The sequence below is a fragment of the Corynebacterium felinum genome, assembly GCF_030408755.1.
In the GTDB taxonomy this organism is placed as follows: domain Bacteria; phylum Actinomycetota; class Actinomycetes; order Mycobacteriales; family Mycobacteriaceae; genus Corynebacterium; species Corynebacterium felinum.
The window spans coordinates 3,113,717-3,171,387 of the sequence record NZ_CP047209.1 but is presented as its reverse complement, the minus strand read 5'-3'; the positions used below and the strand labels follow the sequence as shown (position 1 = coordinate 3,171,387).

Here is a 57,671-nt window from a genome sequence, read left to right as displayed (position 1 = left end):
CATGCAGCGCAACTGGATCGGCCGCTCCACCGGCGCGGAAGTCGACTTCGACTGCCTCGGACACACCCTGCGCGTGTTCACCACCCGCCCCGACACCCTGTTCGGCGCAACCTACATGGTGCTCGCACCCGAGCACGAGCTTGTTGATACGCTTGTCGACGCCGGAACGGGTACCTATGACGGCGTCGATACGCGCTGGACATACGGTGAAAACAGCCCTGCCGCAGCCGTTGCCGCATACCGCCAAGCAATCGCCGCGAAGTCTGATCTGGAGCGCCAGGAGAATAAGGACAAGACCGGCGTATTCTTGGGTGCCTATGCCACCAACCCAGTGAATGGTGCGAAAATCCCCGTGTTCATCGCCGATTACGTGCTCACCGGCTACGGCACAGGCGCGATCATGTCGGTGCCTGCACACGATACCCGCGACTATGAATTCGCCCAAGAATTCGGCCTGCCCATCATCCCTGTTCTCGACGGGGATATCAGCGAGGAAGCCTTTGTTGGGGATGCGCCACACATCAACTCCGCCAACGATGCAGGCCTTAACCTCAACGGCATGGGCAAGCAGGAAGCAATCGACGCCGCAATCGCATGGCTGGTTGACAACAACCTGGGCAATAAGAAGATTCAGTACAAGCTGCGCGACTGGCTGTTCGCCCGCCAGCGCTACTGGGGCGAACCCTTCCCCGTTGTCTACGACGAGGACGGTATCCCCCACGCACTGCCAGAATCGATGCTGCCCGTTGAGCTGCCGGAAGTCCCCGACTACAAGCCTGCTGCCTTCGATCCTGAGGACGCCGACTCCGAACCCCAACCACCGCTGGCGAAAGCCACCGACTGGGTTAATGTGGAGCTCGACTTAGGCGACGGCGTGAAGAAGTACCGCCGCGACACCAACGTTATGCCCCAGTGGGCTGGCTCCTCTTGGTACCAGCTGCGCTACATCGACCCCACCAACACGGACACCTTCTGCGACCTGGACAACGAAAAGTACTGGACCGGGCCACAGTTTGAAGGCGACTGCGGCGGCGTCGACTTGTACGTCGGTGGTGTTGAACACGCAGTTTTGCACCTGCTCTACTCCCGCTTCTGGCACAAGGTGCTCTTCGACCTTGGCTTCGTCTCCTCCTGCGAACCATACCGCCGCCTGTTCAACCAGGGCTACATCCAGGCTTTCGCCTACACCGATGCCCGCGGCGTCTACGTGCCCGCCGCTGAGGTGGAAGAAAAGGACGGAAAGTTCTACTACCAGGGCGAAGAAGTAAACCAAGAGTACGGCAAGATGGGTAAGTCGCTGAAGAACTCCGTCTCCCCGGACGAAATCTGCGACAACTTCGGTGCCGACACCCTGCGCGTGTACGAAATGGCGATGGGCCCACTGGATACCTCCCGCCCGTGGGCAACCAAGGATGTGGTCGGTGCGCAGCGCTTCCTCCAGCGCCTGTGGCGCCTCGTGGTCGACGAAAGCACAGGTGCTGTCGTGGTCACCGATGATGCGCTTGACGACGCCACCAACAAGGCCCTGCACCGCACCATCGCGGGCGTGAAAGACGACTACGAAAACCTGCGCCTGAATACCGTTGTGGCCAAGGCAATCGAGTACGTGAACTTCTTAACCAAGCAGTTCCCCGCTGGTGCGCCACGCGCGGCAGTGCGCCCACTGGTGCAGCTGATCGCCCCAGTGGCCCCACACATCGCCGAAGAGCTGTGGACACGCCTTGGTGGCACAGAAACCATCACCTTCCAACCATTCCCAGCATTTGAGGAAAAGTGGTTGAAGGATGACGAAATTGAGCTGCCAGTGCAGGTCAACGGCAAGGTTCGTGGCCGCATCATGGTTGCTGCCGACGCCGACCAGGACACCATCGTGGCAGCTGCGCTCGCCGATGAAGGCGTGCAGGTACACACCGATGGCAAGACTGTGATCAAGCAGATCGTCGTGCCAGGACGCATGGTCAACCTCGTGGTGAAATAACCTCCACTGCTCATTGCGTACCCCTGTGCCCCATCCTGTGGTGGGCACAGGGGTACACAGCTTTGTGTGCACCCCATCCTTTGCCACCGTTTTAGCGCCTGCGCACAGCGATAGTCACACAAAAAATTTAAGAAAAACTGTGGGTTCATCAAAAAGGAGAATATTAAACTATGCACGCATAGCACCTTAAATTCCCTCACGATAGGAGAACGCCTTAGTGAACAACAACGACGGCTTTCACAATCCCGCCATCCCCAGCTCGCACCCTCAATGGAATAGCGCCAACCCCTATTCTGCGATGAGCACACCACAAAATTTTTCCGACCCCCGCGCACATACGCTCGGTTATCCTGCTGAACCCTATCAGTCCGCTGCTGTGTTTCCTGAGTATCTGGCAAATAATCCCCAGCCCTCTATGTATGGGCAAGCATCAGTAGCAAAACCCAAAGATTACATGCTTTTATCGGTTCTCAGTGCTATTTTTGGTTTTCCGTTTCTGGGCTTGGTCAGTGTGTACTTTTCTGTGAAAGTGGACAAACTGTGGCAAATGGGTAGGCAGTATGACTCTGTGCGAGCCTCGCGCCAGTCTTTAACATGGGCAATAATTTCGCTGGTTTTTGCACTCATCGGTTGGCTGATATTCGGCCTGTTCATCATGGCTTTCATCGAATCACTGAGCAAATACTAGACGCTGCTGTGATTCCGGAAAGGGGTGGCGGCGCAAAGCATAGGCAGGCAATGTGAGCGGTTGTGGCGGGCGCACTGTTCTTTATGAGTTTTAAACAACTCCAAACAATTATGATGACCTGCGCAAACGCTTGATTTTTTCAGGAGCGTAGGCAGAAAGTTTTAAACAACTCCAACAACTACCCTGAGCTGCACTAATGCATCATCTGGGGCGTGAAAAGGGAGGAAACATGCGCTGAGTTCTTTTTGAGTTCTTTCAACAACTCAAAAAGAACTCAATGTGGCTACACTAGATAAGCATGAATGCAGGACATTTCAATCAGCACGTGTACGAAGCCTTGAATCGAATTTGGGCAGGCGAACGTGCTGCAGATTGTGAAGATGCTACGTTGGACTTCAAAGAGGAACCAACACGCCACAACTACGGCACCGACCAACGTGTGAAAGACAAACTCAAAGATCTCATCACTGATGCGTGCATATGCTTTGCCAATGGCGAAGAAGAATATGCCTACCTAATCTTGGGAGTCAGTGATAAAGCACGAGGCCCTGAGGCTTTTCGTGGCACAAGCGCCGATGTGCATAGTTTAAGGCAGGCAGTTTATGACAGGACTCAACCGAAATTTCAGGTGCACGCTGAAGAGCTTATTTTCCATGACAAGCGACTGATAGTGTTTACAGTTCCGCGGGGACTGAGCGTTATTCAGCGGACAAACGGCTCGGCAACATATCGAGTGAAAGATGCGTGCATACCATTAGAGCCCGAAGAATTGCGCAGACTGCAGCACCGTCGTTCGAACCCTGATTACACTTTTTATCAGTCAACACTTGACCTCAATGATCTGAGCCCAGAAGCGTTAGCTTACGGAAAATCTCTTTATCAACGACGCGTTACTGCAGAACAGAAACCATTGAATGTTCCCTTAACCGATGAAGATTTCTTGACCGTTCTTGGACTCATATTGCCCAACGGGAAACTCACATTAGCGGCAGAAATTCTCTTCTCCCCCGCCCGAAACGGTTTAAGGGCGCAGTACCTACTCAAGAAGTTCAGCCTATTTGACGACCCAGAGATCTACGACTTTTTAGGGCCACTGGTTGAACTGATTCCGCAACTGTTGGCAAAAATCAACGAAGCTGCTTCGGGGCAAGTGGCCACTGTAGTGTTCCCCAATGGCCAAGAGATAAGAATTCCTCGTTTTCCTGCACGAGCTATAGATGAAGTTATCTACAACGCTTTCGCGCATCGGAATTGGCAGCTCAAAGCACCAGTTGTGATTGAGCAAAGCCCGCAAGAGCTGCGGATTATTTCACCAGGAGGCTTCCCTCAAGGAGTAAATGAAAACACGGTTCTAGGCACAGCGTCTTATCCAGTCAACGAATGCCTTATGCAGGCGTTGCGGATTCTTGGTTTAGTTGAGCGCGCGAGCCAAGGATTCTCCCGCATGTGGAGCGCAATGTTGGAAACTGGCCGTGAAGCCCCTGTAGTCACAGAAGAAAACTATCACGTATCGGTGACTTTGGACTCTGGAAAACCCCGCGTGGATTTCATCCAAGCCCTAACTGCTTTGCGCGAGCATTTTCCGGAGCACATACTGAATAATGTTGGTTCGTTGATTATTATTCGCCAGCTGTGTGATTTTAACGTTATTACTGTGACGAAAGCACAGCAGTTAACGCAGTGCGATGCGCGCGTGGTGCGCCAGTACTTCGATCTATTGGAAGAACACGGATTGGTTCAACCCGTGGGATATAACAAAGATCAATGGGCGCTCAGTGAACGTGCGTACACAGTCGTTAGTAGGTTTATCCAGATCCCCCTGACAATCGGCAATCTTCCCGATTGGGTGGAAAAGCAACTAGCTTCGGGTGTTTTGTTAAGCAACAAAGACATTGTGCAGCGCACAGGCCTTGATCCCCAAGAAGTCACCGCTGTCCTGCGGTATCTCCACGGTGCTGGAAAAATCATGAAAGATCCCGCAGGGCCCTCGCGTGGGCCAACAGTGCGGTGGATCAAAGCGTAGATGGGTGAGTGCGTTTTGTTGAAAAATACGTAAATTAATTTTTGTTATTCAGTACACTAATTCGCGAAAAATGGCGAAAAATGTGAATAAATTGCATTTAGCCTAGTTTTAGCATAAATATTGTCTGAAAATTGCTAATTGTCTAGCGGGGTCGGTAAAAGCGCACTATAATAAAAGTATTGGCCAAGAAACTTCTGCTTTTCTCCATAAAATCTCGGAAGGATTAGTGCATTGAAAATCAAGTACGCATTCGGTTGTGCCGCAGCTTTATCGCTAGTGTTAACCGGCTGTAGCCAAGCCCCCACCACCAGCACTAGCGAAACCACCGCAGCTGATGCCGGTACTATGACCACCGAAGATGTTGCCGCTGAGAAAGATTCCTGCAAGGCAACAACAGAAGCGGAAATCGCCGCACTTTTTGAACGCTGGAATGAAGACCTTGAAAGCGGCGATGCGAAAAAGGTCATGGAAAACTACGCCAGCGAATCTGTACTTTTGCCCACTGTTTCAAACCAGCCGCGCACAACAGCAGCGGAAAAAGAAGACTATTTCGCTCACTGGCTGGAGAAAAAACCCTCCGGTGTGGTCAACGAACGCTGGATTGAAATCGACTGCGACTACGCTATCGACGCCGGAACCTACACCTTCACCTACGCCGACGGTACTAAAGTGCCCGCACGCTACACCTTCGTCTATGGCCTCGAAGGTGATGAATGGAAGATCACCACTCACCACTCCTCCGCCATGCCTGAAGAAGGCGCGGACGTGAACATGCCCGTGGCTACAGGAAGCACCGGCTCACCTGCCCCAGATCTTTCAGGAGGCACGTGCGCGGTTGCAGAAGATACCGAAATCACCGGACTCTTTGATACCTGGAATGCCGCACTGCAAACAGGCAACGCAGCCGAAGTAGCAAAACTTTATGGCGAGCAGTCGCTTCTGCTGCCCACGGTATCGAACAAGCTGCGTTTCACCGCAGCGGAAAAAGAAGACTACTTCGCGCACTGGCTGGAGAAAAAGCCCGTAGGAACCATCGACCAACGCTGGACCACCAAGGGCTGCAACACCGCCACCGATGCCGGCTTGTACACCTTCAAGTATGAAGATGGCACAACCGTATCCGCCCGCTTCACCTACACCTACAAGTGGGACGGCAATCAGTGGAAGATCTCAAGCCACCACTCCTCGGCAATGCCCGAGGGCTAAACACCACCGCAGCCTTTAACCCCGCGCCAACCGTGCGCGGGAAACGAGTCTAGCGTGACGACGTCGACACGCATAAGCAGCACAAAAAAGGGTTGGAGCACACACTGCCCCAACCCTTTTAAACATGCACGCACGCAGCCACTTATGGCAGGCGGAAAGTCTTCTTGATCAGATTGACCAAACCAGCAATCGCACCACCAATAATGCCCACGGTCGACCCAATGCCCACCAAAGCAGTAAGCACAGTCACCGCAATAGCAGCACCAGGATTGCGCGCAGCAGACAAAGCCGTCTTACCAGCAGAACCCCACTCCTTGGCAAACGCATCAGCGCGCTGATCATTGATCAAGTTTTGAACATCCTTGTTGCTCAACACAGAAGACAACACATCAACAGGAGACTTGCTCTCAGCACCAGACTGCGCAGGAGCAGTCTGTGGGGTCTGATCAGCAGGAGCAGCATCCTGCGCAACAGCCATCGGGGAAACAGCTACCGAAAACGCAGCAGCAAGCGCAATAGCACCGAGACGAACCTTCGACATAAAGCCTCCAAAAAATACCGGGAAAAGCGTGAAAATGAAACACAAAACTGTTTCAATAACACCCTGATTCTGCCACGTAAAACCCACAAAAGAAAGCACACCTACTATAACCACACACCCTGCTACACCTACATAGGGGGAGTGCTAGAACCCGACCCTCAAACAAAACCACCAACCCAAAACTCAGTAAGCTAGGACACGCACACCTAAACCCCAACGCACCACAAGGAGCGACCATGAGCACCCGCAGCCTCGAACACCGCCCCACCGGGCCACTGCTCGTCGCCGGAACCGCCATCTGCGGATGCATCATCATCGCCATTGCAAATCCCACCGAACCCGACAGCATCCTGCCCCGCTGCCCCACCAAAACACTCCTCGGAATCGACTGCCCAGTCTGCGGCACCACCCGCATGCTTTACTCCCTCACCCACGGCAACATCACCGCCGCACTCCACTACAACGCAATCGCCCTCCTCGCAACCCTCATGCTCACCTGGGCGTGGATCAACTGGATGCTCACAACACTCGGCTACACACTCCCCCGCTGGACACACTGGACACGATGGCGCTACACCCCACACACCGTCATCACAATACTCACCGCATGGTTTCTCATCCGCCTCATCTACCCACCCCTCCAAACCCCATGAGCGACACAGAAAGCAACACACCACAACAACCCCACAAAAACCACACCACCCACACACCCGCACCCACCCGTGCCCAAAAAATAGCCTTCACCGGCATCGTCTGCGTCATCATCACCCTCACCACCCTCAAATCCTTCTTCAGCATCGGCGGACTCTGGGTACCCCAACGGCAACGCGTACGCAACCTCGAACTCCAGCCCTTCGACCTCTTCTTCCACTCCCGCAACTGGTTCGCACCCCTCTTCGACACCATAGGAAACATCGGATTCTTCATCCCCTTCGGCATGATGACCGCAGTACTCCTCGCCAGGCACAACCACCGCATCATTAAAGCAACTGGCTACTCATTCCTATTCAGCCTACTCATTGAATCCAGCCAATACATCTTCGCCCTCGGCCGCACCGACATCGATGACCTCTGGTGCAACACCCTCGGCGGCTTCCTCGGCGCAAGCATCGTCACAGCATTCGGCCGCAGCGCCCACCGGCTGTGGACCACCATCGCAGTAGCCACCAGCGGCATATTCATCGCCCTCCTACTATTCGACAGCGCCCAGCCCTAGCCGGAACGGCACTGACCGATTTCACCACACTGACACGAAAAGCCGCACACACCGAGTTGGGCACTCGACATGTACGGCTTCAACGAAAGTGCAAGAAAACTACGCTTTGAACACCGCAGTTTCTTGGAAGCGCTCTTCGTGAGTTTCCACATGGGCAGTTTCCTTTGAGCGCCAAATCGCAAACGAAGAAATAGCAAACAGCACCGTGGCATAGATAGCAACTGGGGTCAGGCCAGAAGACTCCGAAACAATACGGTTGGCAATCAATGGTGCAGTACCGGCACCCAGAATCGACGCCACTTGGAAAGAAATGCCGGCACCGGTGTAGCGGTGCGCCGCATCAAACTTCTCAGACAAGAACGCGCCAATAGGTCCGTACTGGGCAGGCTGAACCACACTCACCATCAAAATCAGGCCAGCCCAGACAAGCCCAGGGTTACCCGTCTCGATCATGTTGATGACGATCCACAAGCCAGTAACCGACACCGCGCCACCAGCAAGCATCACCCGACGACGACCGAACTTATCTGACAGGAATGCCAGGAACGGCATCATGAAAATAGCGATAAACGAACCGATGGTGACCATCATCAAACCGTCGGCGCGAGAAATAGGAGAATCAGAATCCGCAGTGGCCTTCACGATAAACGGAACCATGAACGAGGCCTGCAAACCTTGAATGAACAAACCAGCCATACCCGCAAGCGAACCCAAAACCAGCTCGCCAGGAGAATCCTTGAGCATCTTCATCAAAGGAACACCTGTATGAACCTCACCGCGCAGGCGGGCAGCCTCAAACTCAGGAGATTCCGTCACGCGTGAACGCAAGTACAGGCCAAAAATCACGATGCCTGCGGAAAACAGGAACGGCACACGCCACCCCCAGTCGGTGACAAAGTACTGCTCAGGGTTTGCGAAGTTATCGCCAGAAATCATCGAGAAGATCGAGAGCACCAGAGTGGACAACACTGCGCCGGCAGGGCCACCGGCGATAGCCAAGGATGCACCAAAGCCCTTATTTTCTTCCTTTGAGTGCTCCATAGCCATCAGTGTGGCACCAGCCCACTCGCCACCGACAGCCAAACCTTGGACGGTACGCAGCACAACCAACATGATAGGCGCAGCGACACCAATGGATTGTGCAGAAGGCATCAGGCCGATTGCCACAGAAACAATACCCATGGTGAGCAGGGTGATTACAAGAACATTCTTGCGTCCGTATTTATCGCCGAAGTGGCCGAAAGCCATGGAACCAATGGGGCGGGAAATGTAGCCAATGAGAAGAATGGCAAACGAAAGGGTGGTTCCTAGGGCAGGGGGAAGATCGCCGAAGAACAGCTGTGGGAAAACCAAGCCTGCGGCTGCGGCGTACAAAAGGAAGTCATAGTATTCAACGGTAGAACCCAAGAAACTGGAAAGGACGGCACGGCGGCGTTCCTTCGGATCGTCGTTACCAACGATCACGGTGGAGCCCGCTGCGGGGCCATGCGGGTTCAACGTAAAGTCCGGTGACTGAGTAGACATAACACATCCTAAAAGTGTGAGATGAGTGACAGTATGAGTCAGAGAGTAGTTCCGGCCACACACTCATTTTCAATTGTGTTCCATACAGTGGTACAAGCAGTGAAAAAAGGCCGCCTGAACAGTGGAAATCCACAAAGGAAAATGGCCTGAAAAAGCGCCTCGGCGTAATCTCAGGCCACTGTAAGCAGCCCCAACGGGAAGGGGAAAGGCTACGGGTTTGGCCAAACGATTGTGTGCGATAGGTTGGCGGCAGTGGCAGGTTCTACTCGCCCATACCGGAATGCAAAGACTTGTTGGCGATAAAACTCGCGCGATACTGCACCCCTGTGGGGAGTAGCAGGTACGCGCCCAGAATCGCCACGATACTCAACTGAACGCACCCTACCAAACCAATGGGCATCATAAATCTGCTGATCAGACCACAATTCTAAAAGCATCCAATGGTGTTTCAGTTCAACATTTTCGAACCAAGTGTACTGCTCGCATCCTGGTTCGCGACGTGTATCGCGTACTTCCTGCGCGGTTAACGCCACCATGTCGGGATTCGGCTGGTAGCAACCCTGTATGAGGATGCGAATTTTACCTCGACTAGGCCATGCAAGTGCGGAGTTAGGGTGGGAGTCTGGTGTCCACACATTGGAGATGAGCTGAAAATTCTGCTGCTGATAACACTCCATATCAGCGCTAGTGAATACAGCTTTTGTGGCAGGGAACTCAGAGAGGTTGGTGATAAAAGCCCCCGCCTGCTCCTCGCTGTCGAGGCCAAGAATCAATGCATGGCTGTTCTCGCCCGGCATGATGGAACGATACAACTCCGCTGAAATACCCTGCTCACGAAGCTGCGGTAATTCTTCAGCAAGCCCAGGCGGGGCGGCGTCGAGAAGCAAGAGTATGCGGATCATGTCAACTCCTCAAAGTCCACAACCCAGTCGGGTGCCTGAAACTCGGGCAGTGCTTGACGACGCCGAATCACCGCCTCAATCAAGTAACCACCAAGCGCATCAAAGGTATCGAAGTATCCGAATTCTGCTGCCTGCCCGCCCAGCGTTGAACCCATGCACAACGGGTAACCAGCACCGGCCATGCGAGCGCAATTTTCCTCCCACTGAAGATCATTGTGCGCAAGCGTAGTAAAAACATGGTGGATTCCGGGGCCACGAATATCAAAAAATTCCCGATTGTAATGGCTTGGTCCGTGGTTACATTGGATGATCTCGAAACCGAAATTTCCCGCGAAACCTTGAGCGGTGAAGTAGCCATGATCAACCTTCGTACCGCGATACTGCGGATCATCCAGTCGTCCGAATCCCTTTTCCCAGGTTTTACAGTCGAAGCTCCTAATCCCAAAAATATCCCGATAATGCGGCAATGCCTGCATAACATCGTGAACAAGAACTCCGAAATGATACATCTTTTGCGCAGGCAACAGCCCAAAAGCGCTAGAAGGGGACAACTCTACAAGGTGGCCACTGGCCGAATCCGCGCGAAGAAGAGGGGAAGCAGTGGTAACCATCTCGATAAGGAAACCGCCAAGCTGGGCGCGGGTATCGTAGAAACAACGAGTATGTCCATCTACTCTCGCCTGGTATACGCAAGGAATATCAAGGGCGGCGAAGTGTTGCGCAACAGTGCCCTCGCCTTCTGCTTGAACCTGAATGAAGCAGATCCCTTCGCGTTTGGTGCGCAGATATTCATGGAAGGGGGACTCGCCAGACAATGGCTGGATCAGCTCGAAGCATAAGGCTTCATCCCCGTCGTGGTGGGGTGTGGTGTAGCCGATGGCGCTACGCCACACCCCAGGGGTGCGTTGTGTTTTCCTGCCGTAGCTTAGGGCATCAATGGTGGTGGTTTCGGATAAAGTCCACGAGGTGATCCCGTAGATTTCCGCGTAGGAAACCAACGCTTTGTCGAGATTGGAAACCACAACCCCGATCCGTGTGAGTGCGGTGGTATTAAGCATGATGTGACGGTGTCCTCACTAGTAGAAGAGGCTTAAGTTTTTTACCAAAATGGTGGACATATCGAATCGGATTTCGCGGTGCAAAATGAGCCAACCAAATGGCGCATCGGGTGCGTGAACGATGATGTCGCGGCGTTCACCTGCGATTGCATCTTGGCTGCGTTCGCCACGGGTGCGGTAGATGTAGAAATTGGAGCGCACATCGAAATTGCCGTCTTCGCGTCCATCGACGCGAATGTTGCTGATCATGTGGCGGGATCGGCTGGGCGGTTCTTCCGCCCACGCCATGTTGGTTTGTAGTCGGTACACCCGCTGGCGGAGGAATTCTTTGGATTCTTCGAAATAGACGGAAGTTCCCTGCTTGTAGTATTCGTCTTTGCGTTCGCGGGCGACGCGGTTTTCGCGCACCGGCGCCCAGTAGTAGACGTCGTCGTGCATGCAGGTGAGCCAGTCGTCCCATTCCATGTTGTCGATGAGTTCAGCTTCGTCGTAGAGGAATCGGGTGATGGCACGTTCGGTGTGCGCATCTATGGCGATCCTGTTTTTCAGCTGAAGTTTGCTCAAAGCAACGGGGAAAGGTTTTTCTTCCGGGCTGTGCGGGATGTGCTCAGGCAGACTGTGGTCGTGTGACATCAGGTGGGTCCTCCTTATTGCGGTGGGCTGTGTGTGCGGTGTGGACTAGAGGGAAAGGCAAGGTAAAAGTGTGTGTTTAGCTGCGCTGTGCGAGCGCTGCTGCCGTATCGACGTCGACAGCTGCTGGCACATTACGGAACTCGGTGGCGTCATCGGGCATGACAGCCTGGAAATCGGCGTCTTCGACTTCTGCTACTCCCCCGCGCATCTTCTTTAACTCTTCCCATGAATGCCCTTCCATCAAATCGCGATAGAAGCCATACATGTTCAGCGCCGCATTATCTGAATAGACGTGTGCAGTGGAACTACCGGGGTAACCATCCTCGTCAGTAGCGGGAGCAACGCCACGCATATTGTAGGTAAAGCCGGTGGTGCGTGCTTTCGCCCCTTGGAGGATACGCTGCATCTCTTCCCAGTTTTCAGCATCGTCTTGCTCAAACATGCCGGCCGGTGAGAAGGTGCGCATCACATCAACACGGATAGATTCTTTGACCTCATCAGGAGCATCTTTAGGCACAAAAGCCCAAGACCAAATTTCCATCTCATTGGGTCCGCGTGGGTGGGTGACGCGGAATGTATAGTTACCCAATAGCATGAAATTCGGGAACACATTCATGTGCCCACGCACTTCGCGGTACTCACCCAATCTGCTTTCAATCGACTCGCGGATAGTGTTTTCCCATTCAATCAACGCTGGTGCGGTGTTCGGGATTTCCTTGCCGCGTTTGCCAAAGAACGCGCCACCATGACCATAGGGGCTGAAAAACTGGCGGCCTGTTGGGATCTTAGTGCGCCCAGTTTTCCGGTTAAAGGTATCGGAACCGGAGGCGAGAGCTTCCACAGCAGACACGTGGGAGATTTCGGAATGCTGCATGTCGGAGGTGGGCTGTTCAACATTAAACTTCCAGTTCGCGGGCAGAACCCACTTGTGAACAGCGATCGCTTCCATGCCGCCGTCGTAGCGGTCGATGTAGCCATCGAGATAGTACTTCGCGTTGCCGAGATACTCCTCCAGCGGTGGGATGGTTTCATCCCACGAACCGAAGATGAAACCGTTGTAGTTTTCTAAACGCGGCACCTGAATGGCCGACAGCTTAGATTTATCGATTCCCGCTGGATATGCGGTATCTTCGTGCGGAATATTAACCAATTCGCCACCGAGGTCATAAGCCCAGCCATGGAAAGAACACATGAATCCCTTGGCTACCCCACGGTCGGCGCGGCAGATGCGCATTCCGCGGTGACGACACTGGTTGAGGAAAGCTTTGATACTTCCATCTTTTTGCCGAACAACAATCACTGGGTCTTGGCCGATATAGGTTTGAATGTAGCTTCCGCGCTTGTCAAGCATCGAATCGTGGGCGAGGAAAACCCACGTGCGCTGCCAAATCTGTTCCAACTCTTGGGCATAGATATCTTCATCGACGAAGATTTTTCCGGAAACATATCCCCCGACAGGATCGATGAGATCGCGAATATCAGACATCAGTGGGCTACTCCTTGAAAATAGTGCAGTGACCTGCACGCACTTTGGGTACTGGTGGGAAATAACGAGTGGCTTAGGTGCTCCACAGGGTATTGATGGAAATGTATTCCAGATCACGTAACAAGGGCGTTTTTGTTCCGAGGTTCGGAACGCAAACACTATGAGCTGGGCAAAAACGGGCCGGAAACAATCAGAGTTGACGCCCGATAGTGTCACCTGATGCGTAGGAAAAGATCTATTGCCACTGGACGCATAAAGAACCCCCTTCCGCCCGAAAGTGCGCAAGTGCTAACTTTCAGCGAAAGGGGGGATGGGATACAAACGTGGCAGGCTCAGGCGGCAGGCTACTTCTTAGGCTGTGGAACTGTGTAGGTGGTGACTACCTTTGCCAAGATTGAATCATCCTCAGACGAACGAATCGTGGTATCAGTGACGATCACAGTGCGACCTGCACGCACAATCTCAGCGGTGGCAATAGCATCGCCAGACTTCTTATTAGATACCACATTGACCGAAGAACCGACCGCGAGAGGGAACACCCCTGGTTCGACGTTCTGCATGGCAAGCCATGTGCCAGTAATGTCGGCCAAACCGAACAGTGCTGGTGCCGAGAACATACCTGCTGGCTGGGTAATCGCCTTATGCATAGGCATACCCACACGCACCTGGTCTTTATCCCCAGAAATGGGATACAGCTTCAACGTGATAGCAACATCATCGACGCGGGAATAGAAATCTTCCCATTGCTGGAGAAAATTCATGACAAGCTCAACCCTTCAATTTCTTCATTTACTTCGGTCACCCAGCCCTGTTCGGCCACCATGAGGGAAAGATCCTTCCCGTCACGCAGCTGAACATCGAGAACATAACGCAAACCAGCACGCTCACATTCGCGGATGGCATCAAGATCACCCTCATTGACAGCAACCACGATGCGCTTGCACTCAGGGTGGGTGGAGAAAATCTGCTCCACATCCGCACGCATCTCAGCGGCGGAACCAAAGGTCAATTCCAGATCATTCTTGCCATACGGGTAGGTGTGTCGCAGGGGAGATAATTCAATGGGCAGAAAATTCATCAGGCCACCTCTTCGTCCATGAGCTCTCGCACCATTTGGCGGATCGCCACTTTGTCAATCTTTCCAGCGGAATTGCGGGTAATTTCGTCGACAAGCACAAGCTTCTTCGGAAGCTTATAGCGCGCCAAATGCCGCTCACAGTGCTCGCGGAGCTGATCGATCGTAATCTCAGCATCAGGGTCAGGCTGAATCACCGACACCACAATCTCACCCCACTTCGCATCCGGCAAGCCCACAACCGCATTGCCCCGAACTCCCACGAGTTCAGCAACAACACGCTCCACCTCAGCAGGATACACATTCTCACCACCGGTGATGATGAGATCCTTCAGACGATCCACAATGTAGAAATAACCGTCTTCATCGCGGTGCCCTAAATCGCCGGAGTGGAACCAACCAGCAGTGTACGACTTTTGCGTAACCTCAGGGTTATTCCAATAACCCGTGGCCACGTTTGGGCCACGCACCCACAATTCACCTGTCACACCAGGTTCGCGCACATCCTCCCCAGTGTCAGGATCGACAAGACGCACCTCGGTATAGGGCATCGGAATACCACAGGAACCAGCCTTCTTCTCCGTCATATGCGGCGGCAAATAGGTGGCAAAAGGCGCAGTTTCGGTCAAGCCCCACGCCTGCTGCACGTTAATGCCCTTCTCCATATAGCGGCGAATCAACACCGGTGGAACAGGAGCACCCGCACAAATCGTCGCACGCATGGAATCCAAAGTAGCGGAAGCAAAATTTGGATGCGCATACAACGCTTCAAGCTGCGCTGGGACCATGAACGTCGAGCCCACAGCATATTTTTCAATATCTTCCAGCACGCGAGCCGGATCGAAATGGCGGTGAATCAGCAATGTATTGGCTCGCACCAAAGCGCGAATCGCAAAGGAATTCAACGCCCCCACATGGAACAACGGCGCAGTAGCCAAAGTGACATCACCAGGGCGGCTATCGACCATAGTGTCCACGTTGATCGAATTCCACCACAAATTACCAAATGTCAGCTGCACACCCTTAGGCAAACCAGTGGTGCCAGAGGTAAACAGCAGCAAAGCCAGATCGGTCATCGACATCGGGCGTGGCTTCGACACCGCATCGGTGGATGTAGAAAGCGCTGAGCTTGCCTGCCAGTACAACGGAACTCGGCCATCGACAGGGGCGTGAGGATCATCATCGATCACAATGACATGGTGGCGCTCCACTCCATAAATGTGCTTCGCCTGCGGAAGATAAGGGCCTTCGACCACCACGGTGTGAGGGGTGCCCTGCATCAGCAGCTGGGAAATTTCCGGTGCGGACAAACGGAAATTTAAGGGCATGAATGTCGCCCCCAACCACCATGAGGCAAGCATGGTGAACACGAACGACCGCGAATTCATACCAAGATATGCCACACGATCACCTTGGCGAACGCCAGCCTCATCGAGGTGAGCAGCCCACCGCACGATGGTGTCTTTGAGTTCTTGGTAAGTAATCTCCTCGCCCTCGTAGTTCAGCGCAACCAAATGTGGTTGGTAGTGCGCATGGCGAGCAATCTGGGAACAAGGGTTAATATCAACTTTGTCTGCAGTGTGCGAAACACCTTGCACAATCATAATTCGTCACCTCCAGCAGCAGTTCGGAATCCACGTGCAGAGATTCCACCATCTGCATGAATAATCGTTCCGGTAATGTTTCCGGCTTCCTTCGGGCTCGCAAGCATCACATACGGACCAGTAAAGGTTGCTGGGTCCGTGGAAATGTCATGGAGCGGAATAAAGGGGTTGGATGAACCCCAGCGGTCAAGAGAATCTGCGAAACTACGGGAATCGAGCCCAATAGTTTTCGGCCCACGCAAATCAGTGCGCATGCCGCCGACCGCGACCCCGTTGACGCGTACCTTGGGTGCCAGCTCGTAGGCGAACTGCATGACTAGTCCGCGGTCGGCAAATTTACTTGCGGTGTACACAGGGCCCCCGCCGGCGGAGTAGAAGGAAGCATTGGACAAGGTCATAATGATCGACCCTCGGCTGTGAATGAGCCTGCGCCAAGTGGCTTCTACGGTGAGTAGATACCCTTTGACGTTGATGGAGAAAATCTCATCGAAAATCTCGGAGAGCTCTTCGCCACTGTGCCGAGTGATGGAACGGTTGTAATCCCAAATACCAGCGTTGGGAATAACCGTGTCAATCTGGCCAAACTTCGCCATGGTCGCATCCACCGCCGCATAAAGATCCTGCGAGCTACGCACATCAACACCTAGGGCGAGGACCTTGTCCGAATCGAGCTCATCGGCAACAGCGTGGGCTCGTTGTTGATCGAGATCAACGAGAGCTACGTTGGCGCCTTCGGAAACAAACCTGCGGGCAAGTGCCGCCCCTAGTCCCGATCCTGCCCCTGTAATAAAAGCAGTCTGTCCTTTAATCATTGCTGTACCTTCATTCACCTCAAAAATTCATTGCTTAGAAGAAGGTTGAGATGTTCTTCGAAGGCAAAACATTGATATCGAGCAGGATCCTACGGTCGAAAATCTTGTAACCATCCGCAGTTTCACGCAGTAAATCAGTTCGAGTCCCCGCGTAGATATCGCGCTCATGCTCCAGGCGAGTACGCCACACTAGGAAATTCGTGCGCACTTCCAGTACCTCGTTGCCGTCGCCGTCGACTGCGTGGCGGGCAGAAAGGTTGGTGATCAAATGGCGGGTACGTGAAGGAGGATCTTCAGCCCACGCCATACCGGAATCGAATCGGCGAATACGCCATGCCAGCGAGTCTTTAGTCTCGTCGTAGAAGGCGGCTTCGTCGGGGCCGGCGATTGCGAGTGCTTGCTGGCGGCGCAAACGGTTGGTGCGGGTCGGCGACCAGTAGTAGAGGTCGTCGTCGAAAAGCTCCAACCAGTCAACGTAGCGGCCCTCGTCTAAAAGATCAGCCTCGTCGTAGTAAAGGTTTTGAATTTCGTAGTATTTTTCCAGGCTGACGCGCTGGCCAACCTGAATGTCTTCACGACGTAAATAGTCAGTCATGATCTTTCACTCCTTTCATCGGGCTAGTTTCTTGAGATTGACCCCTGGGTCAGCAAGCTGTTGGGGATCGACGATGATTCCGCGATCAATAATCCGGCGAGCCACACGCACAGCCATGCCCGCATCAACTGCGGCGCACCCAACCATGCGTCCGTCCTCAGCCAAGCGGAAGGCCACTTCAGGCTCACCCTCAGCATTGGGGCGAATAACCGTAGTACCCGGCGCGCTCATATCGCCTGCGCCTTCGACGTGAACGTTGTAGCGGTCAGTCCAGAACCAGGAGCAACCGTGCTGGGGGAGATCGCTTCCGGTGATGGAGGCGGCGGCGGTTTGCGCGTCGAAGATGGCGGATTCCCAGTGTTCGTGGCGGCGTTCGAGGCTGCCGTTAGGGTTGCGGTGTCGGGCGCAGTCGCCGATTGCCCAGATGTTGGGTTGGGTGGTGCGCTGGCTGTGGTCGACGAGGATGCCGTTGTCGAAGTCCAGTCCGGCGCTGTGGGCGAGTTCGGATTCGGCGACGATTCCTACCGCGAGGAGGACATAGTCGGCTTTGACTGGGTCGTGGCCATCGATGGTGATGGTGTAGTGGTCACCGTTGCGGGTGATCGCGGTGGTCATTCCGCAGATGAAAGTCACGTCGTTGGCACCGTGGAGGTTGTGCAGCCGGTGGGCGAGGTCTTCGCCGACGGCAGGGATCAGTGAGACGGCTTGGGGGTCGATGAGTGTGACCTGTGCGCCGAGCTCTTTGGCGGAGGAGGCGACTTCCGCACCGATCAGGCCTGCACCGATGATGGTAAGCCGTGTCCCAGGGGTGAGGGCGTTTTTCAGGGTGTGGGCATCATTGAGGGTGCGCAAAACGATGAGGTTGGGGTCGTCGAATCCTGGTGTGGGTAGTTGCCGAGGGATTCCGCCGGTGGCGATGACGAGGTTGTCGTAGCTGAGTGTTTCGCCGTTGTCGAGTGCAACGGTGTTGCTGTCGACGTCGATACGGCGTGCGCGCTGCTCGATGATGTCGATGGAGTTGTTGCGGTAGAACTCTTCTGTGGCCAGCAGGAGCTGCTCGGGGGTTTTCGCACCGTTGAGGATTTCTTTGCTCAAGGGTGGTCGATCGTAGGGCAGACCTTCGGGGTCGATAATTCCGATGTTTCCGCTGTGGCCGAGTGCGCGGAGTTCTTTAGCGAGGGTAAAGCCGGCGATGCCGCCACCAATGATGAGTGTATTAGTCATCGTCAACCTCCGCGGGGGTTCCTGGGTAGAGCCAAATTTCGTCGTCGCGGACTTCTACCTTGTGAGTGATGGTGTCGTCGACTGCGGGCATGCAGAGTACTTTTCCTGACTTCAGGCAGAATTTGCCGGAATGCATGGGGCATTCAACTTCGGTGCCTTCGACCCATCCGTCAGCCAGCGAGGCGTCGCCGTGCGTGCACGTATCGTTCAGGGCGTAGATTTCGTCTTCATCGGTGCGGAAGATAGCAATGGGGTCGTCGTATCCAGTGACGTCGGATTCGACGACGATGCCTTCTTCCTGTTCGATGTCGTCGATGGTGCCCACTTTTACAGGCTCACCCATGGCAGTGTCCTTTCTCGCTTGCGGTGTGGCAGGAATCGATGGTGTCGGCTGACTCGCGCAGCTCGTGCCACGCAGGGGTTCCCATGAGTTCACGCCAGCGCCGATAGACAGCTCGACCGGCGGCGTCGGAGTAGAGGCCGGAGGTCATACCTGGGAAGCCGGGTTCTTCGCGGTAGTCCCCGAGTCCCATCTGGTAGTTCAGTGCGGTGTTGCCAACCATGAATGCGTGCGCGTTTGCTTGGCATTCCGACCAGTTTTCGCCGTCATCCTGCTCGAAGATGCCGGAAGGTCCGAAGGTGCGCAGGTTGTAGAGACGCTGGGCGTGGCGTACGTCTTCGGGCATGGACTTATCCAAAACTGTCCAGCTCCATACCTCCATCTTGTTGGGGCCCTTGGGGTGCCACACGCGGATGGAACCGTTGACTGGCAGGTAGGAGAAGTTCGGGAAAACGGTGGCATGCCCGTTGGTCAGTGGGCCCATCACCTGTTCGGGCGAGAGGCGCTCGCGCAGGAAGTCGTAGTCGTAGTATTCGTGTACTGGCTGGGCGTCGAAGCGGTTGCGTGGGTGCACAGGGAAGCCGGCGCCGTTGCCGTATTCGTCGGAATACTGGCGACCGGTGCGCATGGCGATTTCTTTCTTTGGTCCCTTGCCGGTGGGTGACATCACCATTAGTGCGGAGGCGTGGGACATGTTGACGTGGTACCAGTCGGTGGCGAACTGTTCTGCGGCGAGTTTCCAGTTACCATCGAGCACCCACTTGGTCACACCTCCGACCACGCAGGTGCCTTCGGGGTCGCGGTCCATGAATGCGTCGATGTACCAGCGCATGTCGCCGAGAGTTTCTTCGAGTGGTTCGGCGTGCTCATCCCAGTTCGCGAAGATAAGGCCCTTGTAGCTTTCGACGCGGGGTGCTGCAACCAAGCCCCAATCCTTGGGGTTGAAGCTATCGCCGTAGGCCTCTTGGGCAGGCACGTTGGCTAGGTTGCCGTCGAGGTCGAAAGACCATCCGTGGTAGGTGCAGGTGAAGTTCTTGGTTGAACCCATATCCGCGCGGCAGACACGGGCACCGCGGTGGCGACAGTTGTTGAGCAGCACGCGGATTTCGCGCTTCTTGTTCAGAACTGCGATGACTGGGTCTTCACCCATATAGGTTTGGAAGAAATCGCCAGGCTTTTTGAACTGGTCTTCGTGGGCGATGAAAAGCCAGCTGCGGGCGAAAATGCGGCGCATTTCTTGGCGGTACACTGCAGTGTCGGAGAAAATGCGACGATCGATCAGACCCCCGTCGGGGTCAACCATGCCACTGACATCTAAGTTAGCGTCGAGGCTGGGGGGCCGTTTCAGCCCACCCCTAGGCATGGGATTGTTTGGCGTAAACACGAAAACTCTCCTTGGGTGTGTGGGGGATACGACAAAAATGGATGCCACAAGAAGTGCAGGGTCTAAACGGAGGAAACACCCCTTGTGTATGCTGACTCACATTTTGTTGTTTTCTACTGTGCCGTCACTCCTTCAGATGGAACTAATAACGTTCCGCACAATGGAACGAAAGAGAAAATATGGGGGTGGGTTGGGGTTAATTTAATGCCAAAGACCCCTATCCAACTCCCCCACCCCCTCCCCTGGAAAGGTGTGGGAACGAAGAAAAATTTCGTCTCCCGCTCCACTCCTCAGCAGAATCTCACAGATAAGCACAACACAATTTTTGCTTCAGATCTGAGAATGGAGGTTAACAAACACCAACAGTGGTGACTTGAGGAGGCGGCACTACGTACTTTCTTGCGTCCCTCCGCGCACACCACATCCCCCCTTAGTGCATCGTTTAGCCCAGTGCACCCAACCCCCCCTCACTCCCCCTACCTTTCACCGCGCACGCTCCCGACGGATTCACTGCCTGAGTGAACACCCACAAGCAGCCTAGAGGTGAAACACAACGAGAAACGAAAGGAACTTAAGCCTGATGGTCATCGAGAAAGCCCCCGACCTTGCACCTGCCAAGACAACCGATAGCCGCAGCGCGGTGGATAAAGCCTTTAGCCTTCTGCGCTGTTTCGGTGAGCACGACGCCAACGGGATTGGGGTGAGTGAACTGGCACGGCGTGCAGGAATGTCCAAAACAACCTGCCATCGATTACTAGCAACCCTCGTTGCCAACGGGGCTGTCGAGCGCGCCGGGGATGTGTATCGCTTAGGGCCGTTGTGTTTTGAGCTGACCAACACTATCGGATCTTTGAAAAAGGAAGTGGTGGGTGAAGTACTCACCCCTTACTTAGCCGCGCTTTTCGAGCAGACTCGCCAAACGGTACATCTTGCTTTCCTTCAAGGAAATCAGGTGGTGTATGTGAATAAGTTGTTTTCTATCAAGCGCATTCCTGCCCCTTCGCGTATCGGGGGTAGCGCCCCCGCGTATTGCACAGGCGTAGGAAAGGCTATTCTTGCCTGGGACTATGAGCGTACCGAATCGGTGATTAAAGCGGGTTTAAGCCCGTGGACTGAGCACACAATTACTGATCCGGAACAATTTCGGGAGGAATTAGCTCAGGTGCGTATCGACGGCGTTGCCTACGATCGGGAAGAAATCACCGAGGGCTTGTCCTGCGTGGCAGCACCGATTTTCGGCCGCAACAACACTCCTATTGCCGCGATGAGCGTCAGTGGCCCGACACTGAGTTTCAACCCAGAACTGCATATCCCTGCGCTTCGTCGAACCTGCAAGGCCGCGGGCCGGGCGGCAGTGAATTTCCAACGCGCTCAGGAGCAACGTCGTAAAGCGAGCATGAAAACCCCCGCTTAACAGTGCACTTCCCCAGCGACCATACGCACTGTAGTCCCTCTTGCGGGGCCGAGCTTATGGGATACTCGAAGAGAGGCGTGCAAAGCTAGTTAAAGTACGAGCGGATATAGCTCAGAAAGGAAAGTGAAAGCCCCATGTCAGCATTCTTGATTAAGTATCATCGTCTAATGGGGACTGTTCAATGTGAGAAGTATGATTCACTTTCAGAAGCTACTCGGGAACGCCTACGCCTAGACAAATTTAATACAGATCCTGATTTGGAGATTGTAGCGGTCGCAAGTGCAAGTGAAGAGAATCTTCGCCGATCACATTCACGGTACTTCTCTGGCGTATAAGCATCATCAGTCATGCTTGGTGGCTTCCTCGGTGCGACGACAATCTGCGGACAGCCGAAAGAACGTTAGACGGATGAGTTGCTCAAATCCTATTTGATGATGGCATCCCCCTGTTCTAGTCATCTAAGGGCAAGGGAGCCCGCTAGCGGCATAGCTTGCTAGCGGGCTTTTAGTTCGCCTGACATGGGGCGCGTTCTTAGGAGGTGAGTTCCTGATAACGAAGGTGGTTTGGCTGTGTAGCTGATGCCCACAACGCACCTACCGGCAACTACTGCCCTATTCCTTCTTAGTGGCGTCGCAGCATACGTTGCAGTTGTGCGCAGACCTACATGATCACTTCCGAGAACATCGTGGTAGCAAACCATACGAAGGGCGGGTTTCATTAGCCCTCCTCCCTCATCCTTTTTCAGTGTCACCCTCAAAAAGGGAGGAAGGCAAACAAAACCCGCCCCTACCCGGTACGGTGTTAGCTGGCTAGAGCAACAGCAACATCAATAATCATGTCCTCTTGACCACCGACGTAACCGCGACGACCAATCTCCTGCAAAATATCTGCAACAGGAACACCATAGCGTGTGGCGGCACGCTCAGCATGCAGCAAAAATGAGTTGTACACACCCATTTGTCCTTGCACAATCGACCCTCGATCCATCATGGGCAGACGATCCACCATTGGCTTGAGCACATCCTCAGCAGCAGCAAGAATCTTCTCCACATTCACCCCGTGCTTAATGCCCAAACGCTCAAACGCGACCGCCAACACCTCGGTGGGGGAATTGCCTGCGCCTGCACCCAAACCAGCAAGCGAACCATCAATCTGGCGGGCGCCGGCACGAACCGCAAGCACAGAATTTGTCACACCAAAAGACAAGTTCTGGTGACCATGGAAGCCCACCTGGGCCTCCTCGCCGATCTCATCGACCAGTGCCGCCACGCGATCCGAAGCTTGCTCCATAATTAACGCACCAGCCGAATCCACCACGAACACACATTGGCAACCAGCATCAACCATGATTCGGGCTTGAGCCGCAAGCTCTTGTGGGCTGATCCGGTGCGACAACATGAGGAAACCACCTGTTTCCATCCCGAGTTCGCGGGCTGCCTGGAAATGCTTAATCGAAATATCAGCCTCGGTGCAGTGTGTGGCAATACGAACCATGCGTGCACCGCGTCGATGTGCTTCCTTCAAATCATCAATGGTGCCCAAACCAGGCAGCAATAGGCAGGCGATTTGTGCATTCTTCGCCTCATCAACTGCAACCTCAATCAGGTCGAGGTCATTGGTGTGGGAAAAGCCGTAGTTGAAAGACGAGCCCCCTAACCCATCCCCGTGAGTGACCTCAATCATTTCCACATTCGCATCGTCAAGTGCGCGCACAACGCGGCGGACTTGATCGGCGGTGTACTGGTGGCGGATTGCGTGTGAGCCATCCCGAAGCGTGGTGTCGTTGATTCGAATCGTAGTCATGATGAAAATCCTTCTAGTGTGCTCGGTCAGGAAGAAACAGGTTGGGTGGCCAGCAGGTCAACATACTTATCGGCGGTCGCTACAGCTGCGGCGGTGATGATGTCGAGATTTCCCGCATACTCCGGCAGGTAGTCCGCAGCGCCCTTGACCTCAATGAGAACAGTGACGCGACCCCAGCCGTTCCACTCGGGGCGTGCGCTATCGAACTGTGGGGCGGCGGTGAGGTGATAGCCGGGCACATACGACTGCACTGTTTCCACCATGTGCTCGATAGATTGGGTGATCTGGTCCTGCAGTGGGCCAGGTTCTGCTGCTTCGGCAGGCAGTGAGCAATACACGGTGTTGCGCATCAGCATTGGTGGTTCTACAGGGTTGAGAATCAAGATTGCTTTCGCGCGTTTCGCGCCACCTACCTGCTCTAGGGCGCGGGCGGTGGTGTGCATGAACTCATCAATATTGGCGCGGGTACCAGGGCCTGCGGAGCGCGACGCAATGGACGCAACGATTTCTGCGTAGTCCACATCAACAATTCGTGACACCGCTGCCACGATTGGGGTGGTCGCTTGCCCACCGCAGGTAATCATGTTCACATTGTCCACGGTTGACAATGCATCAAGGTTGACGGAAGGGCACAGGTAGGGGCCGACTGCTGCAGGGGTGAGGTCGATGGCTCGAATGCCTGCTGCGTGGTAGCGGGGCGCGTTTGCTTGGTGTGCATAAGCCGAGGTTGCTTCGAAGACGAAGTCGGGCAGTTCGTCTTGTTCCAAAAGCCAGTCAATGCCACCAGCTGAGGCGGTTACTCCCATTTTTTCGGCGCGGCGCAAACCGTCGGATTCAGGGTCGACACCAATCATGTAGACAGGTTCGATGTTGCGTGAGTTCTTCAGTAGCTTCATCAACAAGTCGGTGCCAATATTGCCCGGGCCGACAACAGCCGCGGTGAATTTAGAAGTCATGGTGTGTCCTTGAAATAGTGTGTTGCGTGCTTGTCACACTGCAGGCTTCTCCCGCCGCAGTGCGATAGCCACTGATGAAAGGTGGGTAGTTGGTGGGGTCTTAGACAAAGCTGACACTCAAAGAGCCAAGCTCGCCGTAGTCGACGCTCAGGCTTTGGCCTGCAATGACTGGTGCTGCGGCGCAGAAGCTGCCGGAGAGAATGATGTCGCCCTTCTGTAAACTCACGCCTTGCTCGCCGAGAATGGTTGCCAGCCACGCAATGGGGGCTAGTGGGTGACCCATCACTGCAGCTCCTGTGCCTTTGCCTACTTCTTGGTTGTTGAGGCTCATGGAGGCAGTAACTGAAGGAAGGTCGTTGGGGTTGATAGCCACGGGGTCGGTAGAGAGGATGATTGCGCCACAGGAGGCGTTGTCGGCGATGGTGTCGACCAAGGTGATGTCCCAGTCCCGTACGCGTGAGTCGATGATTTCGACGGCGAGGAAGGTGTGTTTTACCGCTGCGGCAACATCGTCGATGCTGGCACCTGGGTGCAGGTCGGCACCTAGTTGGAATCCGAGTTCGGGTTCCACTTTGGGGCTGATGAAGGTGTCAACAGGGATGCTGGCCCCGGCTGGGTACATCATGGTGTCGAGAAAGAACCCGAAGTCGGGGCTATCGACACCGAGCTGCTGCTGCATGGCCAGTGAGGTCAGTCCGATCTTGCGTCCTGTGACTTTATGCCCCTCGGCAATGAAGGCTTCTTCTTGGACGCGCTGGATTCGGTAAGCACCTGCCACATCCAACCCTGGGATGGTTTTTCGGGGTGGCTCAATGGGTGTGCGGGTGCCGTAGGCGGATTTGAGTTCGCCCGCTACGGTGGTGAAGGCGTCGGTAGTGCTCATGGTGTGGTGGGTACTTTCTGTTGGCGAGCAAGCATGAAGCTCGAAGAAGAACACGACTTGGTGGTGCAAGAACAAGGGCACAAAAACGTGTGGTTTATGTGTGCCCTTGTTCTTGTGGGGGTGAACGAAAAGGCGGTGTGCAAATAGTTGCGCGTGCCTTCGCTCGGTTTATTTCGGCCGTGCGGTCATGATGCCGAAGCCTGCAATGAATTCGCGGATGGGCTTGTAGTACTCGTAGTCGATGGTGTACTCCCCTACTGCCGCGTGTAGTGCAGAGAAGGCGGCTACCCACGAGCGTACTTCGTGGGAGGAGTGTCCTGCTTGTTCGTCCATTTCGTCAGCGGTGTAGCGATCGAAGCGGGTGGGGTCGGCTGCAGCACAGTCGTCCATGAACGTACGGTCCCATTCGGGGTTGAGGTCGAGGATGTCTGCTTCGCCTTTGGCGAAGGATTTGGCGGTTTCAATGACCCGTGTTTGGCGGGCATTGCGGGCTTCTGCGGTGGGGTGGCGTCCGGCGAGAAGCAGTGCGCGTTGTTCTTCGGTGGCGGTGGCCCACTGGGGTACTGGTGGGTCGTGGGAGAGGCCGCCGGAGGCGATCAGGAGGATTTTTTCATCCCTAGTTGCGAGGTATTTGCCGAGTGCTTGGCCCATTTTGCGCACGCGCTCCATGGGGACGAAGGGGCGGGCTACTCCGTTGACGTAGACGGGGATGGTGGGTTTGGCGGTGAGGGAATCGTAGAGCAGTTCGATGGGTTGAACTGCGCCGTGGTCGATTTCCATGCGCCGTGAGATGGCGATATCGATGCCCTCGTTGATGATGAATTGGGCCATTTCTTCGCTGATCTCGGTGGGGACTGAGAGTGGGCCTTCGGTGGATTCGTAGTCGCCTACGCTGAGTGCTTCGTAGCCCACGCAGTAGGGTGGCATGAGGTCGTAGAAGAAGCCGTTGTAGTGGTCGGGGGCGATGGTGACGATGAGGTCGGGGTCGAAGTCGTTGACGAAGGTGCGTACTTCATCGAATGCTGCGTTGAGGCTGGTGGTGACTTCGTCGCCGGGGTCGTTGATCCCGAGCAGTGGGCTATGTGACATAGCCAGAAGAGCAAACTGTGCCATGATCTTTCCTTAGCGTTTCCGAAATGTGCTGGGGGTGTTGTGTGAGATTCTGCTTGTCGACGTCGTTAACGTCCGAGCAGGAAGTCGAGCTGGATCTTGTTGAAGGTGTCGGTGTCTTCGTATTGTGGCCAGTGGCCGCAGTTTTCCATGACGGCGAGTTGCCCGTTCGGGATGAGTTCGGAGATGCGTCGACCTTCGTCTACTGGTCCGGATGGGTCTTTGGTGGTCCACAGGACGAGTGCGGGTGCTTGGATGGCCTTGAGGTCATCGTCGGAGAGCATGTTGCGCTTGCGGATTTCTAGGTTCTGCAGAGCCATGTTCATTTCGCAGGCTTGTGGCCAATCTGGTTGCTCAAAGATGCGTTGGCGGGTGCGGATGAGGTCTGGTGTGACCATTGCTGGGTCCGCCATTAACCATTCGAGGCGGGCTTGGACACGTTCCCAGGAGGGGTCTTTCGCTGCTTCCATGGAAAGGGTGTAGAGGCGTTCCATCACTTGAGGGTTGGCCATAGTGCCGCCCATGGTGTTGAGGACGATTTTTTCTACGCGCTCTGGGTGTAGTTGTGCCAGTCGTGCGGTGGTCCAGCCACCGAGGGATTCACCGGAGAAGTAGGCTTTTTCGTAGCCGAGGGCATCCATAACCGCCAGCACTTGATCCACGTAGTGTGGGATTTCGAGCGGGTGGTTGGGTTTGGTGGAGTATCCGTGGCCGATGAAGTCGATGGCGTAGACGTTGAAGTGTTCGGCGTGGGCTGCGAGGTTGCGGGCGTAGGCTTCGGCGTGGCCGGTGATGCCGTGCAGCATGAGCAGGAGGGGTTTGTCTTTGTCTCCTGCGTGCAGGTAGCGGGTGCGGTATCCGCCTGCGTCGATATAGCCTTGGCTGAATTCGACTTCCGCGAGGTCATCCCACACACTGGTGTACTTAGGGGTCGACATATTCCTCCTTATAAATTCCTTATTAGTTCGGCTGCGTGTGTATGTTGCGTGATGATCTTTCCCGCTCCCCAGTTCACCCTTGTGCATGTTTATTGCCGAATAAGTGAAAGGGGTGAAAGGTAAAAAAGGGGTAGATCTGTGAATACACCTTGATCGTAGGTTTGTGCTTTCTGAAGCACTAGTAACCGTTCCAACTAGCGGAACAACAGACTTAGGTGGTGATATGGGGGAGTGAATTTTGTGGAATCACGGGGGATACTTCCCTAGGTAGTAGACGTTCATTCATTATTACCCCCGAGCAGTTAGCCAATTGAGAATGTGCGTCTGAGTCATTATCATCGTGTGACCACGAGATACAAGAAAATGTAACTAAGTGTAACTAAATGCACTTTGTCACATTTACTCCCTAAAAAGTTGCGTTCGTCTAAGCGTGCACTAGAATGGGCACCGACATTAACCCTCCTTACCTAATGTCGAAACCCAAAAGAGAGACCCCAAGTCACTGGCAAATAACAAGGGGTCTCAGTGAGACTAGTTAGACAGCCAGTCGATGATCTCGAGAACGCAGTTCACGAGAAACTTGGCTGCTAACGCCTCGAAGGCCCGAGAAGTAATTCGCACAATTGCTTGTCGGGTCTTCCTCTTTTCCCTTGCGGGCTCAGAGTTGGACATCGTCGTCTCACCTCCTCCCTTTAAACTAAGGTTCGTTACTATCTACTGGTCAGGAAGTAGTCCCGCAACCCTGTCGGATGCGAGACTAGGCACCGCCAGGGAGGAAAGCTCATCACGAGCTCATTGAAATATTACAACGTCGCACGTATTTTCTCGTGTTGGCTGGTAGAAGGCAATTGTGAATGCACGTTCATACAAAGCTCTATCTGTTGTTTTCTTCGTAGTGCAACAACATCGCCGTCGCCTCCCGAATCGCCCCGTTGATGAAGGTGGCGGAGGTGGGTGCTGTTCCGGCTGGGGTGCGGGTGGAGATGCTGGTGGCGAGGTTGGTGATGTGGATTCCTAGCTGGAGGGCGTTGAGGATGGGGAGGTTGCGGGCTTTGTGGTGTGCGATCCATGCGCCGAGTACTCCGGCGAGTACGTCGCCGCTGCCTGGTGTGGCGCCCCAGGAGTGTCCGGGGTCGATGGTGATGAAAGGTTGGGTGGGGTCGGGTTGGGCGATGAGTGTTTTGCGGCCTTTGAGGATGATGGTGGCTCCTGATTTTTCGGCGAGTGTGCGGATGGCGGTAAGTCCGGCGTCGTCAAGCGCTGGTGTGCCGTAGGCGTGGCTGAGGGCTGCGAATTCGCCTGTGTGTGGGGTGAAGATGGTGGGGTGGTTGCGTTGTACGATGCTGTCGCGCAGTGTGGGGTTGGTGCTGATTGCGCGGAGTGCTTCGGCGTCGCAGAGTAGGGGTTGGTCGCGTTCGATGAGGGTGGCAAGTTGTGATGTGGTGCAGCCGCCGGGGCCGGCGACCCAGGCGTGGGTGGGTGTTGTGGTGTCGGGGATTTCAGGGTGTGCGACTGCTTCGGGTGTGCGGGCAAGGACGTGGTGGGTGCAGTCGCCGATGTAGCGGACCATGGCGGGGGTGGCGCGGATGGCGGCTTCGACGCTGAGCATGGCCGCGCCGGGGTAGTGGGTGCTGCCGGCGACGATGCCGACGACGCCGCTGCTGTATTTGTGGTCGGTGGGGGTGGGGATGATTCCGGTGATGCCGAGTTGGTGGGGGTTGAAGTCGGTGTCGGTGGTGGTGTAGTGGGTGCCGACTGTGGGGTAGGTGGCCAGTTGGGTGCTTAGGTGTTGGTTGTGGGTGCTGATGTCGGCGATGTGGAGTTGTCCGCTGTGGGTATTGATGAGGTGGGCGGGGCGTGCGGCGCCGAAGGTGATGGTGTGGTGGGCGTGGATGTGGTGGGTGTTGGTGATGCCGGTGTGGGGGTCGATGCCGCTGGGGATGTCGATGCTGAGGATGGTGGCGTGGGTGCGGGCGGTGTGGGTGTAGGTGGCGATGGTGGGGTTGATGTTTCCTGTGCCGCCGATGCCGAGGATGCCGTCGATGATTAGTGTGTAGTGTTCGGTGTGGGGAAGTTCGGTGATGATTTCGCCCCCGGCGTTGGTGAAGGCGGTGAGTGCGGGTGGGTGGGCGTTGGGTTTGGTGGGTGTTGGGGGTGTGCTGAGGTAGGCGTGGATGTGGGTGTAGCCGTGGTTGAGCAGGATGGTGCCGGCGTAGAGTGCGTCGCCGCCGTTGCCGCCTGCCCCGACTAGGAGCAGGATGGGGGTGTGAGTTTGTGGGTTGAGTGTTGTGGCGAGGGTGGCGACGGCCTGGGCGGCTTTGCGCATGAGTCCGTCGGTGTGGTGTTGTTCGGCGAGTGCGATGAGTGGCGCTTCGGCGGCGCGGATGTCGGCTATGGAATACGCGGTGTACATGCCCCCACTTTAAGCTAGTTTGGGCAGCTAGGGCACCAGAAGAGGGTGCGTGATTCGTAGGTGGTCATGCTGATGGGGCTGGTGCAGATGTGGCAGGGTTGGCCGTGGCGTCGGTAGACGTAGACTTCGCCGCCGTGGTCGTCTTTGCGGGGTTTTCGTCCCATGGCTTCGGGGGTGTGTTCGGGGCGGACGGTGTCGATGCGGCCGTGTTCGACGCCGTAGCGCATGAGCTGTTGCAGGTCGGCCCAGATGTGGTCGAAGGTGTCGGGGCTAAGGGCGTTGCCGGGTGTTGTGGGGGCGATGTTGAGGCGGAAGAGGGTTTCGGCGCGGTAGATGTTGCCGACTCCGGGGAAGTATTTTTGGTCCATGAGCAGGCTGGCGATGCTGCGCTGTGAGCTGAGGATTTTGTGTTTGATGGTGGTGGGGTCGGCGTCGTCGCGGAGGGGGTCGGCACCGAGCTTGTCGACGGCGTGGCGCAGGTCGTCCGCGCTGATCAGGCGGCACCATTGGGGGCCGCGGAGGTTGGCGGCGGTGTGGTTGTCTGTGATGCGTAGTCGGATTTGTCCCCAGATGTCTTCGGGGGGTTCGAAGCGGAAGGTGCCGATGAGTCCGAGGTGGATTGAGATGTATTTTTCGGCGATGGGACAGTCGAATTCGATGAACAGTTGTTTGCCAAAGGCTTCGGCGGATATGAGTGTGGTGTTGTTCAGAATGGAGGCTTCGTGGGCGAAGCGGCCTTGGGGTGAGGTGACTTCAACGGTCTTTCCGGCGAAAGTGCTGGTGAGATCGTGTGCGAGTTTGTGGATGACGTGACCTTCGGGCATGGGGTTGTAGTGTAGTCAAGGCGTCGAAAGTTGTGTAGTTGTTGAGGGTTCTGTGGTGTTTATGGATGGGTGAAGGTGTGATCTGGCTGTCATTTTGAGGCAGTGGGCTGTGCTTCTTCCTGAGTGAAACTGTGTATCGGGCAGGTGATTTATTAAGAGTGCTGTAGAGAAAGTTAGGGAAAGTAGGGGGTTAATTTAGAAGAGAATTTTAGATAAATTTCTAGTTAGTGTTCATGTCATCCATTTGGTTTCGTTCTGTCATATGGTCTTTGACACTTCTGTGCAGACACGGCCGAAAGGTGAGCGTGGAGGGCGTATCGCTCGGCTTTGTTGTCCCTGAATTCAGTGCAAGGGGTATTACGAGGGGTTCAGCGGGGGTGTGGATTGAGGGGTATCGAAACTACTTTTTGTCGCATGTGCAGTGCGTTAATCCCGAAGGATTAATGTCAAGAGGGGGTTGTAAAATTTAACTAATTATGAAAAAAGTTTCATAATTGAGTCCTGGTACTTAGGTAGTGATAATGGGGGCAAGGGGCATAATTGTGCATCCATTGGGGCGGTGGGAATAGATGTGGACGCTCAGGTGTTAACGTTTTTGCAATTCTTAACAAAGGTGTGTTCACGACATTTCCTGCTTGCATGAGCCTGAGAAATCCACGTTTTAATCTATGTGAAAATATGGTCTTTCATTAGTTCGAACTAGTTGCAAACGTCCAGCTCATTACGGTAATTTGAGGAAGTGTTGGATGATACATGCAAGTAGTAATTGCACTATACCTGCATTAGTGGGGTCTTGTTTTTCTTTCATTCAATTCGGAAATTGAAAGCATAAAGGAGCACCTTTTGTCCCTAAAACACAGGTCTGGAGATTCCCCCAATAGTCTTGGTAGCCGACAGTCACTCATTGACCATTGCCGGGCATTCCTGCGCAGCCACAATGCCGTGATTGTAGGCTATGGTGTGCTCATTATTCTTTCCTTCGTGGCCATGGTGATGGTGTGGCAGTGGTTTGCACAATCGCAAGCGTCAGCAGGTGTGCCCGAAGTGAGTGCGTCTATCGGAATTTTGGGTTTCTGTCTTCTCGTGGTTGCCGCAATCGGTGTGTTCTCTCAAGGCAAGCCTTGGCAAATCCTCGTCCACATGTCTCCAACAGCGCTGCTGATGACAGTCTTCCCCCTGATCATGTGGCGTCTTGCAGACAGCATCATCGTGGTGCTCATGGTTGCTATCACTGTCCCCTGGGCTACCAGCGCCGCAGTGATGCCCACCTACGAGCCGCTGGCAAGGACCAGCCGCAAAGATCCCGCCACATTCTTCCGCGCCTTTGCCAGCGTGTGGCCGACAATGATGCTTCTTTCCCTTCTGCCATTGAGCTTCTTTGCGCTGATCATGGCCAATATTACCGGCTGGGGTCTCGACCGCATCGCAATTTATGTCATTGGTCTGCTCAGCAACCTCATCTTTGCGCAATCACTCATTGCCGCCCAGGAAACCAAACACCATTTCTTTGTATTCCTCGGCTGGCTTTTGTATGCCACTTCCCTACTGTTGGCACCCCACTTGTGGTTTGTGATCCCGCTAATGGGTGTGATTCCGCAAATTTTCCTCATGGGTGAAAACCTCACGGGGCTTTTCCGTCCGATGCGTATCGACTGGATGACAGCACTGATGCACACCGGCTTTGGATTCTTGACGGGCAGCGTGTTGTGGGCGGACAAATTCTTCCTCATTTCGCTCAACCCCCACAGCGTCGATGTGCTCATGGTCTACGTCGCACTGGTGCCCGTAGTGGTGGCATTATCAATGTATTACAGCACCCAATTCCCAGTGGTCGAAAACAGTTTCCGCGCGCTGATGACTGGGGTGAATGATTCCCCACTGAACAAGTTGGATGAAGATATTGTCACAGCCACAAAAAAATTGGGGGCCTCGGCAGTATCCACCATCAGTATTGCGGCGATGTCTGGAGCCGGAATCCTGCTGCTGAGCGGCCTGCTGGGATTGCGCCATAACGCGGAAAGCTTAGTGCTCTTTTTGCTGCCGCCCTTGTTGTTGTCGCTGTATTTGTCCACATCGCAGTTGTCGCAGATGCAGCGCAATTTCCCGGCGGCGATGTGTGGGGGCGCCTATGCCTGTGCCGTAGCTATAGGTTTCGTTCTTTTTAGTCCCCTAGTCGGGCTGTATATCGCTTGTGGTGCTGCAGCGTTGTTGTCTGTTGTGGCGGTGGTATGCGTGATCCGGGGTGTGGCCCGCACCCCTTATGAACTTTTCTGGAACAAGGCGGTTTCCTGGTGAATCATCCCCGTATTCGCTTCCCCGATAGCAATTTTGAACTAGAAAAAGTCGATGTGGCTTTAGTCATGGAATCGACCTACCCCTACCTCAAAGGCGGTGTGTCGGCGGTAGTCCATGACATTATTACCCACAACCCTGACTTACGTTTCGGGATTATTCACATCGCCTGGGACTCCAAAGCCCCGACAAAAGATCTCTATGGTGTGCCGGAGAATGTGGCGTGGATTGATGTGTTGTACCTCTCCATTGAGGAAACGAAAGAAGCCTTCACCCAAGCATGTATGGGTGAGGCGACACCGCGCCAAGTCCGCCAACTCGTCCATGCGATTAAGCAAACGATTGCGGGCAATTTTGAACCGATGCGCGCGTTGTATCACGAGGCAATGAACCCACAGACCCGCACGTGGAATGTGTGGGCAACACTGACCCATAAAGATTTAATGGCGGCGGCGATTGAAGCAACCGGGGATGCCGGCGATATTACGCTCGGTGAGCTGTTTTGGCTGGTGCGTGACTTCTTCTCGCTCGGCTATTCCTTGCTGCACCGCTTCAATCCTCCCGCGAAGGTGTATCACGCGCACACCACAGGCTATGCCTCGCTGGTGGCGGCCACGGCAGCGATCCAAAATGGAGGCGCGTTTTTCTTAACCGAGCACAATTTGTATGTGCGCGACACTGTCAATGCGCTGCTCAACCGTGAGATGAGTCTGCCAGTGACCATGCAGTCGCCGCAGGAGCTGGCACAAACCACCTTTGAAAAGTTCTGGACGTGGTGGTGGGTAGAGATGGGCGCGATTTTATATACGGAAGCAGAACACATCACCTACCTGTACCCCCAAGCTATTGATGAGGCGCAGGATTTGGCCGGTGATCGGGCAAAGTCTGAAACGCTGCCGAACGGGATCGTGTGGGAGGATTTCGACTACGCCCGTAACCGACGTCGTGAAGCAAACGAAGGGATCGCCGAGAAAAAGACCTGGCGTTTCGCCTGCATCGCCCGCGTGGTACCTATTAAGGGCATTATTGAGCTGATCGATTCGGTCAACTATCTCAAAGAATGCGGCATCGACAACATCAAAGTTGATGTGCTAGGCCCCACCGAGCACGTACCCCAGTACTATCAGCGCTGCGTAGAATACATTGAACAGCTGGGGTTGGAAGACCGCATTGTGCTGCGCGGCACGGTGAATGTGCGCGACGTGTTGCACGATTATGATGCGCTGGTGCTGTCCAGCTTCAATGAGGGGCAGCCGATTGTGGTGCTGGAGTCGATGGTGATCGGGTTGCCGGTGATCGGCACCGATGTGGGAGGCATGGATCAGCTGGTCACCGACGTCCTCATTGATGAGGAAGGCAACGAGATCCACCCCTGCGGTGATTTGGTGAAACCTGGCGATTCGAAGGGCTTGGCGGAGCTGATGATCATGCTCACGAAGAGCCCGGAAACATATATAAAGTGGCATGAGAATTCCCTTGCCCGCATCCGCACTATTTTCTTGATGCCGCAGGTGATGGCGCGTTATAACGCTATTTATCGACGCCTCGGCGCAGGCGAGTATGGTCGCCGTTTCTTAAGTGCCCGCACCGCTGATTTGGCGCGGGGAGCTGACGATATTCATGATTATCCGGCGCGTGCCTGGGATAGGTACCCCGGCCAACATAAATTCCGCAAAAGTTTAGGCGGTGGCGGCTATCAGCGTGTCTAAATCCTCACGCACCCACGCCACGCAGCGCCCACGTCCACGCTTGGCGTGGGTACGCTACGGGTATCCGATTTCGCCACGCCAATTGCGTGCCGCGGCGGGAAAGTTTCGCGTTGCTATCCTCCAGCCGTGGGAGGTTGCCGCCGCGCAACAACTCAAGGAAGCGAACCCGCACACTGTGGTGTTGGCGTATAAGTGTTTGTCTTCTGTGCGCACATATGAGCCAGGTCCTGTGTATTCTTCGGGGATTTCCCCACAGGATGCGACAGCGCTTAACACCTGCGCTACCGACGAGCAGTGGGCTGGTTATGCGGAGCACGTGCAGCAGAAAGTGTGGGAGAAAAAGTATCAGGATGCGTGGGTGCGCGCAGTTGTTGGGGAAATCGCTGCGGGGCCTTTCGACGGCGTGATGGCCGACAATGATGTGTTCGGCGACTACTACGGGCACGGTCTTGATATGGGTATGGTGCGCTCTGGGCTAGATACGCTAGTACACACTGCGGGGGCGAAGCTGAATGAACAGGGCAAACTTCTTGTTCCGAATATTGCTGAGTCGCGGTGTGAACCTGAACGCTGGTTGCGCCATAGCCGTTTCGGCGGGGGTTTTGAGGAATGCTGGTTGGGTTGGGGTAACGCCGGTGATGGGTGGCTGGATGTTGAGTGTTGCCTTGATCAGATGGAGCAGATGGACTGCGATGGGTTGATCATTGCCCGTGTTCCGGCGAAGCCGTGGTCCAGGCGACGCTATGTGGAGTTTGCACTTGCTGCTGCCTGGGTGTTTTTCCCTACGCGCGATATTGCGGTGACGGCAACGGCCCACGATGATTACAGTTGCCTTCCTCTGTATGCGGATCTTGATTTGGGTCTTCCTGTCGGCGGGATAAAGCGCGAGGGGAATGTTTTTTATCGCGACTTTACCCACGGGCAGGCTGCTGTCAATCTTGGTGCTACCCGCCAGAAGGGTTTGATGCGTCGTTCCGGCCAGCTGAGGATCACTCGCCGGTAGCAGTTGACGCAATCGTTGGTGCGGATCTCAATCAGCCCGTGGTTTTTCACGGGTTTTTGTGTTTTAGGTGCTGCATATATTCACGGGTTAGGCTTATGAGTTATGAGTGTTGGCAAGATTCTTCTGTACTACAAGTTCACTCCGATTGCTGATCCTAAAGCTGTGATGCTGTGGCAGCGTGAGCTGTGCGAGCTTCTGGGGCTGAAGGGTCGTATCCTCATTTCTGAGCACGGCATCAACGGCACTGTCGGCGGTGATATGGAGGCATGCAAGAAATACATCCGTAAATTCCGCGACTTCCCGGGTTTCCGTGGCACTGAGTTTAAGTGGTCTGAGGGGTCAGCTGAGGATTTCCCGAAGCTGAGCGTGAAGGTACGCGATGAGATTGTGGCTTTTGGCGCTCCCGGTGAGCTGAAGGTGGATGAGAAGGGCGTGATTGGCGGCGGCGTCCACCTGAAGCCGGAAGAGGTGAATAAGCTGGTTGAGGAACGCGGCGATGAGGTTGTGTTCTTTGATGGGCGTAATGCGATGGAGGCCCAAATCGGCAAGTTTAAGAATGCCGTTGTGCCTGATGTGCGCACGACTCATGATTTCATCAAGGAGCTGGAGTCCGGCAAGTATGACTGGATGAAGGATAAGCCGGTGATCTCCTATTGCACGGGCGGTATTCGCTGTGAGATTCTCTCCTCACTGATGCTCAACCGCGGTTTTAAAGAGGTGTATCAGATCGACGGCGGTATCGTGCGTTACGGTGAGAAGTTCGGCAATGATGGCCTGTGGGAGGGCTCGTTGTACGTGTTCGATCGCCGCATGCACATGGAGTTCGGTGGCGGTATTAAAGACCCCGGTTTTATCCAGTTGGGTCATTGCCAGTGCGGTCAGCCGACGAATAAATTTGAGCACTGCATCAATGAGGATCACTGCCGCGATCTGGTGTTGATGTGCCCTGAGTGTTTCGAGAATGTTGAAACCCGCCATTGCGGCCGCCCCGAGTGTGTTGAAGTAGCACAGCAGGAAGCGAAAACGCACAGCGTTTAAGCACAGCGCTGCCCACCTCCTTCCCCGTCTACTCACTCTCCCCCCGCCTTGCCTGTGCACCGGCGGGGGTTTTCTTAGCCCATGTTTCGCGCCCCGCCCCTTTGCGGGATTAGGTCATGGTGATTGTGGCAATGTGGGTCTAGGCTTTGCCTCATACGTGCGACATTTTGAGAACGTTGGTTGTTAGAAGCTGCGTAGCGTGGAATTTCGCGAAGGCTTAGGTGGGGCTCGTCACTGTGAATCCCGCAGAGTTTCCACAAAAGTAGGAATCTTTGAGGGATTAGCACCCCCTTAATCCCGCAGTGTTTCGGTAAAAGTGGAATTCTTTGAGGGATTAGCACCTGCCTAATCCCTCAATTTTGAGCTAAGGTGGAGTGGGACTAAGGAAGGCGAAGTGATATGAATAGTTTTATTGACCCTATGTCCCATCGAGTCAACCTAGAAAAACAAGTCAAACAGATCATTGAGTCCGCTGCTGATGGGTGTCTGAAGAAAATTGATGAAACCGCTTCTATTGATTTCAAAGAAGAAGCCGGTCGTCGTGATGGCAAGGAAATTAGACCAGGTGTAGAGCAGAACCCCGAGGCAGCGACACAGCTTGCCTGGGAAGTAGCCTGCATGGCTAATTCACCTGGGGGCGGAGTGTTGGTTGTAGGGGTCGGGGATAAAAATGGGGAGCTCATCGGTACCGCGTTAAATGTTGATTGGCTTCGCCAGCAAATAGATTCCCGCATTCATTGCGCACCCTATATTGAGGAACACAAAGTTTTGGGGGTACGGATTTTGGTGATCTATGTCGCAGAGGCACCGGCACCAGTCCCCGGGCAAGGCGGCGCACTCCGGTGGCGTGTAGGCGACCAATGTAAACCGGTGGATCCAGCAGAATGGTGGGAGGCACAACGAAAAAGGCGCAACCTCGATGAAATGGCTCAGCTCACCCCTGCGACCGTACAAGATGTGCCCACTTCAGCAATGAATGTGCTCAGAGATCTTGGGATTGATTACGAAGGTGAACCAGTGGAAAGTTTTCTGCTCAGGCACGGAGCCTGCACCATCGATGGAGTGCTCACGGGGGCTGGAAAGCTATTGTTCTGCCCTGTCGGGTGGTCCGTTCTTGAGTTAACAATCTGTGATGTGGTCGGAGGCTCCGTTTTGAAACGCATCACGGCGAATCCTCACAAGAGCTGTTTGGAACAGCTCGCTGAGATACTCGCAGCCTTAGAAGTGGTGAATGTGAACAGTACAATACAGGCAGATTTGGTGCATAAGTTTATCCCGCTTATTCCCACAGTTGCGCTCCGCGAGGCAATTTTGAATGGGCTGATTCACCGTGACTGGCTACAAAAACAGCCCACAGAGGTTCGGTGGATTAGCGCTGATAGTCGCCTAGAGGTACGATCGCCAGGAGGTTTTCCATCTGGGATCACGCCGAACAATGTCTTAAGCAAGCGAAAGCATAGATATCCGGCGTTGGCGGATGTGTACCGATCTTTAGGAATGGTGGAAAAGCAGGGCTTTGGTGTCGATCGTATGTACCAATCAATGATTGTTGTGGGGCACCGCCCACCAATCATTGAGCAGCTACCAAACTTAAGCGTGGAAACCATCCTTATTGGTGGTCGCCCAAACCCTGTTGTGATGGCTGTCATGCAGCAGCTTCTTCCCCGTGTGCGTCAAGAGGATTACCGCATTGCTATTTTCATGCACGGTCTTTTCTACCAGGCTTTTCTTAGCACTGAGCAGTTGGCGCAATTACTGCAAGATACCTATGAAATGGCACTACATACGATCCACATTGCTTGTGAAACGGTATTCCACGAGCAACCAATTGTGGAAAAACTCCATAATGCGTGGGTGTTAGGCCGACCGGTACGAGAATATTTGCTGAAAAACTCAGATCGAAACGCGGTTTTCCCGTTGGTTCCTTATCTCACTACCGATGCTGCTGTTCTTATCCAAACCGCACTGAGTTGGATTGAGCAATTCGGAAGCATTACAACAGGTACGCTGGAGAAACTCTGTGGAGTTTCAAGTAATACTGCACGTCTCGCGCTTGCTTCTGCGGTAGAACATGGCCTCATGGTCTGCGTGGGCAAAGGTCGTGCCACCCGATTTGAAAAGGTCAAAGAAAAATAGGGGGGATGTGTCGCCCCCTAGTTGACCTCATCGCTTGTTAGAAAAGCACTCGGCGTGGGGTGTTATGTTGTGGTGGTAGCGGAGTGGAAACGGTTGTCGAGCCGGCGGGTACGGCACGGGTGCGGCCCCACTGGCGGATCGCTTCGACTTCTTCCGGGTTGGATTGGGAGAAAGGCACCACGTTTCTAAACACTTCGGCAATGTAGTCGTCATCGGGCAGTGTTGAGCTGCGATGGGCGAACATTTCCGAAGCGATATCGTGCACGGCAGCGTCGATATCAGATCCGGCGAAACCTTCCGATACGGCAGTAAGCTCCGCGAGCATTTCAGGGCTGGGGCATTGTTGGATGTACTTGATAAAAGAAAGGCGCAGGATCTCTTCCCGCTCCTCGGCGGTGGGTAGATCGACGAAAAATACTTCGTCGAAACGCCCCTTGCGTAAAAGCTCAGGAGGTAGTGTTGACACGTCATTTGCGGTGGCCACGAGGAATACCTTGGAGGTGGATTCTTGAAGCCAGTATAAAAACTGGCCGATGAGTCGTTTGGTTACTGAAGGGTCGCTGGCGCTATTGGCCAATCCCTTTTCAATCTCATCGATCCAGAGCACGCAGGGCGCTACCCGATCGGCGGTGGCGAGTGCTTCGCGGAGGTTTTTCTCCGATTCCCCCACGTACATGCCCAAGACTGAGCCCATGTCGAGGCGGTAGAGGGGAAGCTGCCATTGGTGGGCAATGGCTTTGGCGGATAAGGATTTGCCACAGCCGGGTACGCCGCACAGCAGAATGCCTTTGGGTGGGTGTAAGGCGGTGGCAGACAGGTCGGATTTGATCAGGACTTCGCGTTTGGTCAGCCAGGATTTCAAGGTAGCCAGCCCACCGATTGTGTAGTCTTCGCGTAATGTGATGCGTTCGATGCCTGTCATTTCACCGAAGATGCGGTCTTTGAACTGGGAAAGTTCTGCCAGGTCAGAGCGGGCAATTTTTCCTTTTGCTAACAGGGTTGCCAGTACGTTGATTGCTTCGGATTCGGTGACTCCTAGGAGGGTTTCTGCTGCGCGGCGGATTTCTTCGTGCTGCCACTCGATGATGATGTTCATGCGATTAGATTCGATGGTTTCGCTTAAAGCATCATAAAGCTCATCAATGTCGGGCAGATCGAGGGTGGTGGACATACCTAGGCGGGAAAGGCCTGGCCAGACGGGTTTGTCTACTAGAAGGATGATGGATCCTTGGTATTGCTCGGATAGACGCACCATTTGGGCGAAGAGCCTGGAGGTGGTGGAGTCGGCGTCGATAGTGTCGATGTCGGAGAAGATGTAGTTGACGTTGGCGCGGGTTTTGAAGGTCTGCTTCGCCATGTCGAGTGCGCCGTGCAGTGAGGGGTCTTCGGAGACTTTCCGTTTGCTGAGTAGCTCGGTGAGCCCTTCGGTGCCGGAGTATTCGAAGAAGGGCATGTTGGGGAAATTGGCGGCGATGTCGCGCAGGATGGACAGAACGCGGTTGGGTTCGATGGAGTGCACGACGATGAGGGGGACGCGTGCGGTGAGGAATTGTGTGATGGTGTTGCGTGTTTGTGTGTAGTTAGGCACGGTGGTTACTTCCTCTTCCACAGTCGTTGGACAAAGGTGGGGGTTGAGGGGGTTGGTTCAGGGTGTGTGAAGGGGTTTGGGTTGGTTGCTGCTTGGGTGTGGAATGGGTTGTAGGTGCTGGTTGAGTCGAGTTGTGGGGTGGGGTGTTGGGGTTCGGGTTGTGCGTTGTCGGCGTGGGTGAGGATTTGGTTGATTGCTGCGTTGTTGCGGAAATGTGGGTCGAGTACTGCTGTGAGTGGGGTGTTTTTGACGATGTTCAGCAGTGTGTCGGGGGTGATTGTGCTGCTGTGGGTGTGTTCGGCGGCGGCCTCTTCGAGTTGTTGTTGCATGCTGGTGATTGAGGTTGTTGTGTCTTTCATCAGCACCTCGTGTACTTCTTGTGGCAGGCTGGGGTGTTGCGCGAGTTCGACGATGGTGTGTAGCAGTGCGCGGGATTGGGTGAGTAGGTGTGCGATGTCGTTTTCGCTTTGTGCTGTTTTAAAGCTGCGGATGAGGTCGTTTTCCCAGCGTGTGTAGATTTTTGTGGTGGCTTTGTCGATATGTCGGAATAGCCGTGTGAATGTGGCTGGGGGGAACATGTCTGTGGTGATGACTGGGAGGTCGCTGAGGTCAACGGTTGGGTCTGTTCCCCATTCGGTGATGCGTCGTGCCCAGGTTTCGTATACGCCGTGTTGCATGTGTTGTGTGGGTTAGTGTCGGTTGATGGTGATGCCACCGGGTGGGGTGGGTTCCCAGTTGGGGAGGTTTCCGGCGATTTGTCGTTCGCGGGAGATTTGGGGTTTGCCGTTGTGTGTTTTGTTGGCTGTGAGCAGGTCGCGGCGGTTGACGATGGGGGTGTTTTCGTCGGTGGGGCGTTCGACGAAGCGTGGGCGTCTCCTGCTTGTTGGCTTGACGACGGCGGGTGCTGTCGCCGGTGTGGTAGCAACCAGTTCGTTGGTTGTGGTGGTTTCCGCTTCGGTGTTGGGGGCAGGTTCTGCGTTGAGGAATGGGTTGTTCATGGTGGTTAGTTCTTGTCTGTTGTGAGTGCTGGGGTGACGCGGGTTGGCCAGGTGTGGAGGAGGTTTTCGAGTTTTTCTTGGTCGCTGTCGAGTTCTTCGTATTCGAGGATGAGGTCGGTGAATTCGGCGCGTGCTTGGAGCATTATGTGTTTGGAGTGAGTGAATGCTTCGTCGCGGTGGGATTCGGCTTCGGCGATGGCTTTTTCGGCGGCTTTCTTCTTGTGTGTTATCCAGTAGTACATGCCGGCGGGGATGAGGATGAGGCCGAGGATGCCTTGGAGTAATCCGATGGAGAAGAAGACGATGATTGCGAAGAGTGCGAGCAGGATGGGGACGATGGGGAGTGTGAATTTCAGGGTGTCAATGTGGTTTTTGAAGGTGGCTGCCCATGCTGCTTCGAGGCGCTCGATGGCGTCGGCTTCGTTTTCACTTGTGGTGGTGTGGTAGCCGATGAAGTTGTAGGTGGCTGCTTGACCACTGTGGGTGCTATCGAGTTCGATGCGCAGATCAGTGATGGCCTGGGCGCGGTAGTTGCGGGTGTAGTCTTTGACTGCTTGGGAAAAGTCGTCGATGCCGCTGCCGATGGCCATTTGTTGGGTGCGGATGGATACGCCCATGATTTCGGGGGAGATTGCGGTGCGGGTTTGGAGGGTGACGGCGTCGACTGTTTCTTCGAGTGCGCGGATGTATTGGTTGGCGAGTTCTTTGGAGCGTTCGCGGTCGCCGTCGGTGTCGATGATGGCTTCGTTGAATGCTACTTCGCGGCGTAGTGGGAGTTCTTCGTCGTCGTATTCGGTGACGAGTTGTTCGAGTAGGTCGTCGAGGAGGTCTTCGATTGCGCCGAGTGCTGAGTATTCGCTGTCGCGTACGTTGGTGTATTTTTCGGTGGTTCTTCCGAGGGCGGTTGCGGCTTCGAGCATTGCTTTTGCTTGCGGGAAGTCGGGGCTCAAGCTTGCGAGTGTGTCGAATTCTTTGTCGGCGAGGATTGCCGCGTTGGTTTCGATTTCTTTGACCCATTCGTTGACTTGGGTTTTGGTGATGTCGTCGTTCATGCGCAGGTTGTGATTCCACTCGTGGAGTTGGGTGGAGATCAGTTGTGCGCCTTGTGGTCCGAAGGCGTTGTGGGATGCGGCTTCGAGGATGACTGCGGTTTCGCGGGTGAGTGCGCGGGAGTTGCAGTTTTTGAGGTAGTGCTTGAGCCAGTGGATTGCGGCGTCGATGCGGTTGACGCGGCGGAGAATCAGGGCGAAGAAGAGGGCGGTTTTTGCGGGGTTGCGTTTGTAGGCTTCAGTGATGGAGCAGTCGGTGATTTCTTTGTCGTCGCGGCTCCATGCGGCGAGTGCGACGAGTGCGGGTGCGAGCCAGTAGCCGGGTGACTGGATCATGAGTTCTTCGGAGACGTGGGAGACGACGTCGTCGGTGACGTTTCCGATGTCGAAGGCTTGGAGTACGCCGATGGAGGTGCGTCGTACGATGCTGTAGTGGCCGTATTGGCGGTCGAGGTCGGCTTGGAGGTTGCCGAGTTTGGTTTCGGCGCGTTGGATTGCGGCGATGCGTTCGGCTTGGTTGACGTAGTCGTTGAACGCTTTTTGCAGGGCGAGCAGTTCGGTTTTGGTTGTTGCGACGTCGGTGCGTACTTCGCCGACTTCGTGGCCGAGAAGGTCAACTTGCCGGTTAACGGTGAGGATATTTTCGTTGACTACGTCGACGTGTTCGCTGAGTTTACGAATCAGGGGGCTGTAATCGTATCCGGCCATGTGTGTGGTTCTTTCGTGACTTATGTGAAGTTGTATTAACGAAAAGGGTTTTTATTCCGTCTGTTAGCCTATCAATAATAAAACCCAAATTGCGATACTTTTTATGTTTTTACCCCTTGCGCTCCCCTTTGTCGTGTGGTTTAGCCTGCTGTGCCGTCGTGGTGGATGGGTCTGCCCCGTCGGCGTCGTGAGCTGAGTCGGCGAGATAGCGTGCTGCGCGGAATTTATGCTTGTCGACGCCGTGTGTTGCATAGTGCACGTTTGCACGCCGTGTGCTTGGGACTGGGGTTGGAGAAGGTGTGGTTAGTGACTTTTGAGTGACTACGGTGACCGTCGCGATTAGTGATGTCTGTGGGCATTGATATTGTTACGGAGAAGATTTTTTCAATGGCGTCTGGAGACGAAATGCTTAACCTCACCCCTGGGAACCGCTTCTTGTTCATGTCAGCTGGCCCTCATGGTGGACAGACTTTGGAAGAAATTCTTGAACGGAAGCAGGAAGAAATCCGTTCAGTTGGCTATTGCTTTTGGGGTTACGGTGGCTCACTCGGTAGCCCAGTTAAGCCTCTTTTGAAAGGTTTTCTCGAGTCAGCGCAGAATTCAGAGATAAATGTCTACATGCGGGAAACGAATTCGAATCCACATAATTCTGACACTCGAGCTACTGAATATTCAACTGATGGGAAGATCTGGTTCTCGATACCCCAAGAAATTGACTGCACGGGTTCAAATTATCCACTTTTGTTAGCTCGGCTAGACATGATTAATGACGAGCTTGATATAGCGCAATGTGAGTATTTTGTTGCTGGTAGTTTGCGGCACGGCTCTAGAATTCGAAAACTAGGTCAGGCTGATCAAGTACGGAAGTTCGGGCATCTGCTGCAGTCCCGGTCTTGATAAAGTTCGTTGTAAGTGCCCGACTGAAGTTGAATTTAGAGGCAGTAGTCATTCGGTAGATTACTGCTGCCCCGCAAAAAGGAGGGGCCAAACGTGGACACACAAGCCAAAATAGAAAAACTATCACTTTGAAAAATCTGGGCTAGAAGATGGAGCGGCGTTATGGATATTGCCACGTATCCTAAGCGGACATCGCAGCATCGCGCCTGACAGCGTCTAAATAGAGTGCGAGCCGTCTTTAATTGACACTTGCCCCCACAAGCCTTAGAATCTGGTTGGAATTCTACTCAACCACTAGCCAGGACAATCGCAATGTGAATCGGATACCAGCGCGTTAGCACCTTGGATGAGAGCACTTCCCGTCAGTTAGAGGGTGTGAAGGTGGAAAATCTGTTCACCGACAAAGTGAGTGGCAAAGACGTTAATCGCACCCAGCTCGCACTTGCTATCAACTTCGCCCGCAAAGGTGGCACACTTATCGTCCACAGCATGGATAGAATGGTGCGCAATCTAGAGGAGCTGCAGAAAGTGGTTAGGGAGCTGACCATGAAAGGTGTACATGTCGAATTTGTGAAGGAACATCTGACCTTCACCGAGGATGATTCTCCGATCAATAAACTCCTATTATCCATGCCTGGAGCTGTGGCAGAGTTCGAGCGGTCGATGATTCTAGAACGTCAGCGTGAAGGAATTGCGATAGCCAAATCTCAGGGCAAATACAAAGGGAGGAGACCATCACTTACGCTAGAACAAGTGGCGCAACTCAAGCAACGTCGAGCCGACGGCGAAACGGTAACTGCTCCATCTAAAGATTCTAAAATCTCAAGATCAACCGTATGCCATTATCCAAATCAAGCAAACACCACACATCGTAGATCTAATTATCAAAACACACCCAAGTTTTCGACTCAGACGACAAGTGATACCCCATTCCATTAAACCAACTAGCACAAAACGCATCCCTTTAGGTGAAAACCTTCTTTGAAATGAACAAGCCCTATTTTCCCAATCCGGCTCATTCTAAAAATCAATCAGCACTTGAAAACAATAGGTCTCAATTTTAAACAATAACAATTTGTTAATTTATGGAATTGATTTCACGCACGCTAGGCTTTTAGACTTAACGAAACTAGCAAATCAAGTAGAGCCATTTTATAGGTGGTCAGAAAAGAAGTTACAGATTTCTAAGCACTCGGCAGATCCAATGAAAAAACTGCTTTTTAAGTCTACCCTTGCAGAAATTGAGAGGTGGATAACCGATTGCTATCAATCTGAAGAACCAGGAATTACACCGAAACTCTACGACGGTGGCGGGGTTCCGTACCCTCATAGAACTGCATGCTACTTCTTTTTTTCCTGGTTGGTTCGCGATGCCGCAACACAACGCCTAAAGCCACTGATCAGCCAAGCCAAAAAGAACGCGCCAGCAGGCATGACGACGCAGCAACTAGAAATCAAAACAATTGCGATATTGCTTGTAACCTATCGTGATGACTTGGCCTATTTTGACTGGCCTGTTATTCGTGAAGTGTCCTTCCAACGCTTAGAGGGCTCAAGGAGAGCAAAGAGAGGGACGGGAGCAGAGATATTTGTACGAACAGCACTCACTCAAGCGTTGTCCTATTATCAGCAGACCCGCGGGAACGTTGGAAAATACAAAGATTTTGAGATTCTGTCCACACCGCTGAAGGTGAACCGCCGAACTTACGACGTAGTCGCAAAACTTATTCGGCAGGATGGATCCATTCGCTATATAATTCTTCCGGTAAAAACCCGAGAGACTCAGGGTGGTGGCCATGCCCATCTTTTTACTCGAGATATTGAGCAAGCCAACCAAGATATCCTAGCTAATTTCAGTGATGCTGTCATCGCATCAGTAATCATTGCTCAAAATTGGTCTGATGAGGAAATCACTCGTCAGAAGTCTCTTCATGGCAACGTCTTTTATTTCCCTGTGTCGCCAACTCTTTTCACCGGTTTTGACGATTCAAATCAAATTGAACTAAATAAATTGGTCGAAGAGGTGCTCGATGGAAAACTTTGAAATTCTGAATACGGATGCACTTAGCGGACTCAGAAGCCTAAAGGACAATTCAATTCAAGTCACAGTGACAAGTCCTCCGTATTTCAATCTGCGTAAATATTCCGGAGAGAACCCCTTGGAGGTGGGCAGGGAACGTTCCGTGGATCAGTATATTAAAAATCTATTGGAAATCTTCACTGTTTTAAAAAACAAGACACGCGATGATGGTTTGCTTTTCTTAAATTTGGGAGATTCATATCTCAAAGGACACCTCGGCGGAGTACCTTGGCGTCTTGCGATTGCTCTTGCAGATTCTGGATGGATTCTCCGGTCGGACATCATTTGGCATAAACCAAATGCTATGCCTTCCTCGATAAAGAATCGCCCAACGACTGACCATGAGTATGTGTTTATGTTCGCAAAGAGTCCACAATATTTCTACGACCAAGATGCCATTCGGGAACCTCATGTTACATTTACAGAGAATTCTAAAATGCGTGGCGGAAGGGGCCACCTTGGTAAACGTGGAGGCACTCCGGAAACCGGAAAGAACGCTGGAAATTCGAATCTGCATGATGCTAGGTGGGATCAGGCATTTCACCCATTAGGCCGGAATAGGAGAACGGTTTGGAGTATCCCATTAGGAAAGTTTAGAGGCGCTCATTTTGCGGTCTTTCCCGAGAAATTGGCAGAACTCTGCATTCTGGCCGGATCACGACCTGGTGACATCGTTTGTGATCCATTTACGGGCTCCGGAACAGCGGGTCTTGTTGCACTTCGCAACAAGAGAAGGTTCGTTGGAATGGAATTGGTGCCAGAGTACTCTAAAATGGCGAACGAACGACTCAACGCTGTTGGAGAATCGCTCTTTTAATGACTGTTTCGAACGGAGAAATTTCTCAGGCACTTTCTCAGTTTCTCAGTCTATGGCATATTGAGGTTTTCTCACCGGGGAAATGCGTATGAAACGCTGACCTGTGGTTTTGGCGGCTTGTTGGGTGGAACGTCAACGCAAAGCTCGCGGGATTCCAAGTTCAGAATGGTTTTTGAAAAGGAAAATCAAACTGAAAGGAACTCCCGCGTGCTTGCATTTCTGCCACACTTTTTCACACCCATCACTGCTGCACGTACTATCAGCGCATTGTGTCAAACCCACCGCAAGCGTCATGACCTGGCCCCATCAACGTGCCACAACCTGCTGTACTCAAGCAATCATGCTGTTACGCTGGCTTTATGAGGCAACCAGTATTGCTACTATTGCTCGTGATGCTCGTGTTTCACAAGGCATAAGGCTACCGCTACATCCACGAAGCACTCAAGGTTGTTTCTGCAAAATCTCCCACCCAGATAGACGCACTACACCATGCCAAGGACACCGATAATCTTTTCGTCTGCCTGGACGGAACACTCATCCGAACAGACCGCGTAGCAAGTAAAAACCTGAAAAATCGCCATGACCTGATGCGTTCCGGCAAGCACAAAGCATTTGGTGGCAATGTTCAGGTGCTCACTGACGAGAGCGGCTACCCACTATGGGTATCCCCAGTATCTCCTGGATCTGTTCATGACATCACCGCAGCGGGTGAGCATGTTCTTGATGCAATAAGCACTGTTGACATTAGCGTTCTTGCCGACAAAGGCTACATCGGTGCAGGTCACAACGTACACACACCGATTAGAGGAAGGAATCTGGCAGATGATGAGTACGAGTACAACCCGGAGTCTGAACGGATTGCGAGCACCAGCAGAACGAGCAAACGCCATGCTCAAACAACTCAAAGCACTTTCGAAGCGTAACCCTATGCCCTAAGACCATTACAGCCATCGCAAAAGCTGCTTTACTCGTCCTACACCTGGAACCACAACAAATTCTGGTGAGAAAACCTTAGTGTCCCACGATGCTCATTTGGAAGACGGTGACCATCCAAAGCATCGCGAAGGGGACGAGGAACCACAAGGTGCCCATCCATGGGCGCCAGCGGGTGTAGTTGAGGTACTTGCGGTAAAGAATGATGGCGGTGCCAAACACGCCGATCATGGGGATGATGCTGGTGGTTGCAGGCCACCAGATTTCCGCCTCGCGGGAACAAATCCAATAGGCTGTGCCCGCATCGCACAGTGGGCCACCGATGCTGCGGCTCAGTGCTGCTAGGGCAAAGGCGACGATGCCTGTCAGAATAGGGATAGCGATGGCAAAGGCAATCGCCTGGCGGGTGGAACGCTGATTCAGCTGGGCCTGAATCAGCGGGTCAGGTGTATTAGCCAAATCATCAAAAGTTTTGGGCTCAGGGCGGAAACGGTTAGGTTGATCCGCATCCGAACTCAAATCATTCTCAGGATGGTCCACCATAGAAAATCACCTCGGGCGAATGGAAATATCAGGCAATTGGGCGTCGGCAGGAGTAGCAAGCACATGAAGGATTGTGTGCGCCACAGTATCCGTCGACAAGTACTCTTTCGGAGTGTACTCCCCTGCCTCCTGAGCGCGAATTGCGCGCTGCATATCCGTGGCAATCCTGCCGGGATACACACTCGTAACCCTAATTTCGGGGGTTTCCGCCCGCAATGCTTCACACCACGCACGCGCCGCATGCTTACTTGCCGAATACGCGGCCCACTGCGGATAAGAATGCAAACCCGCACCCGAATTCACATACACCACATGGCCCTGTGCAGCGATCAGGGCGGGAAGAAGCGCTTGGCTAAGCTCCACCGGGCTGAAGAAATTCACATCCATATGCCACTGAAAAACCTCACGCGACTGCGTATGAGTACTGCCCAATTCAGCCACGCCCGCACACAACACAAGGGCATCAACACTGCTCAGGGCTGGTAAGCATTGGGTGTCCAAAGGCTTGGTGGCATCAAGCTGAAACCAGTGAAGATGCTCATGATCAAGCTGTGGTGGGGTCTGGTTGTACTGTGCATACACCGTATAGCCGGCGTCGCAAAGCGCACGCGTAACAGCAAGCCCCACACCACGACTTGCACCAGTCACAACAGCACACTTCATAAAAACCTCCTAAAAACTATGTCCCGGGATCATCAACACAGGCACCCGCGCATGACGCAAAATCGACGACGTCTGCGAACCAATAAACACCCGCGCCAACGGACCCAACGGGGACGATGCAAAACACAACAAATCCCCCTTCTTCCACTTCAACGCATCCAAAGCCGCCGACCAGCCCGAACCCGAACCAATCTCACAACCCACCGTACACTCCCCAAACACCCCATACACCTCATCACGAGCACGATCCAACGCCGCCAACGTATTCTCCCGCCACTCATGACGCACATCAGCAGGCAAATCCAACGCATCCGACACCGGCGGCGGACCAAAACCACCCGGCGACAACGCCACAATCCGCAACGGCACACCCCACTCACACGCAATCTGCGCCGCCCGCAACAACGCCGACAACTCCTGCTCCTCCCCCATCAACACAAAATTCACCCGCGTAACCCCACGCTTCGACAACTTCGGCGCACGCGGCGCCAACACCAACGGCACCGGCGAAGAATGCAACATCGCATCCGCCGTCGTCCCCGGCAAAAACCGACCCTTCGGCGCCGTCGCCTGCGAACCCAACACCACAACATCCGCCCCAAAATCCTGCGCCGCCTGCGTCAACAACACCGACTCCGAATTCCCATCCAAAAACACAGCAACATCCCCATCCCACATCGCTTCAGCCACCCCACAATCAGACAACCCACTGACCACAGCCTCACGATAACGCTTCTGCTCTTTAGCAAACCACTTCACATACTTACCCCCCGACTTCGCCACCCCAGGCGCAGTCCACGGACGCACAAACGCACACGCACAACGCACACGCACATCAGCAACACGCGACAACCACGCCGCAACCGCCAACGCCTCATCCCCACCCTGCTGTGGCGACCACGCAACCAACACCCTGATCGGATCATGGGAAAAAACAGAAAAAGAACCCGCAGCCTTCACCCCACCAAGCGCAGCCACATCCACATCACCCACAGACCCATCAACACCAGGCTGCAGGTGACGCTGAGAACCAGAATCCATCACATCAGGCATTTTCTCACAGTAACGAAAAACACCCCGACCCGCACCCTCCCACGCACGCAACCAACACCAACCGTTCAAGAAACTCAACGAGCACACGACATGTAGTACTTCGTACCAAGCACTAGTGAATGCCACGAGTAATGACAACCTAAATTCGGGGGTGGTGTGTTTTACCCCCGTGGGAACGCGAATGGTGTTTTTCCAGTCCTATATAAATGAAGGGCTTTTCCTTGCCCATAGTTTTGTTCACAACGCTGTGTGAAGGAGGGTGTATGAAATCACGCACAGCACTACTACCACTGGTAATCAGTTCTGCCCTTGTGGTGGTTGGGTGTTCTCATTCATCGACCACTCAGGCTGCATCGACAACTGTTGCTTCTTCGTTGGTGCCGACCCCGAATCCTACCGTGGTGCCTGATATTTGGTATCGGCCGGCAATGATCCCGCTTCCCCCGGATCGTGAATATACGGAAGGGTTCGATCCGAGTAATCGCACGCAAAAACTCTACAACCCGTGTGATGAGTTGACTGCTGAAGAGCTCGCAGAGTTAGAGCTGGAAAAAATAGGACGTACGCGTACTGAATCAACGTTGTTTGATTGTGGGATGGAGGTGCTTGGGCAAGACGGTGGTTATAACGTCACTACGCATCTTGCGACCTATGCCCATATCAAAGAGCGTGGGCTGATTATTGATGCGACGTTCCCGGATGTCGATGACCGCGTGTATTTCAGTCACATCCGGCACGATACTGCCGATCATTGCGATGCTGCTGTGAGCACTGAAAATGGGCGTTTGAGCATCACCTACAAATATCGCGAAAAAGAACCATTACCGAAAGACGAGCTGTGTCGTCGTGCCTATGAAGTTATGCAAAAACTACGTGTCAAAGGAGGATACCGATGAACTCTCGACCCATCGTGTTTTCACCTCGAAGCACCTGCCTGTTTTTAGAAAAGTACTAGCACTCTTATCGCTTTGGGGGTGGTGTGTTTTACCCCCCGTGGGAACGCGGATGGTGTTTTTCCAGTCCTATATAAATGAAGGGTTTTTCCTTGCCCCTAGTTTTGTTTACAACGCTGTGTGAAGGAGGGTGTATGAAATTACGCACAGCACTACTGCCACTGGTTATCAGTTCTGCTCTTGTGGTGGTTGGGTGTTCTCATTCATCGACCACTCAGGCTGCATCGACAACTGTTGCTTCTTCGTTGGTACCGACTCCGAATCCTACCGTGGTGCCTGATCTATGGTATCGGCCGGCAATGATCCCGCTTCCCCCGGATCGTGAATATACGGAAGGGTTCGATCCGAGTAATCGCACGCAAAAACTCTACAACCCGTGCGATGAGTTAACTGCTGAAGAGCTCACAGAATTAGAGCTGAAAAAAGTTGTAGAAACTGCTACCGCAGGTTCAACGTTGATTGATTGTGGGATGGAGGTGCTTGGTCAAGACGGTGGTTATAACGTCACTACGCATCTTGCGACCTATGCCCATATCAAAGAGCGTGGGCTGATTATTGATGCGACGTTCCCAGATGCCGATGACCGCGTGTATTTCAGTCACATCCGGCACGATACTGCCGATCATTGCGATGCTGCTGTGAGCACTGAAAATGGGCGTTTGAGTATCACCTACACATATCGGGAGAGAAAACCATTACCGAAAGACGAGCTGTGTCGTCGTGCCTATGAAGTTATGCAAAAACTACGTGTCAAAGGAGGATACCGATGAACTATCTGTACTTGAATCTAAGCCAAGTTCGTGACAGTATCAACGAACTAAAATCCATCAAAAAAGCTGTTTCTATGGCGTCAAACTATCCAGTCAAAGGGTTGCTTGATGGGTTTTCAACGGTCAGTGGTTTAGACCACATGGGTCGGTACCACGGGCAAGCCCTTGATGGGGCTGCTGGTAGCGCGAAAGAAATGCTCGAAGCATTTGAACGCCAGATCGACTGGTTAGAACACAACCTTCAAGCTTGTTATGATGCGAATGTTGAAATAAACCAGTTCGTCACAGAAGATATCTACGCGATCGAACACAGTGGCACACCTGAGTACACCCCAGTGGTGTTCCCCACCCGCCCTGAGTTAGGGTTTGCACCCTTTGATTTCCCCGAGCCAATAACATCAAAAGCTGCGTCATTAGAAAGCCTGCAAGAAGCATTGCTTGCAACCAATAACGCAGCAGCTATCGAAGCAGCAGATATCTGGACAGACATATCAAATCGTGTGATGGATATTAGTGCGCGGCTTCGTCGTGTCGCTGGTGATCTTGCAGAGCATAATTACGGTGAAGTATTTGAAGCAGCAGCATCACGAATCCACGAGATGTCCGCCACAGGGATCAACTTCGCCACCAACGCTGATGTTATGGCTACGTCAGTACGACACCTATCAACCATCGCGCCTGCCTACGCTCAAAGCGTTGCCGGTGCACTAGCAAGTGTGCATGTGGTTGGTGCCCACCCATCAGCAATAGCGATGAAAAAACAACTCGAAGAAACCTACCTCGTAGGGTTCAAAGAAGCACTAGGCAGCACACTTGTATCATCCATGCCAGGTGTGCGAAACCTCATGGATGCACCCGAAATAGGATCTGGTGGCGGGAGCACCGGAGGGTTTACAAGCCCAGGGCACACAGGTGGTGGGATAACCCGCAGCGGACACACCGCACAAAACATGGGGATTGATCCGCACCTACAAGCCCACAAAGTCCTCGATGACATTGCAGCCCAACAAGCATCCCTCGGGTTTGACCCAAACGTGGTCAACCCAGTAAATATGCACCAATACCCCGGTGGCGTTAATAGCCTTGGGGCAAGCACCCACACCTGGGGATCAGGACAAACCAACCACAGTGGATCAGGACAGGGATTTACCCCTGCTGCAACACACGCAAACACCGGCAGTACCTGGGGCACACCAAGCACTGGAAACCACACTGGTACAGGCACCGGTGCTGGGAGTGGTGCAGGTACTGGTGCTGGGAGTGGTGCGGGCGCTGGTGCTGGTGGGCGTGGATCATCAGGTGGAATAAATTCTGGTGGTACACGAAGTGGTGCTGGTGGCATGTACGGTACCGGTGGGCTGCGCAGCGGTGCAGGTGGAACAGGCTCTGGTTCCGGATCAGGATCGGGATCGGGTTCTGGTGGTAGTCGAGGTGGTTATCCAGGTGGTGGATCACAGTCAGGAACAGGTTCTGGGAACGGCAATGCCACCCCAGGAAATGGTGGAACAGGCACACACGCTGCCGGTTCAACTGGTCGTGGATCAACCATGGCAGGCGGGGCACCCATGGGTGGTGCAGGCGGTGCTGGTGGTGGTGCTGGAGGTCGTGAAAATCGACGGCGGACTACTCCACGCACCCGACGCACAGCGGTTAAAGGAGTACTCCAACAAGCAGAACGGGATAAAAACCTCCTCGACCTTCTAGGCGAAGCACCCAAAGTAGTCCCCCGCATCATCGGCGCAGACGTATTCAAACCCCGCCACGAACGCGACTAAAAAACATTTGTACCCTCATTGCCGAAGTATGGCTCGGCAATGAGGGATTACTACTTCTCGTTACGCTGCATCATCTCAGCGGTATACGCAGCTGCCAGCTCATGGATCAAATCAGCAACCTTCGCCGCATCCTCTAAACGCTCCTCAGGAAGCGTCGAAAGCATCTGAGCCAAGTACTCAGTACGCTCCTCGCCCACCCGCTGCAACTCCTGGCGACCAAAATCAGTCAACTGCACACGCACGCCACGACGATCCGACTCCTCACGGATGCGCTCAATCATGCCCCGCTCCTCCAACTGGTGCAGCGCATTCGACGCCGTCGGCATACGAATCCCCTCAGCCTTAGCAATCTGGCTAATACGAGAAGGGCCATCCTCGGCGAGACGCGTCATGATCGTCATCTGCGGACCAGTCAAATCAGAAGCCTCAGCAATGCGGAAGTAGAGGACATAAAGCTTGGTCAGAGCAGGGCGGATATAGTGAGCAAGTTCTTTATATGAAGTAGCTGTCATGCATACTAGTGTATCTGTTTGCAGACAAACCTAACAACGCAGCCTTAGAGGGTTATAAGAATTGCTTTTGAGCTGCGTTAATCATCTGGGGGTTGTGGGCCGAAAACCACACGCATATAAAACACATCTACTACTAATCCCCCACCACTTAGCGCTAGACTTAGCAGAATGGTCGACTTTCACGGACACGTCACGCACAAACTAGCCCGCGCCCGCGTGTTAGCAGCATGGCGATCCGGGCACATCGACAAAGAAAACATCTGTGATGCCGAATTCCTGCTCGTAGCAGCAGCAAAGTATCACGGAACACCCGTCAACACACCGTGCCCCATCTGTGAGCACAACAGTTTACGGGAAGTCTTTTGGGTCTACGGTGACGAACTTGGCAGAATGTCAGGAAGCGCTCGGTCGCTCGAAGAGATAGAGCGGTTTGTACAGAATGGACTGGAATTTACAGTCCACAATGTAGAGGTATGCCCCAACTGCAAGTGGAACCACTTGATTGCGGCAGCCATAGCAGCACCAACCGGAACCACGGATGGCGCGAAGTAAACTTTTCCCGACCCCTTCGGGAAACGAAAAAGGTTTTTCAGGAAGAGCTTTTTAAGTGGCAGATAAAAACAAGGGCGCAAAGGGCGCGAAACGCACCCCAGCAACCACAAAAGCCCCCAGCGCTAAAGCGAAGAAAAAAGGTTGGGTCAAGCCGACGATCATCACGAGTATACTCGTCATGTTTGCCGCACCCTTCCTCCTCTTCATGGTTGCCTACATCACCATCGATGTACCCAAACCAGAAGAGCTGGTGACCAAGCAAGTATCCAAAATCTACGCCGCCGACACACAAACGGAACTCGCGCGCATCGTCCCCGCGGAAGGCAACCGCCAAGCAGTCACACTCGACAAAATCCCCGAAGTGACCCGCAACGCCGTGCTGGCCGCCGAAGACCGCGAGTTCTACTCCAACAACGGCTTCTCCTTCACAGGATTCGCCCGCGCCATCCTAGGCCAAGTCACCGGCAACACTTCCGCCGGCGGCGGATCCACCATCACCCAGCAATACGTGAAAAACATGGTGGTCGGCAACGACTACTCCTACAAACGTAAAGCAAAAGAACTTGTCTACTCCGTCAAAATGGCCAACGAGTGGAGCAAAGAGCAAGTGCTCGAAGCCTACCTCAACACCATCTACTTCGGACGCAACGCCTACGGCATCGACGCCGCCGCACGCGCCTACTTTGGCGTGCCCGTCGAAGAGCTCAATGCCGCACAATCCGCAGTTCTCGCCGCCAGTATCCAGCGACCCAGCCAGCTCGACCCCTGGAACAACCGGGAAGAAGCCGAACAGCGTTGGGGCTACGTGCTCGACGGCATGGTTGAAGAAGGCTGGCTCAGCCCCGAAGATCGCGCCAACTCCCTCTACCCTGACACCACCGACCCTGCACTCAACCAGGCCTACACCGAAGCACAAGGCACCAACGGGTTGATCAAGCACCAAGTAATGGCGGAACTCGACAGCCTCGGCATCACCGAAGACGACGTTCAAACCCGTGGCCTGCGCATCACCACCACCATTGATCCACAGGCACAGCAGGCCACCGTGGACACCATCCGAACCAACATGGCTAACCAGAAGGAAAACCTGCGCACCGCAGCAGTCTCCATCGAACCAGCCACCGGTGCAGTCCGCGCCTACTACGGTGGCGAAGACCCCAACGGTTGGGACTATGCCAACGCTGGTTACCAAACCGGCTCCACCTTCAAAATCTTCGGCTACGCCGCAGCCCTGCAGCAGGGCTTTAGCCCTAACCAGATGATCTCCTCCGCACCATTCACCCTGGCTAACGGCGCTCAGGTTGCTGGTGGTGGTTGTGGTGGCGGCTGCACCATGAAGGAAGCCCTCAAACAATCCCTCAACCCCCCATTTCTGCGCCTGCAGGCGGAACTGAACAACACCACCCAAGACGTCGCCGACATGGCGCACGCCCTAGGCGTGGCAAAGTCCATTCCGAACTTCCCCCAAACACTGACCGAAAACGGTGCCCAGCCTTACGAAGGCATCATCTTGGGCCAGTACAACTCCCGCCCACTCGACATGGCGCACGCCATGGCCACCATGGCAAACATGGGCGTGTGGCACGAAGCGTACTTCGTGGAAAAGGTCGAAACCGCCAACGGCGATATTCTCTACCAGCACGAGCATGACAAGGGTGAGCGCAGAGTCGCCCAGAACGTCGCAGCGAACACGATTGAGGCAATGCTGCCCATCGCGGGCTGGTCGAATGGCAATAATCTTGCAGGGGGACGTCCATCCGCTGCTAAAACTGGCACCCAACAGTTGGGTGATACCGGCCTGAACAAGGACGCGTGGATGATCGGCGCAACCCCACAGTTGGCCACCGCCGTGTGGGTTGGCACCGACGATAACTCCGCATTGCTCAACGAATGGGGCGGCAGCATCTACGGTGCGGGCCTACCTGCCACCTTGTGGAAGGGCATCCTCGACGGCGCCCTACAGGGCAAGGAAGTGATGAACTTCCCCGAAGCCAAGCCACTAGCCCACATCACCAAGGGCGGCAATATTGGGCAGATCTACATCCAGCCCACCGTCGTTCCCAACGACCCCCAGACCCCACCTCCGGCGAATATTCCGCCTGTCGACGCCCCACCGGCGCCACCAGCACCAGCTGAGGTGGAAATCTTGCCAGGCGTATCCATCCCCGCTGACCTGCTGGGGGTACCACCGGCACCGGAAGAATAACACCATGTGAATCTCACCGAGGTGTGAAGATCAGCCCAGAAAACCTTTAGCCTTGATTCAGCACACAGGGGTTTTCTGGGCTTTTGTATGTTTTAGGCACTGTGGCAGAAAGTGTGTGTGGCGGTTGGGGGCAAGCCTTCGGATACCTCTGTGGCCAGTGCTAGGGTTTTGAAAGAAAGCAACACGAAAACATTGGTGAGCAAAGAAAGCTGTGTGACCTCAAACGCCATGAACCTCATGCTGTTAGTAATGGGCTCAGTGTTCCTCGGATTCCTCTTCTTCGGCGGATCATACGCAGCCTTCATGTACAAAAAATCTAAAGCGCTTGTGTGGACCCTGTTCACCATCGCCATTTTGCTGATCACACTCATCCCAGTCATCTTGGCAGTGATCGTCTCCATCAACCCGCACTAGTCGGGAAAGCCTCAGGTGTGGCACTGCGGAGGGGGGGGGGGATAAGTGCCACGCCGAAAGTGTTGGGGGGAAGTAGGTGGGGGCGTCGATACGCTAGCGTGTGTTGTGATGACGTTTTCGTGGTGGGGCGTAAATGAATCGACTTTTCGCAGCGGGTGCGGTATCTTAGATAGGTTGCTGACGCAACAAGACCCTCCTGCCGCATCTATCAGTACTTTTCGGGTGCGGCCGAAACCATAAAACATTTACAAAGACCATAGGAGGTGATGAGGTCCGTGCGTCACTACGAAGTCATGATCATTCTGGATCCTTCCCAGGATGAACGCACTGTTGCCCCGTCTCTGGACAAGTT

54 protein-coding genes (2 of these 54 running past the window's edge) are annotated in these 57,671 nt (G+C 54.0%); 24 read left to right on the top strand and 30 right to left on the bottom strand.

Annotation, left to right across the window (positions count from 1 at the left end):
* The 4 genes from leuS to CFELI_RS13300 all read left to right on the top strand — a co-directional run.
* Window positions 1–1,978 carry the 3' portion of a leucine--tRNA ligase gene (gene leuS, locus CFELI_RS13315; RefSeq protein ID WP_277104396.1) on the top strand. 875 nt of this gene lie to the left of the window's left edge, so only the last 1,978 of its 2,853 coding nucleotides appear in the window; its start codon lies off the left edge, out of view; the stop codon is at window positions 1,976–1,978.
* Window positions 1,979–2,195: 217 nt separating this feature from the next.
* On the top strand, window positions 2,196–2,666 hold the full coding sequence (locus tag CFELI_RS13310) for a CD225/dispanin family protein (protein ID WP_277104397.1): 471 nt from the start codon (window positions 2,196–2,198) through the stop codon (window positions 2,664–2,666).
* Window positions 2,667–2,964: 298 nt separating this feature from the next.
* Window positions 2,965–4,689, top strand: coding sequence for an RNA/DNA-binding domain-containing protein (locus tag CFELI_RS13305; RefSeq protein ID WP_277104398.1), 1,725 nt, complete (start codon window positions 2,965–2,967; stop codon window positions 4,687–4,689).
* A 231-nt stretch (window positions 4,690–4,920) separates the two neighbouring features.
* The gene (locus tag CFELI_RS13300) at window positions 4,921–5,895 is read left to right on the top strand and encodes a DUF4440 domain-containing protein (RefSeq protein WP_277104399.1); all 975 of its coding nucleotides are present in this window, start codon (window positions 4,921–4,923) and stop codon (window positions 5,893–5,895) included.
* A gap of 142 nt (window positions 5,896–6,037) precedes the next feature.
* On the opposite strand, the gene CFELI_RS13295 is transcribed toward CFELI_RS13300, so the two are convergent.
* The gene (locus tag CFELI_RS13295) at window positions 6,038–6,436 is read right to left on the bottom strand and encodes a hypothetical protein (protein WP_277104400.1); all 399 of its coding nucleotides are present in this window, start codon (window positions 6,434–6,436) and stop codon (window positions 6,038–6,040) included.
* Between the two features lie 236 nt (window positions 6,437–6,672).
* Between CFELI_RS13295 and CFELI_RS13290 the strand changes: the two genes are divergently transcribed.
* Window positions 6,673–7,089: a DUF2752 domain-containing protein gene (locus CFELI_RS13290; protein ID WP_277104401.1), complete on the top strand. Its 417-nt coding sequence runs from the start codon at window positions 6,673–6,675 to the stop codon at window positions 7,087–7,089.
* On the top strand, window positions 7,086–7,652 hold the full coding sequence (locus CFELI_RS13285; protein WP_277104402.1) for a VanZ family protein: 567 nt from the start codon (window positions 7,086–7,088) through the stop codon (window positions 7,650–7,652). Before CFELI_RS13290 ends, CFELI_RS13285 begins: the two co-directional genes overlap by 4 nt.
* A 99-nt stretch (window positions 7,653–7,751) precedes the next feature.
* Here CFELI_RS13285 and CFELI_RS13280 read toward each other — a convergent pair whose 3' ends face one another.
* The 13 genes from CFELI_RS13280 to CFELI_RS13220 all read right to left on the bottom strand — a co-directional run bounded on the left by CFELI_RS13280 (window position 7,752) and on the right by CFELI_RS13220 (window position 20,268).
* Complete coding sequence (locus CFELI_RS13280) at window positions 7,752–9,176, bottom strand: MFS transporter (RefSeq protein ID WP_277104403.1); 1,425 nt, start codon at window positions 9,174–9,176, stop codon at window positions 7,752–7,754.
* 209 nt (window positions 9,177–9,385) lie between these two features.
* A complete protein-coding gene (locus CFELI_RS13275; protein ID WP_277104404.1) occupies window positions 9,386–10,078 on the bottom strand; it encodes a putative quinol monooxygenase in 693 nt (230 codons plus the stop codon).
* The gene (locus tag CFELI_RS13270; protein WP_277104405.1) at window positions 10,075–11,136 is read right to left on the bottom strand and encodes a VOC family protein; all 1,062 of its coding nucleotides are present in this window, start codon (window positions 11,134–11,136) and stop codon (window positions 10,075–10,077) included. Before CFELI_RS13270 ends, CFELI_RS13275 begins: the two co-directional genes overlap by 4 nt.
* A gap of 18 nt (window positions 11,137–11,154) precedes the next feature.
* A complete protein-coding gene (locus CFELI_RS13265; protein WP_277104406.1) occupies window positions 11,155–11,769 on the bottom strand; it encodes an aromatic-ring-hydroxylating dioxygenase subunit beta in 615 nt (204 codons plus the stop codon).
* Window positions 11,770–11,845: 76 nt separating this feature from the next.
* Complete coding sequence (locus CFELI_RS13260) at window positions 11,846–13,255, bottom strand: aromatic ring-hydroxylating oxygenase subunit alpha (RefSeq protein ID WP_277104407.1); 1,410 nt, start codon at window positions 13,253–13,255, stop codon at window positions 11,846–11,848.
* Window positions 13,256–13,599: 344 nt separating this feature from the next.
* A complete protein-coding gene (locus tag CFELI_RS13255) occupies window positions 13,600–14,016 on the bottom strand; it encodes a PaaI family thioesterase (RefSeq protein WP_277104408.1) in 417 nt (138 codons plus the stop codon).
* On the bottom strand, window positions 14,013–14,333 hold the full coding sequence (locus tag CFELI_RS13250) for a GNAT family protein (protein ID WP_277104409.1): 321 nt from the start codon (window positions 14,331–14,333) through the stop codon (window positions 14,013–14,015). Before CFELI_RS13250 ends, CFELI_RS13255 begins: the two co-directional genes overlap by 4 nt.
* Entirely contained in the window at window positions 14,333–15,934 is a 1,602-nt protein-coding gene (locus CFELI_RS13245) for an AMP-binding protein (RefSeq protein ID WP_277104410.1), read from the bottom strand. The genes CFELI_RS13250 and CFELI_RS13245 overlap by 1 nt, the downstream gene beginning before the upstream one ends.
* A complete protein-coding gene (locus CFELI_RS13240) occupies window positions 15,931–16,746 on the bottom strand; it encodes an SDR family NAD(P)-dependent oxidoreductase (protein WP_277104411.1) in 816 nt (271 codons plus the stop codon). The genes CFELI_RS13245 and CFELI_RS13240 overlap by 4 nt, the downstream gene beginning before the upstream one ends.
* Window positions 16,747–16,780: 34 nt before the next feature.
* Window positions 16,781–17,341 carry an aromatic-ring-hydroxylating dioxygenase subunit beta gene (locus CFELI_RS13235; protein ID WP_277104412.1) on the bottom strand — a complete coding sequence of 187 codons (561 nt, stop codon included), beginning with the start codon at window positions 17,339–17,341 and terminating at the stop codon, window positions 16,781–16,783.
* Between the two features lie 15 nt (window positions 17,342–17,356).
* Window positions 17,357–18,565 (bottom strand): NAD(P)/FAD-dependent oxidoreductase, encoded by a 1,209-nt coding sequence (locus CFELI_RS13230; RefSeq protein WP_277104413.1) that lies wholly within the window; start codon window positions 18,563–18,565, stop codon window positions 17,357–17,359.
* Window positions 18,558–18,908 (bottom strand): non-heme iron oxygenase ferredoxin subunit, encoded by a 351-nt coding sequence (locus CFELI_RS13225; protein WP_277104414.1) that lies wholly within the window; start codon window positions 18,906–18,908, stop codon window positions 18,558–18,560. The genes CFELI_RS13230 and CFELI_RS13225 overlap by 8 nt, the downstream gene beginning before the upstream one ends.
* A complete protein-coding gene (locus tag CFELI_RS13220; RefSeq protein WP_277104438.1) occupies window positions 18,901–20,268 on the bottom strand; it encodes an aromatic ring-hydroxylating dioxygenase subunit alpha in 1,368 nt (455 codons plus the stop codon). The genes CFELI_RS13225 and CFELI_RS13220 overlap by 8 nt, the downstream gene beginning before the upstream one ends.
* A 601-nt stretch (window positions 20,269–20,869) precedes the next feature.
* Here CFELI_RS13220 and CFELI_RS13215 point away from each other — a divergent pair.
* Window positions 20,870–21,703 carry an IclR family transcriptional regulator gene (locus CFELI_RS13215; protein WP_277104415.1) on the top strand — a complete coding sequence of 278 codons (834 nt, stop codon included), beginning with the start codon at window positions 20,870–20,872 and terminating at the stop codon, window positions 21,701–21,703.
* Window positions 21,704–22,504: 801 nt separating this feature from the next.
* Here the strand turns inward: CFELI_RS13215 and dmpG are convergent.
* The 7 genes from dmpG to CFELI_RS13180 all read right to left on the bottom strand — a co-directional run bounded on the left by dmpG (window position 22,505) and on the right by CFELI_RS13180 (window position 30,630).
* Complete coding sequence (gene dmpG, locus CFELI_RS13210; protein ID WP_425551777.1) at window positions 22,505–23,515, bottom strand: 4-hydroxy-2-oxovalerate aldolase; 1,011 nt, start codon at window positions 23,513–23,515, stop codon at window positions 22,505–22,507.
* Between the two features lie 17 nt (window positions 23,516–23,532).
* Entirely contained in the window at window positions 23,533–24,462 is a 930-nt protein-coding gene (locus tag CFELI_RS13205) for an acetaldehyde dehydrogenase (acetylating) (RefSeq protein ID WP_277104417.1), read from the bottom strand.
* Window positions 24,463–24,562: 100 nt separating this feature from the next.
* Window positions 24,563–25,345 carry a 2-keto-4-pentenoate hydratase gene (locus CFELI_RS13200; protein ID WP_277104418.1) on the bottom strand — a complete coding sequence of 261 codons (783 nt, stop codon included), beginning with the start codon at window positions 25,343–25,345 and terminating at the stop codon, window positions 24,563–24,565.
* A gap of 168 nt (window positions 25,346–25,513) precedes the next feature.
* Window positions 25,514–26,458 (bottom strand): 3-carboxyethylcatechol 2,3-dioxygenase, encoded by a 945-nt coding sequence (locus CFELI_RS13195; RefSeq protein ID WP_277104419.1) that lies wholly within the window; start codon window positions 26,456–26,458, stop codon window positions 25,514–25,516.
* Window positions 26,459–26,523: 65 nt separating this feature from the next.
* Window positions 26,524–27,393, bottom strand: coding sequence for an alpha/beta fold hydrolase (locus tag CFELI_RS13190; RefSeq protein ID WP_277104420.1), 870 nt, complete (start codon window positions 27,391–27,393; stop codon window positions 26,524–26,526).
* Window positions 27,394–28,267: 874 nt separating this feature from the next.
* Complete coding sequence (locus CFELI_RS13185; protein ID WP_277104421.1) at window positions 28,268–29,806, bottom strand: bifunctional ADP-dependent NAD(P)H-hydrate dehydratase/NAD(P)H-hydrate epimerase; 1,539 nt, start codon at window positions 29,804–29,806, stop codon at window positions 28,268–28,270.
* Between the two features lie 14 nt (window positions 29,807–29,820).
* Entirely contained in the window at window positions 29,821–30,630 is an 810-nt protein-coding gene (locus tag CFELI_RS13180; RefSeq protein WP_277104422.1) for an Fpg/Nei family DNA glycosylase, read from the bottom strand.
* An 843-nt stretch (window positions 30,631–31,473) separates the two neighbouring features.
* On the opposite strand from CFELI_RS13180, the gene CFELI_RS13175 reads away from it, so the two are divergent.
* The 5 genes from CFELI_RS13175 to CFELI_RS13155 all read left to right on the top strand — a co-directional run bounded on the left by CFELI_RS13175 (window position 31,474) and on the right by CFELI_RS13155 (window position 38,808).
* Window positions 31,474–32,925: a hypothetical protein gene (locus CFELI_RS13175; RefSeq protein WP_277104423.1), complete on the top strand. Its 1,452-nt coding sequence runs from the start codon at window positions 31,474–31,476 to the stop codon at window positions 32,923–32,925.
* The gene (gene pelF, locus CFELI_RS13170; RefSeq protein ID WP_277104424.1) at window positions 32,922–34,631 is read left to right on the top strand and encodes a GT4 family glycosyltransferase PelF; all 1,710 of its coding nucleotides are present in this window, start codon (window positions 32,922–32,924) and stop codon (window positions 34,629–34,631) included. Before CFELI_RS13175 ends, pelF begins: the two co-directional genes overlap by 4 nt.
* Window positions 34,609–35,634: a putative glycoside hydrolase gene (locus CFELI_RS13165; RefSeq protein WP_277104425.1), complete on the top strand. Its 1,026-nt coding sequence runs from the start codon at window positions 34,609–34,611 to the stop codon at window positions 35,632–35,634. The genes pelF and CFELI_RS13165 overlap by 23 nt, the downstream gene beginning before the upstream one ends.
* 102 nt (window positions 35,635–35,736) lie before the next feature.
* Window positions 35,737–36,672, top strand: a complete 936-nt coding sequence (gene trhO / locus CFELI_RS13160; protein ID WP_277104426.1) for an oxygen-dependent tRNA uridine(34) hydroxylase TrhO — start codon at window positions 35,737–35,739, stop codon at window positions 36,670–36,672.
* Window positions 36,673–37,071: 399 nt separating this feature from the next.
* Complete coding sequence (locus tag CFELI_RS13155) at window positions 37,072–38,808, top strand: DUF5635 domain-containing protein (protein ID WP_277104427.1); 1,737 nt, start codon at window positions 37,072–37,074, stop codon at window positions 38,806–38,808.
* A 37-nt stretch (window positions 38,809–38,845) separates the two neighbouring features.
* Here CFELI_RS13155 and CFELI_RS13150 read toward each other — a convergent pair whose 3' ends face one another.
* From CFELI_RS13150 to CFELI_RS13130, 5 genes are all read right to left on the bottom strand, one after another.
* Complete coding sequence (locus CFELI_RS13150; RefSeq protein ID WP_277104428.1) at window positions 38,846–40,396, bottom strand: AAA family ATPase; 1,551 nt, start codon at window positions 40,394–40,396, stop codon at window positions 38,846–38,848.
* 5 nt (window positions 40,397–40,401) lie between these two features.
* On the bottom strand, window positions 40,402–41,073 hold the full coding sequence (locus CFELI_RS13145; RefSeq protein WP_277104429.1) for a hypothetical protein: 672 nt from the start codon (window positions 41,071–41,073) through the stop codon (window positions 40,402–40,404).
* 12 nt (window positions 41,074–41,085) lie between these two features.
* A complete protein-coding gene (locus CFELI_RS13140; protein WP_277104430.1) occupies window positions 41,086–41,394 on the bottom strand; it encodes a hypothetical protein in 309 nt (102 codons plus the stop codon).
* 5 nt (window positions 41,395–41,399) lie between these two features.
* Window positions 41,400–43,151: a hypothetical protein gene (locus CFELI_RS13135; protein WP_277104431.1), complete on the bottom strand. Its 1,752-nt coding sequence runs from the start codon at window positions 43,149–43,151 to the stop codon at window positions 41,400–41,402.
* A gap of 109 nt (window positions 43,152–43,260) precedes the next feature.
* Complete coding sequence (locus tag CFELI_RS13130; RefSeq protein WP_277104432.1) at window positions 43,261–43,410, bottom strand: hypothetical protein; 150 nt, start codon at window positions 43,408–43,410, stop codon at window positions 43,261–43,263.
* 92 nt (window positions 43,411–43,502) lie between these two features.
* Between CFELI_RS13130 and CFELI_RS13125 the strand changes: the two genes are divergently transcribed.
* From CFELI_RS13125 to CFELI_RS13105, 5 genes are all read left to right on the top strand, one after another.
* Entirely contained in the window at window positions 43,503–44,048 is a 546-nt protein-coding gene (locus CFELI_RS13125) for a hypothetical protein (RefSeq protein WP_277104433.1), read from the top strand.
* Window positions 44,049–44,366: 318 nt separating this feature from the next.
* Window positions 44,367–44,987: a recombinase family protein gene (locus CFELI_RS13120; protein WP_277104439.1), complete on the top strand. Its 621-nt coding sequence runs from the start codon at window positions 44,367–44,369 to the stop codon at window positions 44,985–44,987.
* Window positions 44,988–45,252: 265 nt separating this feature from the next.
* Complete coding sequence (locus CFELI_RS13115) at window positions 45,253–46,092, top strand: hypothetical protein (protein ID WP_290259060.1); 840 nt, start codon at window positions 45,253–45,255, stop codon at window positions 46,090–46,092.
* On the top strand, window positions 46,079–46,945 hold the full coding sequence (locus CFELI_RS13110) for a DNA-methyltransferase (protein WP_277104435.1): 867 nt from the start codon (window positions 46,079–46,081) through the stop codon (window positions 46,943–46,945). The genes CFELI_RS13115 and CFELI_RS13110 overlap by 14 nt, the downstream gene beginning before the upstream one ends.
* Before the next feature lie 428 nt (window positions 46,946–47,373).
* A complete protein-coding gene (locus CFELI_RS13105) occupies window positions 47,374–47,868 on the top strand; it encodes a transposase family protein (protein ID WP_310129441.1) in 495 nt (164 codons plus the stop codon).
* Window positions 47,869–47,956: 88 nt separating this feature from the next.
* On the opposite strand, the gene CFELI_RS13100 is transcribed toward CFELI_RS13105, so the two are convergent.
* Genes CFELI_RS13100 through CFELI_RS13090 form a run of 3 tightly spaced genes read right to left on the bottom strand, consistent with a single transcriptional unit; the run spans window position 47,957 to window position 50,062 of the window.
* Entirely contained in the window at window positions 47,957–48,421 is a 465-nt protein-coding gene (locus CFELI_RS13100; RefSeq protein WP_277104436.1) for a hypothetical protein, read from the bottom strand.
* Between the two features lie 6 nt (window positions 48,422–48,427).
* Window positions 48,428–49,084, bottom strand: a complete 657-nt coding sequence (locus CFELI_RS13095) for an SDR family oxidoreductase (protein WP_277104437.1) — start codon at window positions 49,082–49,084, stop codon at window positions 48,428–48,430.
* Window positions 49,085–49,093: 9 nt separating this feature from the next.
* Window positions 49,094–50,062 carry a universal stress protein gene (locus CFELI_RS13090; protein WP_374724751.1) on the bottom strand — a complete coding sequence of 323 codons (969 nt, stop codon included), beginning with the start codon at window positions 50,060–50,062 and terminating at the stop codon, window positions 49,094–49,096.
* Between the two features lie 338 nt (window positions 50,063–50,400).
* Here CFELI_RS13090 and CFELI_RS13085 point away from each other — a divergent pair, with 338 nt between their 5' ends.
* The 3 genes from CFELI_RS13085 (at window position 50,401) to CFELI_RS13075 (ending at window position 53,635) form a co-directional block, all read left to right on the top strand.
* Entirely contained in the window at window positions 50,401–51,033 is a 633-nt protein-coding gene (locus CFELI_RS13085) for a DUF3558 family protein (RefSeq protein WP_290259059.1), read from the top strand.
* Window positions 51,034–51,224: 191 nt separating this feature from the next.
* Window positions 51,225–51,860 carry a DUF3558 family protein gene (locus CFELI_RS13080; RefSeq protein ID WP_277105683.1) on the top strand — a complete coding sequence of 212 codons (636 nt, stop codon included), beginning with the start codon at window positions 51,225–51,227 and terminating at the stop codon, window positions 51,858–51,860.
* Complete coding sequence (locus CFELI_RS13075) at window positions 51,857–53,635, top strand: hypothetical protein (protein ID WP_290259058.1); 1,779 nt, start codon at window positions 51,857–51,859, stop codon at window positions 53,633–53,635. The genes CFELI_RS13080 and CFELI_RS13075 overlap by 4 nt, the downstream gene beginning before the upstream one ends.
* A gap of 50 nt (window positions 53,636–53,685) precedes the next feature.
* Here the strand turns inward: CFELI_RS13075 and CFELI_RS13070 are convergent, their stop codons facing one another.
* Complete coding sequence (locus CFELI_RS13070; protein ID WP_277104267.1) at window positions 53,686–54,147, bottom strand: MarR family winged helix-turn-helix transcriptional regulator; 462 nt, start codon at window positions 54,145–54,147, stop codon at window positions 53,686–53,688.
* Between the two features lie 168 nt (window positions 54,148–54,315).
* Here CFELI_RS13070 and CFELI_RS13065 point away from each other — a divergent pair, with 168 nt between their 5' ends.
* The 4 genes from CFELI_RS13065 to rpsF all read left to right on the top strand — a co-directional run.
* Window positions 54,316–54,699: a DUF5318 family protein gene (locus CFELI_RS13065; RefSeq protein ID WP_277104268.1), complete on the top strand. Its 384-nt coding sequence runs from the start codon at window positions 54,316–54,318 to the stop codon at window positions 54,697–54,699.
* Window positions 54,700–54,754: 55 nt separating this feature from the next.
* Window positions 54,755–56,905 carry a transglycosylase domain-containing protein gene (locus CFELI_RS13060; protein WP_374724708.1) on the top strand — a complete coding sequence of 717 codons (2,151 nt, stop codon included), beginning with the start codon at window positions 54,755–54,757 and terminating at the stop codon, window positions 56,903–56,905.
* A gap of 228 nt (window positions 56,906–57,133) precedes the next feature.
* Window positions 57,134–57,319 (top strand): hypothetical protein, encoded by a 186-nt coding sequence (locus CFELI_RS13055; RefSeq protein WP_277104290.1) that lies wholly within the window; start codon window positions 57,134–57,136, stop codon window positions 57,317–57,319.
* Window positions 57,320–57,594: 275 nt separating this feature from the next.
* Window positions 57,595–57,671, top strand: partial view of a 30S ribosomal protein S6 gene (rpsF, locus tag CFELI_RS13050; RefSeq protein WP_277104269.1) — the beginning only. It continues 211 nt past the right edge of the window; 77 of the gene's 288 nt are visible here — the first part of the coding sequence; its start codon is at window positions 57,595–57,597; its stop codon lies beyond the right edge, outside the window.

What these genes read in the sequence shown, in the direction of transcription:
- CFELI_RS13305 (WP_277104398.1), top strand. Translation starts at nt 2,965, where the DNA reads ATGAATGCAGGACATTTCAATCAGCACGTGTACGAAGCCTTGAATCGA.
- CFELI_RS13295 (WP_277104400.1), bottom strand. Translation starts at nt 6,436, where the DNA reads ATGTCGAAGGTTCGTCTCGGTGCTATTGCGCTTGCTGCTGCGTTTTCG.
- CFELI_RS13290 (WP_277104401.1), top strand. Translation starts at nt 6,673, where the DNA reads ATGAGCACCCGCAGCCTCGAACACCGCCCCACCGGGCCACTGCTCGTC.
- CFELI_RS13285 (WP_277104402.1), top strand. Translation starts at nt 7,086, where the DNA reads ATGAGCGACACAGAAAGCAACACACCACAACAACCCCACAAAAACCAC.
- CFELI_RS13280 (WP_277104403.1), bottom strand. Translation starts at nt 9,176, where the DNA reads ATGTCTACTCAGTCACCGGACTTTACGTTGAACCCGCATGGCCCCGCA.
- CFELI_RS13275 (WP_277104404.1), bottom strand. Translation starts at nt 10,078, where the DNA reads ATGATCCGCATACTCTTGCTTCTCGACGCCGCCCCGCCTGGGCTTGCT.
- CFELI_RS13270 (WP_277104405.1), bottom strand. Translation starts at nt 11,136, where the DNA reads ATGCTTAATACCACCGCACTCACACGGATCGGGGTTGTGGTTTCCAAT.
- CFELI_RS13265 (WP_277104406.1), bottom strand. Translation starts at nt 11,769, where the DNA reads ATGTCACACGACCACAGTCTGCCTGAGCACATCCCGCACAGCCCGGAA.
- CFELI_RS13260 (WP_277104407.1), bottom strand. Translation starts at nt 13,255, where the DNA reads ATGTCTGATATTCGCGATCTCATCGATCCTGTCGGGGGATATGTTTCC.
- CFELI_RS13255 (WP_277104408.1), bottom strand. Translation starts at nt 14,016, where the DNA reads ATGAATTTTCTCCAGCAATGGGAAGATTTCTATTCCCGCGTCGATGAT.
- CFELI_RS13250 (WP_277104409.1), bottom strand. Translation starts at nt 14,333, where the DNA reads ATGAATTTTCTGCCCATTGAATTATCTCCCCTGCGACACACCTACCCG.
- CFELI_RS13245 (WP_277104410.1), bottom strand. Translation starts at nt 15,934, where the DNA reads ATGATTGTGCAAGGTGTTTCGCACACTGCAGACAAAGTTGATATTAAC.
- CFELI_RS13240 (WP_277104411.1), bottom strand. Translation starts at nt 16,746, where the DNA reads ATGATTAAAGGACAGACTGCTTTTATTACAGGGGCAGGATCGGGACTA.
- CFELI_RS13235 (WP_277104412.1), bottom strand. Translation starts at nt 17,341, where the DNA reads ATGACTGACTATTTACGTCGTGAAGACATTCAGGTTGGCCAGCGCGTC.
- CFELI_RS13230 (WP_277104413.1), bottom strand. Translation starts at nt 18,565, where the DNA reads ATGACTAATACACTCATCATTGGTGGCGGCATCGCCGGCTTTACCCTC.
- CFELI_RS13225 (WP_277104414.1), bottom strand. Translation starts at nt 18,908, where the DNA reads ATGGGTGAGCCTGTAAAAGTGGGCACCATCGACGACATCGAACAGGAA.
- CFELI_RS13220 (WP_277104438.1), bottom strand. Translation starts at nt 20,268, where the DNA reads ATGCCTAGGGGTGGGCTGAAACGGCCCCCCAGCCTCGACGCTAACTTA.
- CFELI_RS13215 (WP_277104415.1), top strand. Translation starts at nt 20,870, where the DNA reads ATGGTCATCGAGAAAGCCCCCGACCTTGCACCTGCCAAGACAACCGAT.
- CFELI_RS13205 (WP_277104417.1), bottom strand. Translation starts at nt 24,462, where the DNA reads ATGACTTCTAAATTCACCGCGGCTGTTGTCGGCCCGGGCAATATTGGC.
- CFELI_RS13200 (WP_277104418.1), bottom strand. Translation starts at nt 25,345, where the DNA reads ATGAGCACTACCGACGCCTTCACCACCGTAGCGGGCGAACTCAAATCC.
- CFELI_RS13195 (WP_277104419.1), bottom strand. Translation starts at nt 26,458, where the DNA reads ATGGCACAGTTTGCTCTTCTGGCTATGTCACATAGCCCACTGCTCGGG.
- CFELI_RS13190 (WP_277104420.1), bottom strand. Translation starts at nt 27,393, where the DNA reads ATGTCGACCCCTAAGTACACCAGTGTGTGGGATGACCTCGCGGAAGTC.
- CFELI_RS13185 (WP_277104421.1), bottom strand. Translation starts at nt 29,806, where the DNA reads ATGTACACCGCGTATTCCATAGCCGACATCCGCGCCGCCGAAGCGCCA.
- CFELI_RS13180 (WP_277104422.1), bottom strand. Translation starts at nt 30,630, where the DNA reads ATGCCCGAAGGTCACGTCATCCACAAACTCGCACACGATCTCACCAGC.
- trhO (WP_277104426.1), top strand. Translation starts at nt 35,737, where the DNA reads ATGAGTGTTGGCAAGATTCTTCTGTACTACAAGTTCACTCCGATTGCT.
- CFELI_RS13155 (WP_277104427.1), top strand. Translation starts at nt 37,072, where the DNA reads ATGAATAGTTTTATTGACCCTATGTCCCATCGAGTCAACCTAGAAAAA.
- CFELI_RS13145 (WP_277104429.1), bottom strand. Translation starts at nt 41,073, where the DNA reads ATGCAACACGGCGTATACGAAACCTGGGCACGACGCATCACCGAATGG.
- CFELI_RS13140 (WP_277104430.1), bottom strand. Translation starts at nt 41,394, where the DNA reads ATGAACAACCCATTCCTCAACGCAGAACCTGCCCCCAACACCGAAGCG.
- CFELI_RS13135 (WP_277104431.1), bottom strand. Translation starts at nt 43,151, where the DNA reads ATGGCCGGATACGATTACAGCCCCCTGATTCGTAAACTCAGCGAACAC.
- CFELI_RS13115 (WP_290259060.1), top strand. Translation starts at nt 45,253, where the DNA reads ATGAAAAAACTGCTTTTTAAGTCTACCCTTGCAGAAATTGAGAGGTGG.
- CFELI_RS13110 (WP_277104435.1), top strand. Translation starts at nt 46,079, where the DNA reads ATGGAAAACTTTGAAATTCTGAATACGGATGCACTTAGCGGACTCAGA.
- CFELI_RS13100 (WP_277104436.1), bottom strand. Translation starts at nt 48,421, where the DNA reads ATGGTGGACCATCCTGAGAATGATTTGAGTTCGGATGCGGATCAACCT.
- CFELI_RS13095 (WP_277104437.1), bottom strand. Translation starts at nt 49,084, where the DNA reads ATGAAGTGTGCTGTTGTGACTGGTGCAAGTCGTGGTGTGGGGCTTGCT.
- CFELI_RS13085 (WP_290259059.1), top strand. Translation starts at nt 50,401, where the DNA reads ATGAAATCACGCACAGCACTACTACCACTGGTAATCAGTTCTGCCCTT.
- CFELI_RS13080 (WP_277105683.1), top strand. Translation starts at nt 51,225, where the DNA reads ATGAAATTACGCACAGCACTACTGCCACTGGTTATCAGTTCTGCTCTT.
- CFELI_RS13075 (WP_290259058.1), top strand. Translation starts at nt 51,857, where the DNA reads ATGAACTATCTGTACTTGAATCTAAGCCAAGTTCGTGACAGTATCAAC.
- CFELI_RS13070 (WP_277104267.1), bottom strand. Translation starts at nt 54,147, where the DNA reads ATGACAGCTACTTCATATAAAGAACTTGCTCACTATATCCGCCCTGCT.
- CFELI_RS13065 (WP_277104268.1), top strand. Translation starts at nt 54,316, where the DNA reads ATGGTCGACTTTCACGGACACGTCACGCACAAACTAGCCCGCGCCCGC.
- CFELI_RS13055 (WP_277104290.1), top strand. Translation starts at nt 57,134, where the DNA reads ATGAACCTCATGCTGTTAGTAATGGGCTCAGTGTTCCTCGGATTCCTC.